This window comes from Streptomyces sp. NPDC047982 (genome assembly GCF_043204165.1).
Lineage (GTDB): Bacteria > Actinomycetota > Actinomycetes > Streptomycetales > Streptomycetaceae > Streptomyces.
Map to the genome: position 1 here is coordinate 1 of NZ_JBIDBS010000016.1, position 54,037 is coordinate 54,037.

General features: G+C 70.2%; 64 protein-coding genes and 1 pseudogene (1 of these 65 cut by a window edge). 3 read left to right on the plus strand and 62 right to left on the minus strand.

The genetic code is table 11. The features are described 5' to 3' along the window. Window positions 1-208 precede the first annotated feature (208 nt). From ACGF2V_RS20150 to ACGF2V_RS20430, 57 genes and pseudogenes are all read right to left on the minus strand, one after another. Complete coding sequence (locus ACGF2V_RS20150; protein WP_362711158.1) at window positions 209-664, minus strand: hypothetical protein; 456 nt, start codon at window positions 662-664, stop codon at window positions 209-211. A 179-nt stretch (window positions 665-843) separates the two neighbouring features. Beyond that, window positions 844-1,146, minus strand: a complete 303-nt coding sequence (locus ACGF2V_RS20155; protein WP_362711160.1) for a hypothetical protein — start codon at window positions 1,144-1,146, stop codon at window positions 844-846. Between the two features lie 360 nt (window positions 1,147-1,506). Next, window positions 1,507-2,265, minus strand: a complete 759-nt coding sequence (locus ACGF2V_RS20160; RefSeq protein ID WP_255387334.1) for a mucin-2 — start codon at window positions 2,263-2,265, stop codon at window positions 1,507-1,509. Between the two features lie 256 nt (window positions 2,266-2,521). After that, window positions 2,522-3,562, minus strand: a complete 1,041-nt coding sequence (locus ACGF2V_RS20165; protein ID WP_362711162.1) for a DUF4192 domain-containing protein — start codon at window positions 3,560-3,562, stop codon at window positions 2,522-2,524. 213 nt (window positions 3,563-3,775) lie between these two features. Continuing rightward, on the minus strand, window positions 3,776-3,955 hold the full coding sequence (locus ACGF2V_RS20170) for a hypothetical protein (protein WP_362711164.1): 180 nt from the start codon (window positions 3,953-3,955) through the stop codon (window positions 3,776-3,778). Window positions 3,956-4,213: 258 nt separating this feature from the next. Further along, complete coding sequence (locus ACGF2V_RS20175; protein WP_362711166.1) at window positions 4,214-5,116, minus strand: hypothetical protein; 903 nt, start codon at window positions 5,114-5,116, stop codon at window positions 4,214-4,216. Between the two features lie 236 nt (window positions 5,117-5,352). Continuing rightward, a complete protein-coding gene (locus ACGF2V_RS20180; protein ID WP_362711168.1) occupies window positions 5,353-5,676 on the minus strand; it encodes a hypothetical protein in 324 nt (107 codons plus the stop codon). 288 nt (window positions 5,677-5,964) lie between these two features. Further along, a complete protein-coding gene (locus ACGF2V_RS20185; protein WP_255385524.1) occupies window positions 5,965-6,141 on the minus strand; it encodes a hypothetical protein in 177 nt (58 codons plus the stop codon). Window positions 6,142-6,374: 233 nt separating this feature from the next. After that, window positions 6,375-6,818 carry a DUF3846 domain-containing protein gene (locus ACGF2V_RS20190; RefSeq protein WP_362711177.1) on the minus strand — a complete coding sequence of 148 codons (444 nt, stop codon included), beginning with the start codon at window positions 6,816-6,818 and terminating at the stop codon, window positions 6,375-6,377. Between the two features lie 400 nt (window positions 6,819-7,218). Then, complete coding sequence (locus ACGF2V_RS20195; RefSeq protein ID WP_362711171.1) at window positions 7,219-7,587, minus strand: hypothetical protein; 369 nt, start codon at window positions 7,585-7,587, stop codon at window positions 7,219-7,221. Between the two features lie 155 nt (window positions 7,588-7,742). Beyond that, entirely contained in the window at window positions 7,743-8,180 is a 438-nt protein-coding gene (locus ACGF2V_RS20200; protein ID WP_362711173.1) for a hypothetical protein, read from the minus strand. A 251-nt stretch (window positions 8,181-8,431) separates the two neighbouring features. Next, on the minus strand, window positions 8,432-8,815 hold the full coding sequence (locus ACGF2V_RS20205; protein ID WP_362711175.1) for a hypothetical protein: 384 nt from the start codon (window positions 8,813-8,815) through the stop codon (window positions 8,432-8,434). 368 nt (window positions 8,816-9,183) lie between these two features. Further along, a complete protein-coding gene (locus ACGF2V_RS20210) occupies window positions 9,184-10,326 on the minus strand; it encodes an IS30 family transposase (RefSeq protein WP_362711223.1) in 1,143 nt (380 codons plus the stop codon). A 116-nt stretch (window positions 10,327-10,442) separates the two neighbouring features. Further along, window positions 10,443-10,991, minus strand: coding sequence for a hypothetical protein (locus ACGF2V_RS20215; RefSeq protein ID WP_362708007.1), 549 nt, complete (start codon window positions 10,989-10,991; stop codon window positions 10,443-10,445). A gap of 292 nt (window positions 10,992-11,283) precedes the next feature. Continuing rightward, entirely contained in the window at window positions 11,284-11,982 is a 699-nt protein-coding gene (locus ACGF2V_RS20220; protein WP_362708010.1) for a hypothetical protein, read from the minus strand. 532 nt (window positions 11,983-12,514) lie between these two features. Then, window positions 12,515-12,790, minus strand: coding sequence for a DUF3263 domain-containing protein (locus ACGF2V_RS20225; protein ID WP_362708012.1), 276 nt, complete (start codon window positions 12,788-12,790; stop codon window positions 12,515-12,517). Between the two features lie 274 nt (window positions 12,791-13,064). Next, window positions 13,065-13,385: a hypothetical protein gene (locus ACGF2V_RS20230; RefSeq protein ID WP_362708016.1), complete on the minus strand. Its 321-nt coding sequence runs from the start codon at window positions 13,383-13,385 to the stop codon at window positions 13,065-13,067. 238 nt (window positions 13,386-13,623) lie between these two features. Then, complete coding sequence (locus ACGF2V_RS20235; protein WP_362708018.1) at window positions 13,624-14,181, minus strand: hypothetical protein; 558 nt, start codon at window positions 14,179-14,181, stop codon at window positions 13,624-13,626. 272 nt (window positions 14,182-14,453) lie between these two features. Then, window positions 14,454-14,870 (minus strand): hypothetical protein, encoded by a 417-nt coding sequence (locus ACGF2V_RS20240; RefSeq protein ID WP_362708020.1) that lies wholly within the window; start codon window positions 14,868-14,870, stop codon window positions 14,454-14,456. 188 nt (window positions 14,871-15,058) lie between these two features. Next, entirely contained in the window at window positions 15,059-15,319 is a 261-nt protein-coding gene (locus ACGF2V_RS20245; protein WP_362708022.1) for a hypothetical protein, read from the minus strand. Window positions 15,320-15,385: 66 nt separating this feature from the next. Then, a complete protein-coding gene (locus ACGF2V_RS20250; protein ID WP_362708025.1) occupies window positions 15,386-16,120 on the minus strand; it encodes a hypothetical protein in 735 nt (244 codons plus the stop codon). Window positions 16,121-16,540: 420 nt separating this feature from the next. Then, window positions 16,541-17,617, minus strand: a complete 1,077-nt coding sequence (locus ACGF2V_RS20255; RefSeq protein WP_362708027.1) for a DNA cytosine methyltransferase — start codon at window positions 17,615-17,617, stop codon at window positions 16,541-16,543. A 209-nt stretch (window positions 17,618-17,826) separates the two neighbouring features. Beyond that, the gene (locus ACGF2V_RS20260) at window positions 17,827-18,264 is read right to left on the minus strand and encodes a hypothetical protein (RefSeq protein ID WP_392912805.1); all 438 of its coding nucleotides are present in this window, start codon (window positions 18,262-18,264) and stop codon (window positions 17,827-17,829) included. A gap of 334 nt (window positions 18,265-18,598) precedes the next feature. Beyond that, entirely contained in the window at window positions 18,599-18,961 is a 363-nt protein-coding gene (locus ACGF2V_RS20265) for a DUF6354 family protein (RefSeq protein ID WP_362708033.1), read from the minus strand. A 184-nt stretch (window positions 18,962-19,145) separates the two neighbouring features. Beyond that, window positions 19,146-19,544 carry a hypothetical protein gene (locus ACGF2V_RS20270; RefSeq protein WP_362708035.1) on the minus strand — a complete coding sequence of 133 codons (399 nt, stop codon included), beginning with the start codon at window positions 19,542-19,544 and terminating at the stop codon, window positions 19,146-19,148. Window positions 19,545-19,727: 183 nt separating this feature from the next. Continuing rightward, entirely contained in the window at window positions 19,728-19,949 is a 222-nt protein-coding gene (locus ACGF2V_RS20275) for a hypothetical protein (protein WP_362708037.1), read from the minus strand. A 260-nt stretch (window positions 19,950-20,209) separates the two neighbouring features. Then, a complete protein-coding gene (locus ACGF2V_RS20280) occupies window positions 20,210-20,635 on the minus strand; it encodes a hypothetical protein (RefSeq protein WP_362708040.1) in 426 nt (141 codons plus the stop codon). Next, a complete protein-coding gene (locus ACGF2V_RS20285; RefSeq protein WP_255385542.1) occupies window positions 20,593-20,856 on the minus strand; it encodes a hypothetical protein in 264 nt (87 codons plus the stop codon). Before ACGF2V_RS20285 ends, ACGF2V_RS20280 begins: the two co-directional genes overlap by 43 nt. A 268-nt stretch (window positions 20,857-21,124) precedes the next feature. Then, window positions 21,125-22,042, minus strand: a complete 918-nt coding sequence (locus tag ACGF2V_RS20290; protein WP_362708044.1) for a hypothetical protein — start codon at window positions 22,040-22,042, stop codon at window positions 21,125-21,127. A gap of 70 nt (window positions 22,043-22,112) precedes the next feature. Further along, a complete protein-coding gene (locus ACGF2V_RS20295; protein WP_362708046.1) occupies window positions 22,113-22,295 on the minus strand; it encodes a hypothetical protein in 183 nt (60 codons plus the stop codon). 407 nt (window positions 22,296-22,702) lie between these two features. Beyond that, a complete protein-coding gene (locus ACGF2V_RS20300; RefSeq protein ID WP_362708048.1) occupies window positions 22,703-23,959 on the minus strand; it encodes a DNA cytosine methyltransferase in 1,257 nt (418 codons plus the stop codon). 260 nt (window positions 23,960-24,219) lie between these two features. Next, window positions 24,220-24,921, minus strand: coding sequence for a hypothetical protein (locus tag ACGF2V_RS20305; RefSeq protein ID WP_362708050.1), 702 nt, complete (start codon window positions 24,919-24,921; stop codon window positions 24,220-24,222). Between the two features lie 294 nt (window positions 24,922-25,215). Continuing rightward, complete coding sequence (locus ACGF2V_RS20310; protein WP_362708052.1) at window positions 25,216-26,079, minus strand: hypothetical protein; 864 nt, start codon at window positions 26,077-26,079, stop codon at window positions 25,216-25,218. Window positions 26,080-26,402: 323 nt separating this feature from the next. Further along, window positions 26,403-26,783 carry a hypothetical protein gene (locus ACGF2V_RS20315; protein ID WP_362708054.1) on the minus strand — a complete coding sequence of 127 codons (381 nt, stop codon included), beginning with the start codon at window positions 26,781-26,783 and terminating at the stop codon, window positions 26,403-26,405. Between the two features lie 334 nt (window positions 26,784-27,117). Next, window positions 27,118-27,621: a hypothetical protein gene (locus ACGF2V_RS20320; RefSeq protein ID WP_362708056.1), complete on the minus strand. Its 504-nt coding sequence runs from the start codon at window positions 27,619-27,621 to the stop codon at window positions 27,118-27,120. A 274-nt stretch (window positions 27,622-27,895) separates the two neighbouring features. After that, window positions 27,896-28,795 (minus strand): DUF4097 family beta strand repeat-containing protein, encoded by a 900-nt coding sequence (locus ACGF2V_RS20325; RefSeq protein ID WP_362708059.1) that lies wholly within the window; start codon window positions 28,793-28,795, stop codon window positions 27,896-27,898. A 451-nt stretch (window positions 28,796-29,246) separates the two neighbouring features. Continuing rightward, the gene (locus ACGF2V_RS20330; RefSeq protein ID WP_362708062.1) at window positions 29,247-29,783 is read right to left on the minus strand and encodes a hypothetical protein; all 537 of its coding nucleotides are present in this window, start codon (window positions 29,781-29,783) and stop codon (window positions 29,247-29,249) included. A gap of 180 nt (window positions 29,784-29,963) precedes the next feature. Beyond that, window positions 29,964-30,287, minus strand: coding sequence for a hypothetical protein (locus tag ACGF2V_RS20335; RefSeq protein ID WP_362708064.1), 324 nt, complete (start codon window positions 30,285-30,287; stop codon window positions 29,964-29,966). Between the two features lie 264 nt (window positions 30,288-30,551). Further along, window positions 30,552-31,289, minus strand: coding sequence for a hypothetical protein (locus ACGF2V_RS20340; RefSeq protein ID WP_362708067.1), 738 nt, complete (start codon window positions 31,287-31,289; stop codon window positions 30,552-30,554). A gap of 442 nt (window positions 31,290-31,731) precedes the next feature. After that, complete coding sequence (locus tag ACGF2V_RS20345; RefSeq protein ID WP_362708070.1) at window positions 31,732-32,175, minus strand: hypothetical protein; 444 nt, start codon at window positions 32,173-32,175, stop codon at window positions 31,732-31,734. Window positions 32,176-32,345: 170 nt separating this feature from the next. Further along, the gene (locus tag ACGF2V_RS20350; protein WP_362708072.1) at window positions 32,346-33,131 is read right to left on the minus strand and encodes a hypothetical protein; all 786 of its coding nucleotides are present in this window, start codon (window positions 33,129-33,131) and stop codon (window positions 32,346-32,348) included. Window positions 33,132-33,857: 726 nt separating this feature from the next. After that, window positions 33,858-34,187 (minus strand): annotated as a pseudogene (locus tag ACGF2V_RS20355) (HU family DNA-binding protein); the annotation flags it as partial. A gap of 198 nt (window positions 34,188-34,385) precedes the next feature. After that, a complete protein-coding gene (locus tag ACGF2V_RS20360; protein ID WP_362708075.1) occupies window positions 34,386-35,045 on the minus strand; it encodes a hypothetical protein in 660 nt (219 codons plus the stop codon). A gap of 94 nt (window positions 35,046-35,139) precedes the next feature. Continuing rightward, entirely contained in the window at window positions 35,140-35,745 is a 606-nt protein-coding gene (locus ACGF2V_RS20365; RefSeq protein ID WP_362708077.1) for a hypothetical protein, read from the minus strand. A 99-nt stretch (window positions 35,746-35,844) separates the two neighbouring features. Continuing rightward, a complete protein-coding gene (locus ACGF2V_RS20370) occupies window positions 35,845-37,020 on the minus strand; it encodes a DUF6884 domain-containing protein (protein ID WP_362708079.1) in 1,176 nt (391 codons plus the stop codon). A 207-nt stretch (window positions 37,021-37,227) separates the two neighbouring features. Next, window positions 37,228-37,566, minus strand: coding sequence for a hypothetical protein (locus ACGF2V_RS20375; RefSeq protein WP_362708081.1), 339 nt, complete (start codon window positions 37,564-37,566; stop codon window positions 37,228-37,230). A gap of 81 nt (window positions 37,567-37,647) precedes the next feature. Beyond that, window positions 37,648-38,196 carry a hypothetical protein gene (locus ACGF2V_RS20380; protein ID WP_362708083.1) on the minus strand — a complete coding sequence of 183 codons (549 nt, stop codon included), beginning with the start codon at window positions 38,194-38,196 and terminating at the stop codon, window positions 37,648-37,650. A gap of 131 nt (window positions 38,197-38,327) precedes the next feature. Next, window positions 38,328-39,098, minus strand: coding sequence for an SAM-dependent methyltransferase (locus tag ACGF2V_RS20385; RefSeq protein ID WP_362708086.1), 771 nt, complete (start codon window positions 39,096-39,098; stop codon window positions 38,328-38,330). Window positions 39,099-39,303: 205 nt separating this feature from the next. Further along, a complete protein-coding gene (locus ACGF2V_RS20390; protein ID WP_255385565.1) occupies window positions 39,304-39,594 on the minus strand; it encodes a hypothetical protein in 291 nt (96 codons plus the stop codon). A 2-nt stretch (window positions 39,595-39,596) separates the two neighbouring features. Then, a complete protein-coding gene (locus ACGF2V_RS20395; RefSeq protein ID WP_362708088.1) occupies window positions 39,597-40,313 on the minus strand; it encodes a hypothetical protein in 717 nt (238 codons plus the stop codon). Window positions 40,314-40,569: 256 nt separating this feature from the next. Beyond that, window positions 40,570-40,953, minus strand: coding sequence for a hypothetical protein (locus ACGF2V_RS20400; RefSeq protein WP_362708091.1), 384 nt, complete (start codon window positions 40,951-40,953; stop codon window positions 40,570-40,572). A 540-nt stretch (window positions 40,954-41,493) separates the two neighbouring features. Beyond that, window positions 41,494-42,078, minus strand: coding sequence for a TerD family protein (locus ACGF2V_RS20405; protein ID WP_362708320.1), 585 nt, complete (start codon window positions 42,076-42,078; stop codon window positions 41,494-41,496). An 818-nt stretch (window positions 42,079-42,896) separates the two neighbouring features. Then, window positions 42,897-43,229, minus strand: coding sequence for a hypothetical protein (locus ACGF2V_RS20410; protein ID WP_362708093.1), 333 nt, complete (start codon window positions 43,227-43,229; stop codon window positions 42,897-42,899). A 562-nt stretch (window positions 43,230-43,791) separates the two neighbouring features. Continuing rightward, window positions 43,792-44,007, minus strand: coding sequence for a hypothetical protein (locus ACGF2V_RS20415; protein WP_362708096.1), 216 nt, complete (start codon window positions 44,005-44,007; stop codon window positions 43,792-43,794). Between the two features lie 61 nt (window positions 44,008-44,068). Then, entirely contained in the window at window positions 44,069-45,004 is a 936-nt protein-coding gene (locus tag ACGF2V_RS20420; RefSeq protein WP_362708322.1) for a phosphoadenosine phosphosulfate reductase family protein, read from the minus strand. 211 nt (window positions 45,005-45,215) lie between these two features. Next, window positions 45,216-46,001, minus strand: coding sequence for a class I SAM-dependent methyltransferase (locus ACGF2V_RS20425; RefSeq protein WP_362708098.1), 786 nt, complete (start codon window positions 45,999-46,001; stop codon window positions 45,216-45,218). 337 nt (window positions 46,002-46,338) lie between these two features. Next, entirely contained in the window at window positions 46,339-46,689 is a 351-nt protein-coding gene (locus ACGF2V_RS20430) for a hypothetical protein (RefSeq protein ID WP_362708100.1), read from the minus strand. Between the two features lie 60 nt (window positions 46,690-46,749). Here ACGF2V_RS20430 and ACGF2V_RS20435 point away from each other — a divergent pair, with 60 nt between their 5' ends. Beyond that, window positions 46,750-47,583 (plus strand): hypothetical protein, encoded by an 834-nt coding sequence (locus ACGF2V_RS20435; RefSeq protein WP_362708102.1) that lies wholly within the window; start codon window positions 46,750-46,752, stop codon window positions 47,581-47,583. Between the two features lie 248 nt (window positions 47,584-47,831). On the opposite strand, the gene ACGF2V_RS20440 is transcribed toward ACGF2V_RS20435, so the two are convergent. From ACGF2V_RS20440 to trpA, 3 genes are all read right to left on the minus strand, one after another. Beyond that, entirely contained in the window at window positions 47,832-48,146 is a 315-nt protein-coding gene (locus tag ACGF2V_RS20440; protein WP_362708106.1) for a hypothetical protein, read from the minus strand. Between the two features lie 427 nt (window positions 48,147-48,573). Then, the gene (locus tag ACGF2V_RS20445; RefSeq protein WP_362708108.1) at window positions 48,574-49,338 is read right to left on the minus strand and encodes a hypothetical protein; all 765 of its coding nucleotides are present in this window, start codon (window positions 49,336-49,338) and stop codon (window positions 48,574-48,576) included. A 58-nt stretch (window positions 49,339-49,396) separates the two neighbouring features. After that, entirely contained in the window at window positions 49,397-50,194 is a 798-nt protein-coding gene (gene trpA / locus ACGF2V_RS20450) for a tryptophan synthase subunit alpha (RefSeq protein ID WP_362708110.1), read from the minus strand. 1,031 nt (window positions 50,195-51,225) lie between these two features. Here trpA and ACGF2V_RS20455 point away from each other — a divergent pair. Then, window positions 51,226-52,422: an aminotransferase class I/II-fold pyridoxal phosphate-dependent enzyme gene (locus ACGF2V_RS20455; RefSeq protein ID WP_362708113.1), complete on the plus strand. Its 1,197-nt coding sequence runs from the start codon at window positions 51,226-51,228 to the stop codon at window positions 52,420-52,422. 317 nt (window positions 52,423-52,739) lie between these two features. After that, complete coding sequence (gene mihF / locus ACGF2V_RS20460; protein WP_255385577.1) at window positions 52,740-53,054, plus strand: integration host factor, actinobacterial type; 315 nt, start codon at window positions 52,740-52,742, stop codon at window positions 53,052-53,054. 37 nt (window positions 53,055-53,091) lie between these two features. Here mihF and ACGF2V_RS20465 read toward each other — a convergent pair whose 3' ends face one another. Together ACGF2V_RS20465 and ACGF2V_RS20470 are read right to left on the minus strand one after the other, a co-directional pair. After that, window positions 53,092-53,769 carry a hypothetical protein gene (locus ACGF2V_RS20465; protein ID WP_362708116.1) on the minus strand — a complete coding sequence of 226 codons (678 nt, stop codon included), beginning with the start codon at window positions 53,767-53,769 and terminating at the stop codon, window positions 53,092-53,094. A gap of 42 nt (window positions 53,770-53,811) precedes the next feature. Further along, on the minus strand, window positions 53,812-54,037 hold the 3' end of the coding sequence (locus tag ACGF2V_RS20470; RefSeq protein WP_362708119.1) for an alpha/beta fold hydrolase. The gene runs 791 nt beyond the window's last position; the window shows 226 of its 1,017 coding nt (coding positions 792-1,017); the start codon falls outside the window, past its right edge — the gene reads right to left on this strand; it ends in the stop codon at window positions 53,812-53,814.

Below are 54,037 nucleotides of genomic sequence, written 5' to 3' on the forward strand. Positions count from 1 at the left end.
CGACGGTCACGGTCGCAGGGGTCGACATGGGCGGTTCGCCTTCCGGTTGGAGGACCGCAGCCCCCAGGGGCGGGGGCGCGGCTGGTGGCGTGACCGTGCGGGGGCGGGGGGGGTTAGCCGGGCAAGTCGCGGTGGGGGCGGATGCGGAGCGGCCCCCGGGCCGGGACGAGGTGTCCCGGCGCGGGGGCCGTGGGGGGTGTTGTCGTGTTCAGCAGTGGCGGGCGGGGCGGGTTCCGGCGAGGGCGGTCAGGTGGGTGGGCTCGGGGACGGGCGTGAAGCCGACGGGGTCGACGCGGAGGTGGATGATCCAGTGGCCGGGTCCGGTGATCTTGATGACGTCGCCGACGGAGACGGAGCGGAGGGCCTCGCCGGGCCAGGTCTGGCCGTGGTCGTCGGCGCGCTGGTGGTTGCCGACGTCGAAGGTGGCTGAGGCAGCGCGCTGGTGGTCGTGGATGCGGTCGCTGGCGTGGAAGACCAGGCGCAGGGGGCTGCCGTCGGGGTGGGTCGCGGCGGCGAGCGGGTGGTGGGGCTGGTAGCCGTCGAAGTTGTCGTCATGGGTGTTCATGTAGACGGTGACGGTGTAGGTGTCCGGGGCGGTGGGGGCGCTGTCGGTGGTGGTGATGCGGGCGGTGACGGTGAGGGGGCGGGTCACGGCGGTCGTCACGGCGGGTACTCCCATCGGGGCGTGCTGCTGGTTGATGGGATGGACGGTGGGGGGCCGGGCGGTTATCGGGGCAACGCCCTCGGATGGGCAGGGGCTCGCGGGGGGTGGCAACGCGGGACGGCCCGCCCTCGGGGTGTGGCCGGGGGCAGGCCGTCGGTATGCGGTCTGGTCCAGGTGGGTCAGCAGGGGTCGGCTTCGGCGGCGGACATCGCCTCGATGTCCTGCCACGACAGGGGGTGCTTGTACGCCCTGTGCGGTTCACCGGCCAGGACGTGTGCGGCGTTGCGGCGGGTGGTTTCGTAAGCACGCTTGATGCGTTCGGCGGTCTGTTCGGGTGTGGCGTTGCGGGATGCCGTTTCTCGGGCGAAGTCGGCGGCTTCGTCGGCGACTTCGTCCAGGGTGGCGTCGTACATCACGAGGTCGTCGACGACGGTGGAGTAGACGGCGAGTTTGCCGTCGGGCTGGAGCACGATCTGTCGCATGGGTGGCCGGTTTCCCTTTCGAGGTGGGGTGGGGGCGGTTCTGGCCGGTGGGCGGCACGGTGCGGCCGGCGGGGCTGGTGGCCGGGCGGCCACGATCGGGGCCGGGGGCCGGGCGGGGCGCCGGGCCGCCCCGGGGGGGGGGGGGGCGGCCCGGCGGCCGGGGGCTCGACCGCACCCGGGTGAGGGGGTGGTGCGGGAGCGCCTTCCGGCACTCCGACACTCGCCCAGCCGGAGGCAAGCCCCGCAAGCGGTGCGGTGGCGGGACGGCGCGGGCATGGGCGTGCGGTGACCCCGAACCTGGGGGCGGGATTGCCGGAGGTTCGGGGCCGGGGCATTCGGGGTGGTGTGGTCGGTGGGGCGTCAGGGGGTCAGGTCGGCCAGGAGGGCGGTCGCGTTGTCGGCGTAGACCTGGTTCGGGTCGAGGGCGCGGCTGGTCTTGACGGCGGTGTCGACGGCCAGGTTCACCAGGTCCCGGACGGTGGGAAGCAGGTCGTCGCCGTCGCACTCGGCGTACAGGTCGTGCCGGGCGTCCTCGTGGGGCTCGTACGCGCCGTCCGAGGCGAGCAGCAGACGGCAGGGACCGGTGATCTTCCGGGTGACGGTCTCGATTGCGGGGTGGCCGTACAGGCGGCGTACGTCCTCGTCGGCGCGGTCCGAGCCGAGGCACGAGGTGATGTGGTTGCGGTTGCCGCCGTAGGGAGAGGTGGCGGTGGGGGGGTAGACGCGGCGCTTGTTGTGGTCTTCGGTGAGGCGCACCGCGATCCCGCGTTCCATCAGGTACGCGCGGGAGTCGCCGCACCAGGCGACCGTCAACGGCTTGCCGGGGGCCTTGACGGCGACCACGGCCGCCGCCTTGTCGCTGGGTCCGTAGTGGATGGCGTCGTCCCGGCACAGGTTGTACACGTGCCGCAGTCCGGCCTCCGCGTCGCCCCGGTGGGCGGCGGTGCGGGCGATCTGCCGGGCGGCGCCGAGGGCCCACCGGTGGGTTGTCTCGCGTCGGCCGATGCCGTCCAGGAGAACGTACGCGCGGGTGCCGTTGACGGTGCGGACGGCGGTGGCGTCGCACTGGCCGGGGTCGGTTCCGGTGTGCTGGGCGATGGCGTAGGTGCGGGTGGGCATGAGTAGGGGTTCCCTTCAGCGGGCCGATGGTGGGTGCCGGACCGCCCCCGGGGGGTGGGGGGCGGTCCGGCGGCCGGGGGCTCGACCGCACCCGGGTGAGGGGGTGGTGCGGGAGCGCCTTCCGGCATTCCGACACTCGCCCAGCCGGAGGCAAGCCCCGCAAGAGCGGGCGGCTGGCTGGGTGTGCGGCGGCCCCGAGCCCGGAGCGGATGCCGCAGGTTCGGGGCCGGTGGCCGGTGGCCGGTAGGCGGCAGGGTCAGTCGGTAGGGCGTCCGGCTCGGGCGAGTTCCTTGAGCTGCTGCACGGAGATGGGCAGGTTGAAGGCTTCCCGGAGCAGGGCGGGCAGGCGGGCAGCGGAATCGAGGCGGCATGCCCGGCGCAGAGCGAGGCGGGCGAGGGCCTGGTCGTCGTCGTACCAGGCGCTGACGGCCAGGAGCGTCAACGGCGCGCAGGCAAGGGCCTCGTGAGGGTCGACGGCGGCGGTGGCGAGGTAGGTGAACAGGCGGCGGGCGGCGGCGTTGGTGTGGGTGTCGGGCAGGCTCATGGCCCAGTCGCGGATCAGGCGGTCGTTCAGGGCGTGGAGGAGGGTGACGGTGTCGGCCGGGGGCAGTGCGGTGGTGGCCGGGTCGGCGAAGGTGGTGGCTGCTTGTTCCAGAAGCGTGTGGGCGGTGGCGGGCCGGACAGCAGCGCGGCGGTGGGCTGAGGTGGCGGTGTCCAGCGCGGTGCGCAGGGTGTCGGCGGCGCGGCCGGTCAGCGGGGCGAAGGTGGTGGTGAGGGTGTCCTCGCTGGGGGCGGGGAGCTTTCCGGCGACGGTGAACGCGACGGTTGCGGGTCCGGGGGTGGTGTCCGGCATGGCGGTTCCAGGGCCCGGCGTGATGTCGTGCGTCATGTCCCACCATTGGTTGGCGCTGAGGCACAGGGTCAGCGGGACGGTGATGCGGTGGTGGGTGAAGGCGGCGCGCAGGAGCCCGGCCAGGGGCGCGAGGCGGACGGCGACCGTTCGGCCGGACTGGCCGGGTGCGGGTTCGTCGAGGAGGTAGAGCACAACGGAGTCGGGCGTGGGCGCGTTCTGGCCGTCGAACTGGTCGGTGACAGCTCGGGCCGTCTCGGCGGCGAAGTCGAACCATGCCGATTCGGCCGGCGGGAGGTCCAGGCGGGCGGCGCAGGTGAAGCGGCCGTCGTGGAAGATGGCGGCGACCAGGGAGGTGCGGGGCTCGTAGCCGAGCAGGTAAGGCAATGCCTCGGCGAGGTCGGCGGGGGTGTGCAGGCGGACCGTGGCGGACTCGGGACGGGACATGCGGGGCTCCGTTTCAGTACCGGGCTGTTGTGGGCTCACCGTGCGGAGGCGGGGAGTTAGCGCAGCAACAGACCGGCGTAGAGGCCGGAGGGCGCGGCATTACGGGCCGGTGCCGGAGCTGGGGGGACGCGAGGCGGCCCCGGGCCGGGACTGGTGTCCGGGCACGGGGCCGGTCGGCGCGACGGCAGGCGGAGGCGGGGGCCGTGGCGTGGGTTACAGGGTCTTGGGCTTCGGCTTGCAGCCGTGGCTGATGACGGTGTCGAGGATCTTGGTGACGCGGTCGGGGTGGTCGGTGATCTTGACGTGGAGGCCGCACCGGCCGCAGGAGTACGTCGCGGTCTGCAGCGGGGGGAACAGCCGGGCGCGGGCGGCGCGGAACAGGTGGGTGAGCATCGCGATCGGAATCCTTGCCTGGGAGGGGCGAGAAGGGCGGCCCGGGGGCGGGTTGGTGGTCACCGCTCCCCCGGCCGCTGCGCACCCTGACCGGGTGGGCGGCAACGGCCGCAACCGCCGGACCGGGCGGAGGTGACCGGCGCGCGGCAGCGGGACTACGGCGGCGGTGGGGGGCGGGAACGCGGGGCGGCCCCGGGCCGGGACGGGTGTCCGGGCACGGGGCCGGTCGGCGCGACGGCGGGCGGGGCCGGGGGTGGGCTATGGGGTGGTCGTGACGTGGATGGTGTAGCCGGTGTTGTTGAAGGGGCGGACGGTCTCGGCGGTGAACTGTGCTTCCTGCGGGGTCGTGCAGGTCACCGTCCGGCGGCCGGACCCGGAGCCGTTGTAGAGGGTGACGCTGTAGCGGGCGTGGGCGGGGACGGCCTTCAGGGTGGGGGCGAACCCGCGTGCGGCGCGTTCGGCGTTGGCGGCGGGGATGCAGCCGGGGCACAGGAAGGGCCCCTGGCCGGTGCCGTCGTGGGTCCATACGGCGCCGTAGGCCAGGCAGGTGGTGCGGGTGCAGCGGATGCCTGCGGCGCAGCGGGCCCGTATCTCGGCACGGTGGGCGGCTTCCTGGGCGATGTGCGCGGGGACGGGGGGCTGGTCGCCGTCGGCCGGCTGGGCGTCGGGGGAAAGGCCCCACCGTGCGGCAAGGTCCAGGACGGCCTTGCTGGTCGCGTGTTCGTGGCGGGTCCATCCGGTGCGGGCGGCGTCGACGAGATAACGGCATCGGTCCTCGATGTCGCTGAACAGGACGTACCGCAGGTCGTCGTTGTTCGCCGCGGCGGCGGTAGCCGCTGCTCGGGCCGTGTTGGCGGTCTTGAGGAGCTGGGTGCTGGGGGCGGTCAGAGCGCGTTCGGCGGTGGTGAGGAAGCTGAGTGCGTAGGGGGTTTCCAGGTGGTCGGCAACGCCCGGGAGGGTGAGGAGCCGGGCGGCGGCCGCGGACGCGCGGGGGATGCGGGTGGTGGCGTAGGCGACACGGTCGGCGGTCGCGTTGGGGTTGGTCAGGATGCGGCCGATGGGCGCTATTCGGTAGGCCAGGTGGTACAGGCGGCGGACCTGTCGGTCGGTCTCCTGGGCGGCGCGGGCGTGGGCCCGCCACTGGTCGGGGGTCGTGGTCACGTACGGCTCCTGAAGAGAGGCACGCCTCCCCCCGGCGATCGCCTGGGGCGATCGCCGGGGGCGGGCGGAGGGGGTGGTGGCGGGCCGGGAGAGCGGGAGGCTGGTCACCGCTCCCCCGGCCCGGTGAGCGCACTGTGCCGGGGTGAGCAGCAAGGGGCGCAACACGCTGACCCGGTTGACGCGTTGAGCAGACCCAGAGTGCGCGGCGGGGTGCCGGGCGGTGTCCCGGGGGAAGGTCAGCGGCGCTTACGCCTGGTGCTGGCGGTGTGCTCGCCGCTGAGGGTCCGCTCACGGCTGGACACGGTGAACTGCCGGGTGGACAGGTCGAAGACCACCCAGGGGGCGTGAGCGTGGGCGGCGGTGCTGGCGTAGGGCTGGTGCTGCCAGTCGTTGCGCGTGCCGTAGAGGTCGTGGAAGTGGGGGAACCGTCCGGCGGCGATGAGGGCGTTCAGGGCGTCGGCGAGGTTCTGCCACAGCGGATCAGTCCCGGAGCCCGTGGTGTCCGTGTCCGTGCCGGTGCCGGTGCCCGTGGTGCCCGTGGTGCCTGTGGTGGTGGCCATGATGATGCTCCGCTTCTCGAAAAAGGAGGTGGCGGCCCGGTGGGTGCGGGGTGGTGGTCACCGCCTGGGCCGGGCCGGTGCGCTGACCGTGGCCGGGCGGGGGCCAACGACCGCAACCACCCCCGGCCGGCCCGGGGCGGCGGCCGGCCGAGGGCGGGCGCCGGGGCGGCGGGGCCGGGCGGGCACGGGGCGGCGGCGCGGGCGCCGAACGCGAAAGGCCCACCCCAGGGGACGGGGGTGGGCCAGGCAGCCCTTTGGGGGTCTGCTGGTGGGAGTAGGGAGCGCTGATCAGGGTTGGCAGGCGGGGCAGTGCTCATGGCTGTCGTGGTCGTGCTCGCCCTGATCGTGATCGTCGGCGAGGTCCACACAGGCGAGGCAGTAGGTATCAGGGGTGTCGTCAGGGCGTGGCACGAGCCGATCACCGCAGTGCCGGTTGCGGCACTGGGAGGTGAGGGGGAGGGGCATGGTGTTGCTCCGATCGGTCGTAACCGGGCCGGTTGCCCGGTGGGAGGACCGTGCGGAGCGGAACAGTTAGCTCCGCCACCTCGGGTGATCGCCCCACGTGTCATACGTGGCGAGGCACGAGAAGCCGACGCGACATGTCGTGCGGATCGTCTTGCGGGAGGTGCTGGAACGCCGCATGGCCCCCAGCACCGCAGAGCGAGTGCCGGGGGCCGGGCATGGGCGATTCCGGTGCCCTAGAACTGGGCGTGAGGCCGTGAGCGAGGTGGAGTCGCTGGGGTCAAAGAGCGAGGCGAGTGGCGTTGATGGCGGGGGCGAAGGCGGGGCTGTCCAGGCTGAACGGCCAGTGGGGCAGGTAGAGGTGATTCTCGTGCCACCACTCGGTGGCCGCCTCGATGGCCTTGTGAGTCCGGGTGGCGAGGGGGGGCGGGCAAGGGGGTGAGGTTGCCGTCGTGGTCCTCGGTGCCGGTGATCACCGCGGGGCCGGCCAGGAGGTAGGGGAGCTGGGCGCCGCGCCATGCGGACGCGAGGGTCCAGGTAACGGGGTTGAGCGGCAGGTGTTCGGCGAGGCCGTTGCCGTGGACGTGGAGCACAGCGTCCGGGTGGTAGTAGCTGGCCTCGGGCAGGCCACCGACCTGTTCTTGGAGCCAGGCAGACTGGCCGTGAGCGGGCAGGATCAGAGCGCCGCCGGGTGGTGAGGTGCCCCTGGGGGTCCAGGGGCGGGATGGTCAGAGCGGTCAAAGTAGTGGTCACAGGAAGGCTCCTTCATACGGTGGGGTGTAGGCCGGGCCCGGCGGGCGGGGCGTAGTGGTCACCGCAGCCGGGGGCGGGTGATCCGCACTGTGGAGCGGCGGTCGGCAAGGCGGGCAAGGCACAGGCACGGGCCATCTGCAGGCCCGGCGGCGAGGACTCGACTGAACGCGGGGGTGCGGGCGCGTCCCCTTCCGCAGCACCGACACTCCCCCGGGTATGGACCAGCCCCGCGCCCTTGAGCCGACCGCCAGCGCCGGGGAGGGGTGAACGCGAAGAGGCCCACCCCGGGCGGGGTGGGCCTCGAGCCATCGGCACGGATCGGCAGGGTTACGGCGTGCTGCGGCTGGCCATGAACTCAGCGATGGACTCTGCGGCGAGCGTGCTGTCGGCGTCGACGTCCGTGCTGGTGCTGCGGTAAACCTCGGCGTGCTCGATGTCGTCTTCGGCATGTGCGTAGTGCAGGGCCACCCATCCGCGATGTTCGTTGGACGGGTATGCGGTGACGCCCTCGTCGTCGGTGATCCTGACCTCGGTGCCGTCGGGTGCCGGGATGATGAAGACGTTCCCCGGTTCGTCGGTGACGATGATGTTCGCGAGCGCGCCGGGCCAGGGGTCGATGCGGTAGGTGAGTCCCGCCCGGTCGAGTGCGGCGCGCAGGTGGTGTCCGGCAGTGCCGGTGGTGTCGGGCGTGGTCATAGTGGTGGATCTCCTTGGTCTATGAATCGGTGGGCGTCGGCGCTCAAGTAGGGCGGCCGTGTCCGGGACTTTGGGCTCTCCAGGGGCAAGCCCCGCAAGAGGCCCCGCTTGCGGCGGACGCGCAAGCGAAGATGGCTCTGATGGGTTCAGGAGCGTCAACGGGGCACGGGCGCGTTCGCGGCGGCCATCTGCTCGGCCAGCGTGAGCAGCTCGACAAGCTGACCGGGAGTGAGGTGGTACCTGCTGGTGTCCCTGCTGGACACTCGGCCGATAGCGTCCGCCGAGGTGATGCTCACGGATTTGAGGCCCGCGAGACGCTCGCGCTCGGCGGCCCTGGCCTTGTCCTGCTCCATCACGTCCCACAGGAACTCGGCGACCTCGGCGGTCTTGGCGACCTTCCAGCCGTCGGCACGGCGGACCTCATGGCCGTCCGGGTCGGTGATGACGATGGCGCCGATGTCATCACCCCACATGCCGGTGAAGAGGACGGTGTAGCCGTTCTTCGTGGTGGCCTGGGCCCGGATGGCGCCCTTGTACTTCCTGGCAAGGCTGGCGATCTCGGCGGCGAACGCGCTGCGCTGGTCAGTAGCCATGTGGCTTCTCCTTGTGTCGGTGCTCGCTGATCTGCCCGGCGGCCGCCGGGCGCTGGATGCGGGTGGGGCGGTCCGGAGGCTTGACCGCTCGTGGAGGGGGCGGTGCGGGAGCCTTCTGGCAGGCCGACACTGCCTCGGGCGATGGCAAGCCCCGCCACCCCCGGTGGGCCGACGGTCGACCGGGGTGTACGGCGGCCCCGAACCCCGGGGAGATGCCGGGGTTCGGGGCCGGGAGCGGGTAGGCGGGAGGGTCAGCCGATCGTGAGGAGGACGCGAAGCCGGTCCAGGCCCTGGGCGCTGCGCAGCTGTCGGGCGCGCAGAGCGCGTTGAGCCGCTTCTCGGCGGTGGCTGGTGTAGGGGCGGGCGAAGTCGCGGATCACTGTTGTGGTGCTGGCGGCTTCGCGCTGGGCGCGGTCGGCTCGGTCGTATGCCTCGGTGACTTCGTCGAAGATCATCCGGGCCATGCGCTGCCCGCAGCCGTCCAACAGGGGGGTGGCGTCCGGTCCTTCCTGTTCGAACGCGGTGATCGCGGTTTCGACGAACCGGCGGTGGGCGGGGGTGCGGCTGGCCTCCTCGCGGAGGCTGTCGAGTATGTCGGGGCGGGTGCGGACGTAGCCGCTGGGGGTGATGTGCATGGGGCCTCCCTTGTCTCGGGCGCCGGGCGGTGACCGGTGCTGGATCGAGCGTGGCCCGCCAGCGGGTTACCCCCGCAACGGTGTGGCTTGGCCGCGGCGGGTCCGGGTGCGGTAGCAAGCGCGCAGGGATGCCGCAGTCGCAACAGCGGGACGGTCGGCGTCGACGGGGTCGCTGCGCCCCGCTGCCGGACACAGGTGGCAGCGGGGCGACTTGGGGGCGTTGTCAGGCGCAGAGGGCAGGGGTGTCGGCTGGGGTTGTGGGGTGGAAGAACACGTCACCGGCCGGGGAGTGGAGGGTGACTGTTTAGGACGGCCTCTTTTGGCCCCGGGGTACCGGGGCGGATTCCAGCAACCGTCGCAACACCTGGTCACTCGACTGTTGCGATGAGCCTACTGAAGTGGTGAGCCGGAGTCTGCCAGCCAAGGGTCTTCCGGGGACGGTCGTTGAGTTCTGCGGCGACGGCGGCCAGGTCGGTGGCGCTGTGAAGCGAGAGGTCGGTGCCTTTCGGGAAGTACTGCCGCAGCAGCCCGTTCGTGTTCTCGTTCGTGGGCCGTTGCCACGGACTTCCTGGTTCGCAGAAGAAGACCGGGATGTTCGTGGCGAGGGTGAACTCGTCGTGGCGGCCCATCTCACTGCCCTGGTCCCATGTGAGCGAGCGGGCGAGAGCTGGGGGAAGGTCGGTGAAGGTCCGAACGAGGGCGTCTCGGACGTGTTCGGCGCCGCGGCCCTCGGGGAGGTGGACGAGCTTGACGTAGCGGGTGGTGCGGTCAACCAGAGTGCCGATGGCGGACCGGTTGTCCTTCCCGACGATGAGATCGCCCTCCCAGTGGCCGGGGACCAGGCGGCCGGCGGCTTCGGGCGGGCGCTGGCTGATGGTGAGGCCGGTGGCCCGGAATCTGGTGACGCGCTGGTCGGGACGGCGACGCTTGTGCCGATGCCGACGACGGGTCCGCAGTTCACCAATGGGCCGATCGAGGCCGCCGCGGTGGGGCAGGTAGACCGCCTGGTAGATGGTCTCTGTGGACAAGTGGCGCTCTGGCTGGTCTGGAAAGGCGGTGGGCAGCAGGCGGCTGATCTGCTCGGGGCTCCAGCGCCTGCTCAGGTGCAGCTGGACGAACTCCTTCAGCTCCGGGTCCCGCCCAAGCTTGCCTTCCTTGGAGCGTGCCCGCCGCGCGATGGCGCGACGTTGGGCGTGGAAGGGCGTGTAAGCCCCTGTCGCAGCGTTCCGGTTCCGGTTCAGTTCACGGCTGATCGTGGACGGGCTCCGGCCGAGTTGGCGGGCTATCGACCGCAGGGAGTGCCCCGCGCAGAGAAGGTCGGCTATCTGTATGCGTTCGTCCTGCGACAGGAAGCGATCTGACACCTCGCCCGGCTTCCTGCCGATGGGCGCGTAGACGTAGTCCTGGCCGTTCCTGTTCTTCACCGTCCGTCCGTAGGTCCAGCGGGTACCCGTCTTGCGGTTGATACCGACCTCTCGACACGCGGCCGAGTTGCTCATCCCTTGCGCCATGAGACGAAGGTAACGATCACGCTTGTCGGCCTGCGGCAGGCTTCCAGGCCGCCCTCTAACTCCTCGACGCTTCCTCGCCATTGCAACACCTTCGGGGTCTTGCGTTGCGACGAGATCTAGAACTCACCCCGTTCCAGTGGGGCCAAAACACACCGTCGAAAACAGGTGACGATGCCGGTGGGCAGTTCCAGGTGGACGCTCACGGTGCGGGTGCGGGTGATCTGCCGGGCCAGCTGGCGCAGCCACGGGCCGGATACCGGCTCGGTGTACGTGAACGCGCCGTCACGCAGGCTCAGGAGGCGACTGCGGCTGATGTAGCGGTCGCCGGTGATCCGGTCCGTCTCGTCGGCGTTGAGGCGGTGGACCAGGGCGAACTTGCTGGCGGGCCTGTGCCGGGTGTGCCACCAGCTGGTGACCGTCCGGTCGTCCAGGGTCAGGCCGCCCGGCCGGCCGGGGACGATCCACCGGCCGTCGTAGCGCATCCACTCGGTCCCCTGGGGGCAGCTGACGCTGTCGCCTTCGCGGAAGGGCGGCAGCGTGGTCTGCGCCCGGCCGGTGCGGGCCAGGGTGAAGAAGTCGGCGGCCGCGATGCGGGGGCCGTCGTAGGAGACCGGATGGGCGGGCACTGCCGGGGCGGCAGCCGTCGGGTGGGCAAGCGCGAGCATGGCAACTCCTGTGCAGCGGGGCGGGAAGAGTGCGAGAGCGCATCCGGCCGGGTTGTCGCCGGTGGGGCTCGACCGCCCCTGGCCGGGGCCAGGAGTGGGAGCCGCGTTCTCGATGCCCGCACACTGACCTGGAGGCAACCAAGCCGGGCAACCTCCGGCGTGGGGAGCAGCGACGCCGCAGGTGTGACGTGGACAGCCCGCCTCCCGGGTGTGCCGGAGGGCGGGCTGTCAGGGGGGCCGCAGCGCCGATCAGTTGCAGGACGCGTGAGGGCCGGGGGCAGAAGCGGCTGGATCAGGGGCGCTCGCGCCAGTCGACTTCGACCTGGCCGGAGTAGTTGACGTGGTAGTAGTCGACCATCGAGTCCGAGCCGTCGAAGTTGTAGGCGCGGTGAATCTCCTTCAGGGCCGCCAGGATCGCGCTCAGCTCGGGGCCCGGTACCCAGCGCGGTTCCCCCCACATGTCCGTCTCCTGGACGTACCCCCAGCCCTTCTTCGGGAGGTTGTAGACCCTGACGTCGATGGAGCTGCCACCGGAGAAGTAGTCGGTGCGGACGGACACCCTGATCTGCTTGGGCATGGTGGCGAGCGCGGTGAGCGAGTCGGTCAGGGCAACCTCGGAGCCGGTCGCTTTGCCCAACTTCGCCTCGACCTTGCGTGCGAGCTTGATGTCCGCGCGGATGCGCTTGGCGATCTCAGTGGTGGACAGGTGCTTGACCTCTTCATACCGGGCGCCGTAGCGGATGTCCGGGAGGCGGTAGCCGTGCCAGGCACCATCGCCGCCGCTCTGCTTCGCGGTGAGCTGCCCCTTCTCCTGGGCGGCGGCGATGGCGCGGTCCAGCATGCGCTCGGCGGCCGCACGCTCCTGCTCGCCAGTGCGGGCGTGGAAGATCAGGTTCTCCAGCATCCAGATCTTCTTCATCGCCCGGTTGCCGGGCGCGTGCTTCTCATTGGTGATGCGGGTCCGCGGGGGCTGGGCCGTGGCGGTGGTCATCGTTCGTCCCTCCAACTCTGCTGCGGGGGCTGACCGCCCCTTGACGGAGCGGGACGTTGGCCGGAAGTCGGGTTAGCGCTGCAAGCAGCAGCAGCTCAGCCGGGCAGAGGAGGGGATGAACGGCCGTGCGGGCAGCGGTGTTGCATCGCGGGCATGGGACGGCCGGGGACTCCTGCCACGGTGGGGAACAGGAGACGGCGGGGACACAGACGCCTCGGACCGCCGGTTTGCGGCCCGGGGCGTAACACGACGTAGTCGGGCCCGGGAGCCGCCGGCGTAACGACAGGACGGTCCGTCCCTGGGCTGTACCGAGGGGCGGACCGTCGGGCGCGATGAGCGCGGTTCAGGACGCTAGGCGTTTATGCGCGGACTTGGCCCTGCGCAAGGTTCAGACCGCGTCGTCGGTGTCGCTCCGGACCGCGAGTCACGGTAGTTGACGATGCGGATCACGCTCGGGCGGAGTGGTGCCATGGCAGTGCGCCCGGCGGGGGAAGCTCTGGGCTCGGGATCGATAGGGCCGTCGGGCACGCATCTACCAGTACCGGGCTCGATTCCGTTGCCGTCGTGCAGCCAGGAGCCTCATGAGTGCTGGTTTCGCCTCCCAGGCTGCTGGTTTGTCGAGCAACGCGTTCAGAAGCTGGAAGTAGCGCGTGGGTGACATGTCCAGCCGCTCACGGATGTAGCGCTCCCGTGGTCCCGGACGCATGGGGGCTGTCAGCTGAGCGGCTTCAAGAACGTTTCGCTCCAGCTGGGTCAAGGTGCGTCCGAGCTCCGGCTTCTCGCTCGGCGGATCGGTGAGTTCAGCCATGTGCGCCACCCTCTGTGGTGGGGGTGGGGGTGCGCTCGGAGCGCCGGGGGGTGTCGGGGCCGGTCGCGACGAGGAGGATGAGTATCGGGGTGGGGCGGGTGAGTGACATGGGCTTTCCTTCGGTACAGGCCACAGCCGGTTGGCGGGCCGGTGTGCCCCCACCCTGGTGCGGGGTGGCTCAAGGGGCGCAAGGGCCCGGCCCGCCTCGCGGGTGCGAGACGGGCCGGGCCTGGTGGGGTCAGCGCTTTGGCCGCACCTCCTTGAGTGGACCCCCTCAGACGTTGGCGGGCTGCAGTGCGGGGGTGTTTGCGACTGGTTCGGCGGGGTCCGCCTGCCAGCCAGGCATGAGTATGCGGCCGCGTGTGATCACTTCGTGCGGGACGCGCGAGTACGGGCCGTCGTAGGACGGTTTGACCTCGGGCTTCCCGCACCCAGCACCGATGCAGGTCCGGCAGTGACCCGTGCGTACACGGGCCTTCACACGAACGAGCCAGCCATTCTCGTAGACGTTGACCGGGGCGTACGAGCGGTCGGGCCACAAGGTCGTCATGGTCTTGCCGCTGTGGGTGCTGACACACCATCGGGTCGCGGTCACTGGTGACCTCCTGCTCCTTGACGGGTCGGGCGGTGCACAAGACGTCGTGCACGCGCATGGTGGAGCCGCGGCCGGCAAGCCGCGCAAGCAGCGGATGGGCGGCGGCCGTGCGCCTGTTCCTCGCGCTGGGTCACCGGACGGCGGTCCGGGGTGCGCATGGGACGGCCCGGGGACCGCGGGCGCGGTCCCCGGGCTGGGAGGCGTGGGACCGGCCGGTCTGCTCCGGCCGGGCCAGTGATCAGCGGTAGGAGTGGGCGTGCGCGATGAGCGCGACGCGGGCGCCGTTCATCTGGCCGCGCGCGAGGTAGTCGCCGTATGCGGTGCGCTTGGCCTGCTCACGCTTCAGACCGATACGGCGCAGCCAGGTGTACAGGCCCGTGTCGTTCCTGCCGAGCCGGATGTGTACGTACAGCAGGGTGTCGGTGACCGGCTGGCAGATGAAGACTCGTGGGTCGTCGACGAGTTCGGCGTGTGCGCGCATGGCGGGCGTCGCCGGGTCGGGCAGGGTGAAGGGGCGGTCCAGTGCCCACTTGCTCCGTGCATTCCAGCCGGTCGCCCACTCGGTCTGTGTCTTCTCCCCGGGTATAGGGGGCTGGACGGCGATGTGATCCTCCTGCGGGTGGCCGAGGTCAAGCTGGCAGAGGCTCAGGTCCTTGTACTGGTCGCACCGGCCGGGGTCGGTGTTGTCGACCAGTGCCTGAATCGTGGGTGCCGGAACGCCGAGGTCGGCGAGGCGTTCAGTCAGGCGGCTGATCGCCTCCTGGGCCTGGTGCAGCGGGGTGGAGTCGGAATCCATGGGGTTGGTCCTCTCAAGACGTGGTTGCCCGGCCGATGGGCAGTGGGTCGGGGTGGCAGCACGTTGGCCTGCCGCGGGGCAAGCGGAGCAACCATCGGCACCGGGCCGCCCGGGCCCAGGTGGGGCGGCGGGCGGTGTGGTCCCTTCCCCGCGCGAGAAGGCCGTGCGGCAGTCCGAAACGCGCTCCGCCCCGGACCGCTGGTCGTGGTCCGGGGCGGAAGCCATCGTGAGATGGCCCGGGTTGCGCAGCGTCCGGGGTGCCGGGCGAGTGGTCAGAACGGCAGTTCGTCGCTGTAGCCGCCGGCCCAGCCGGGTCCGGTGCCTTCGTGGGGCGCGGGCGAAGGGTCGGAGGTACGGCGGCGCGCGCCGAACCAGTTGCGCAGCCAGTCGAAGGAGAGGAGTGGCAGGGGCAGGTGCTCGAACAGGGTGCGGTGGGTGGGGCAGGTCGGGCAGCGGATGGCCGGGGTGGTGGCGCCGTCGGGGGTGGTGCGCTCCCACCACGGGAGGTATCCACTGCCGTCGCAGCGGCGGCAGCAACGCTTCGAGTTGACGGAGTACTTGGGGCCCCGAGAAAGGGACAGGGTCTTGATGCCCGGGGTGTAGAGGAGCTCGAAGTACCCGTAGCGCCAGGCCCATTGGTCGGGCTGATCGGGATCGTCGTAGGGGTGGGCGGGTTCGGCGAACAGCACGAGTGCCTCCTGGGCTGAGGGGTGGGCGAGTCCCGGTGCCGGGCTCTCCGGCCCGGGGTGGCCCCGACCATGGGGTGCGGGAGGCCAAGCGGGGAAGGCGGGTGCGTACTGGCGCGCCGGAACAGCCCGCCCCCAGGTGCGGGGGCGGGCTGTCGGGACGGTGTGCCGTGTGCCGTCGGTGGCGGGTGTCAGGCGGGGGGCGTCGGTTCCTCCAGCCGCTTGATGGAGTCGACGCTTAGCCGGACGGTATCGCTGCCCGTCTCCTCACCGTCCATGAGGTAGCGCTCCGCCGCGTCCTGGGCGGAGTCGGCGCTCAGGGTGAAAGTGATCATCTCGGTGCGGAAAAAGGTGACCTCGTACGAGTCCATCGTGTCCCGGCCTGTGCCGTCGGCGGGGACGGTGCGGCCTTCATGGTCGGTGACGGCCGGATGGCCAGGGAAGGGGGACATGCTGGAGTCCTTTGCGGATGACGACGTTGTGGAGATCGCCTGTGTGAGGCGGGTGGCGCGGAGTGGTCAGCAGCCGGGTTGGCCGATCAGGACACGGCCGTTGCGGACGAGTTCGTGCGTGCACTGGCCCGTGTCGGCGGCGTGGGTGATCTGGGCCGTGTGCAGGCGGGAGAGGTCGGTCCAGAACCGGTACAGGTGCGGCTGGTCCGGGCGGGAGTACTGCGGCGGCCGGGCGACGTAGCCGGTGGGAGCGGCAGTGTAGGGGACCATCTCGGCCTCAAGCTCGACCCACGCCTGCTGGGTGTCGGGGTCGATGCCGAAGATCCGGTACACGGCGTGCACGCCCCAGTCGTCGGTGTGGTCACGGCCCGTGCCGATCTGACCGGCGCCGGTGTCGTAGCGGCCGTCGGGGTCGTACGGCCAGTTGGCGAACGTGCAGTGCAGGGTGCAGGCGGGGGTGGCGGGCTGGTCGCTGGTGGCGGGGCGGAGATCGGGGCCCTGGCGGCCACGGCGGCTGATCGGTGCCTTCGAGCACTTCAGGCGCTCGGTGGCGCCGGTGCCGTCACGGCCGGGGAGCTGGATGCGGTAGGCGAGCAGGCAGTTCCCGCAGTCCGCGCCAGGGGCATCGGCGAGGGGCTGTCCGCTGGCGGGGTGGATGCCCTGGCCGAGGAGCGCGCGGACATTGGCGTTGCCCGCGAGGGCGGGGATGTGAGGGTAGCGGGGCTCCCTGCGCGGCGCTTTGGCCGTGGCGGTCGCAGCTTGGCGGGTCGCAGTCAGCGTGGCGGGGGTGGATATGGACATGCGGGTTCTCCTTCGAGCGCGCGGTGCGCGCGGCTGGGTTGATCGGGTTGTCGGGGCCGGGGCGCGGGGCGGGGTGGTCACCGCCCCCTGGTGGCCGGCGGCCCGCACCGTGGCGGGGCGCGGGGCAAGCCCCGCAACACCGCCGGACCGCCGCGGGGTTTCTGGACGGTCGGCGGGACGGGGGGTGGAGCGGGCTGGGGAAGCGGGAGGGCGGTCACGGCTCCCTCGGCCGGTGACTGCACCCTGACCCGGCACACGCCAAGCCCTGCAACACAACGGCGTCGGTCGTGAGTTGGGTGTTGGCGCAGCGCGGTGTGGGCGATCCGGAGGGACGACGCGGGGGGACGGGCGCGGCGGCCCAGGCGTGGGGCGGCCCCCGGTCCGCGCGGGGCGCGGGCCGGGGGCCAGAGTGGGAGCGGGTCAGGCTGCCTGGGTGCCGGTGCGGGCGGCCAGCTCGGCGGCCATCGCCCGCCGGATGACGTCTTCGGCCAGGCGCGGCGGCATCGCGTTGCCGATCTGCTCGTACTGCTTGGTCCGGGAGCCCCGGAAGGGATGGGTGGGCGGGAACGTCTGGAGCGCGGCCGCGTCGGCGACGGACACTCGGATCATGTCCTTGCGGCCGCCGCGGTAGGCGGGCAGTTCGTCGGCGTCCATCAGCCGGGTGTTGGTGATCCAGCGGCCCGCGTCGCGTTCCCCGTACAGGGTGGCGCGGCTACCCGACCCGCCGACGCAGGAGGGGTCCGGGCCTCCGGCTGCCGTGCCGACCGCGACGGTGAGCGCGGGGCGGTGTGTCATCCCCCAGCCCAGCGCCTGGGCCATCGATACCCAGGGCAATAGGTCCTGGTTGCCGCCGTCCTGGTCGGTGGTGCGGGAGTAGCGTCGGTGGGTCGGCGTGGGCAGTGCCGCCTCGGCCGCGCCCAGGCGGCGGGCCACCAGCACGGCGCGGGCACGGGTCTGCGGGACGCCGTACTCCTCGGCATTCATGCGGCCCGTGACCACCGTGTAGCCCTCGTTGCGCAGGATGTCGGCCATCGCTTCCCACACGGGCAGCACGGTGGGCACCTGCTCCAGCATCACGGTGCGGTACGGACGGCCGCTGTCGAGGGCTTCAAGGACCCAGCGCAGGGGCTCCAGCACCAGGCCGGTGCGTTCGTCGTCCAGGGTGGCCAGACCCCGGCGGATGTCCTTGCGGGCGGCGAGGAGCGTGGCGAAGTGCAGCACCGTGTCCAGGGCCCGGCGCCCGGCGCCCTTGCCGCCGATGGAGTACGGCTGGCACGGCGGTGAGCCGATCAGGTCCGTGGCTGTGGGGAAGTCGTCGGGGTGGTAGGCACGTACGTCTCCCTCGACGGTGTCGAGACCGGCAGCACGGCGGGTCTCGCAAGCAGAATGGTCTAGTTCGATTCCTGTCACAGGGAGTCCGAGTTGCTGTGCGGCTACATCCCAGCCTCCCGGGCCTCCGAAGAGGTCGATTATGTCGACCGTGGACGGATGAGTCATGGCCGGTTCCTCGATTCCTGGCTCTCGTCACCAGGAAGCGGAAGGCCCCGGTGAAGTGGCGGAGCCAGAAAGCCATGAAAGGGAACAAGCCTCGCAAATCACCGGCCCGGTATCAGGCGGAAGCGGAAGGCGCGGGGCAGACCAGGGGCACGGGAGCCCCTGGCTGCATTGCCGAGCGGGGCGCCCTCGTCGGCTGTTGCAGGACTCAATCAGCCACGGACGATGCGGGTCTTCAGGCCGTAGCCGGACTCGTGGTGGCATTCGCGGTTGCGGGCCGCTTCGAGGAGGACGGCTTCGATCTGGAAGCTCTGCCAGGCGCAGATCTCGGCGAGGTAGCGGTCGAGTTCACGGGCGGTGAAGGTGCGGGGCCACCCGAACTCGCCCTGGTGGCTGTGGGTGAACGTCGCGGCCGAATCGATGCCGTACTTCAGGATGCCGTCGTGGATGGTCACCTCGTCGCCGTGGGCGGCCTCGGGGAACTCGGAGGGCTGGATCACGCGGCCACATCCTTCATAGCCACCGGATCGGGTGCACACCAGAGCGGTGCTGCCGGGAATGGGCCGGTAGTGGGTGAACAGTCCGCAGCAGCGGAAGAGAACCCAGCGACGGTCAGCGATACTGGTGCTGCTGGTCGTGGTGTGGGGCATGGACGTTCCTGCTGTATAAGGCCGGAAGGCGAGGTGGGGAGGATAGCCAAGGTGCGTGACCGCACCCTTGGCCTGGACTGCAGGGTGAATGCGCGCTGGGCAACCCCCGCAACTCAGCCGTACCAGGCCGGTGGGCCGGCAAGCCGGGTGCTGCGAGGGTGCGAGGGGTAGCCGCTGAAGGTGCCCGCTCTTCCCGCTCCAGAGTCCGCGCAGCGGCTTCGTGGGCACAGGGCGGCCCCGGCACCGCGAGCGCGGAACCGGGGCCGGGTTGCTGAGGGAGACGGGCCAAGAACCCTTGGCGAGGTTGAAGGACTGTGGGACTCCTGGGAGAACGTCAGGGTGTCGCGCGGTCCGCAGTGTCCTCAAGGTCCAGGGCGTCCCAGGCAGCACGGGCGTAGTCCAGTGGCTTGGCCTCCGGACCGTGGACTGCAGTGATCGCTGTCATGAGCGTGGTGAAGCGCGGATCTGTGGGGATGCTACTGACGTCCTCCAACAGCTCGAACTTTCCGGCGCTGGCGAGGGCACGCACCTGGATACGCGGGTTCTTCTTCCCGGTGGACCCGGCCAGATCGTGCTCGACGAAGCAGTCAGCTCGGTCGTCTTCACCGATGCTGATGACGCGCAGTCGTCGGTCTCGCTCGCGCATGTCGGGCGCGAGATCGCGGTAGAGCTGCCCGACTCTGACGGTTCTGTTCATCCGTAGCCTCTCCTGGCTTTGGTGGTAGCCACGCATTCTCCGTGGTGGCACGTGGTGGCGGGGTCGGGTGGGTGGGGGCTTCTCGGCCTTGGCGTGCCGCCTCGGGGGGCCAGAGCCCTTGCCGACGCAGTGCCACGCGGTTCGTCTGCACGCGGCCTTGATCGTAGCTCTTGATCTGCTGCGGTTAGATATCGATCTCTCGACGCTCACGCATGACGTCGAAGAGTGCGTGCATGCGCAGTTCGTCGTCCTCGCTGTGGAAGGCGTGCAGGCTCTCATCCTTGCGCTGGTCAGGGGTCAGGGTTTCGGCGCGGGTGCGGGCTTCGGCGTACACGATGTCGGCGGCCGTGCGGTCGACGGTGCCGGGGTTGGCGTAGGCGAGTCGCGCGTGGAGGTGGGTGAGGTGGCGCTGGGCGATCCGCAGCGCGGCGATGTCACCGGTGGCGGTGTAGACGATGACGCGGGTGGGGTTCTGCGCATCGTCGACGGTCACTTCTTGGGGGTCGTTGGGGGAAGCGGCTTCGCTGGTGAGGTGGGCGGCCCGGGCGGTGAACTTGTGGACGCGCACGGTGTACTTGAGCATGGACCGACGGGCCCTTCTGGGACTTGGGGGTGTGGAAGGCGGCGACTCGCCGCGGTGTGGGCACCGTCGTGGTGTGTCGGGTTAGCCGGGCAACTGCATTGAGGTGTGCTCTGCGCCGGGCCTGTGGGAGACGGCATCCGCCCCGGCCGTCCACGTGGAAGACAGCCGGGGCGGGTGTCGGCGTTAGACCGGGTCCGCGATCGGTTCGGGATGAGGCCAGTGGGGCATGTCGCGGGCGCCCTCACAGGTCAGGAGGTCGATGCTCTCGCCGTCCTCCAGGCGTCCGCCGCTGAATCCGGTGCGGCTTGGGGCCCCCTGCCACCAGGAGCGGGCCAGTGCGTACGCCTCCTCCTGGGATGGTGCGCGGACAAGGAATCGGAAGGTCCGCTCGTGACTGGTCTGCATCCACAACCGGTACACACGGCGGTGGTTGGGGACGCCCCGGTCGCCGGCGGAGGGGTCAACACGTGGTGGGTGTCCTTCCGTGGGGTGCGTAGCCCGGCGTAGGTGCCGGACGCGGGGACACGATGGGCGCGCGGTCAGCAAGCCGGGCAACATCAGGAAGGGCTGGAAGCACCGGTCAAGGCCCACCCGGTAGGGGCCGGGCATGGGTCTGCCCCGGCACTGCGCAGGGGTGGCTCAGTGCCGGGGCAGAGATCTTGCGGTCAGTTGCTGATCTTGATGACCTCGCTGGCGTTCGTGCGATCGTCGATCACGGCGCGCCACTCGTCTCCCAGGTCCAGGGAGCTGTTGAGGTCACTGCTGCACTGGCGGCACAGACCGGCCGCCTCGGCCTCGGCCTTCTCAATGGCCAGTGCGGCGATCTTGTCCGGATCTGCTTCGTCAGTGGTGACCGTGACGGTGATGTTCGCGATGCCGGTGAGCGGCACGTTGTACGTCGCCATGAACTTCTCCTTGGGCTTCGGACGCCATTCCAGCGCCTGTACGGGGCGTGAACTTGGGCAGGCGGTGTTGTCGGTGAGGAAGGTGGAGGCGGAGGCGGCGCTGGCCGCCGAAGCATCGGGCTCGACCTCGCGGCCGCCGGGAACTAGTGGGCGGGCCAGAGACAGAGTGCTGGCACGGCGTGGCACGGGGCCTTGGTGTAGGCGTTGGGATCGGCCTGTGCCTGGCGCGTGGCCTCGCTCATGTAGCGCTCGCCGCTCCACTCGGTCTCGGCGTGGTACATCGAAGGGTCAACTTCGAACAGGGGCGAGAAGCCGTTGCCTCCAGCATCCTTGGAAAGGATCACGATCGTGTCGCCGGGCAGGTGGTCGAGCTCGGCGAGTTTTCTGCGGAGTTCGGCAAGCGTCATCAAGGTCTCCCGTGGGGGGTATAGCTGATGGCCGGGCCACGCGGGCGGGGGCCATACGACGCAGCCCGGCAAGGCCGGTCGTCGTCGGTCACAGCAGGGTTCGTGCGGCGACATCCGGTGGGATCTCACTCTTGAGGACGTCGCCCTTAGACCCGCAACCAGTGGGGTGACTGGCCGGCGGGCACTGCCCGGGTGATACACGGATGCTGTCAGCGCGTCACACGCGAAGGGCCCGCTCGTCCAGATGGACGGAGCGAGCCCCAGCGGGTCAGTGGTTGGTCGTGGTCGGGAAGGTGATCCGGTACAGCGCGGTGGACTTCTCGTCCGGGACGTGCTCCCAGCCGGACGCGTTGATGTCCTGGGGGACATCGGCTTCGTCCATGGCGAGGCGGAGCACTTCGTCGGCGCAGCCGAGTGTTTCGGTGTCGAAGGGGCCGGTGTCGTCAGCCGTGTCGATCTCACTGTCCCCGGCGAACACCGCACACACGCGGGCGAGGCCGGTCAAGTCGATGAGCGCCGACGTCGCCTCGGGGGCCAGGGCGCGAAGAATCTGGCTGACCCGGACGCCCGCGGTGCCCAGCGGCGCCTTCGGCTGGCCGTCGCGGCTGAGGCCGCAGAGGCATTCGGTGTCCGTCCAGTCCTGGGTGTAGCCACATGCGCACTCCCAGGTGACGACGCACCAAGGCCACTCCCGGCCACCGATGGGGTAGTAGCCGTCGTCGAGCGGTTTGATGACGTCCACTGCGCCGGAGCCCTCGTCATCGACCCACTGCCACTGGACGCAGATGACGGCCGCGCGGGCAGTGCCTGCTCCCCGCCCGGGCTTCCTGTTCTTCGCCTTTCGGGCGGCCCTACGGACCTGCGGGGTGACGGCGATCGGTGTGACGGTCGGGGACTTGCCACGCCAGCGGACGCGCACGGCGACGGCGCGTGCGGCGCGGTCGCCGTCCTCGTTGACCACGTAGGTCTCGCCGCTGTCGATGACGTGGACCGTGTCCGGGCCGCCCTCGCGGCCGTCGATGACGTGGATGGTCTCCACACAGCTGAAGCCGTAGCTGTTGGCCATTTCCAGCGTCCCGGCCGATACCTGCCGACTGGTGTCGAGGCTGAAGAGGTAGGACCAGCCGGTCCACTTGCTGTCGTATGGGCCGACGATGCTGTCCAGAGTGACGCGCGTGTCGATCATGGCGTTTCCTTTCGGATGTGGGTCCGGCTGGAACCTCGTGGGTTCCGGCCGGCTGGTCGTGCTGGGCAGGTCAGCCGCTGTTCTGCGCCGGGTTGATAGCCGTCGTGTGGTCGTGTCCGGTCTCCTTGCGGTCGTGCTCCATGCCCGGGGCGCAGGTGGCGAGGTGCCCGGCCCAGTCCTTGTGGGGGCCGTCGGGGATGATGCGGAACACGAAGCAGCGTTGATCGCAGTACTTGCAGTAGGCGCCAGCCATGGCGTCCTCCTCGTCTCAGTGGGTCGCGCGTTCAGAAGAGCGACGGCGGCGCCGTCGCTGCGAGGGCGGAGGTGAGTGGCGGGGCCCGCAATGGGGGCCGAGCGCCGGTAGGGGGAGCCGGGCCGCGCAACGCGCGGCATGGAGTGCTTGCGCGAGGGGTGTGCGGCCCGGCGGGTGCCTTACCGCCGTGCAGGAAGGGACCTTCGTGCAGCGGCGTTCCGGAGTGACCTCACAGTGCGGTCCTGCGCGGTTAGACCCACAACCTCCAGGGCCCGGCCCCCGAGCGTGGTGCTCCGGCCGGGAGTAGCGATCGGTCCGCTGAGGAACAGCTGGCGTGATGACGCAGCCCCCGGGCGCCGGTGGGCGCGGGGGGCTGCGGTAAGGGGGTGACCTGCCGGGGAGGCAAGTCAGTGAGGCAGTACGGCCTTGACGCGCCGGGCGAGCCAGGCTGCGACGTTGACGGGGACGGCGTTGCCGACCTGGAGGCGCTGGTCTTCCTCGTCTCCGGCGAAGATGTGGTCGTCGGGGAATCCCTGTGCTCGGGCCTTCTCGCGGATGGTCAGCGGCCGGTACTCGCACTCATCGATGCTCAAGTCCGAGGTCGGGCGCACGAGGTAGTGGTGGCCGCCGCCCTTTGCCGTGAGTGTGCCGATCGGCTCGTCCAGCGAGCTGGCCGAGCAGTTGTTGCGCAGGGTCACGATGAACGGCTTGCCGCGGTAACGCTCCAGTCCGATGGCGACCCGGTCACGGGTCGCCTGCACATAGGGCACGTAGGCGCGTTTGAAGTGGTCGAACCAACCGTCGCCGAACCTGTCCCCGCGCACGCTCGGGTCGATGACGTCTCCGATACCTCGGGTGACCGGCTCGACGTAGGCTCCGCAGCGAGGGCTGGGGCATACGTAGTAGTACTGACGGCTCTTGCGGCCGTACTCGCCGACGGGGAAGTCGGGGTTCTTCTTCCAACGCTGGACGCCTTCGACGGGCCCGCAGGTGGGGCACATCGCATCGCATGTCGGCCGCAGATCGGGCAGGCCATGAGCCTCTGCGATGTCGTTGCGCAGGAAGCACCAGACGACCCTGTCCCGGCTCTGAGGCAGTGGGGGAATCCCGTCTACCTTCAGGTGGGCGGCGTTTACCGAGGCGATGACCGGGGTGTAGCCGAGGGCTTCCCAGACGAGCAGCCATGTCTTGAACAGGGGGGAGGTGCCGAATTGCGCGACGTTCTCTCCGACGTAGGCGAGCGGTCGGTGGACCTCGGCGTAGCGGACGGGTTCCCACATGGTGATGCGGGTCTGCGGCCAGTCCGGGCCCGGCTTCGGGCGGCCGTTCTCATCGAGCTCCACCGCCTTGCGGGGGGCGGCCTTGCCGCCAGCCGGGGATGCCTCGGTGCAGATCGGCGACGCGACCAGCACCTGAGCAGAGGGCACGCAGCGCATGTCGATGGTCTGCACGTCGGCAGAGTTAACGAACAGGCCGGGGAAGTTGAGGCGCGCGGTCTCCACTGAAGCCGGGTGGTGGTTCGCTGCGTACAGGGACAGGAACCCGGCTTGAGTGAAGGCGACCATGTCCCCGTTGCCGCCAGTGAAGAAGTGGACCGAGGTGTGTGTGAATTTCGTCAGGGGGGCCTCTATGGGCGCCGCCTGCGCCGTTGTAGCTGCCGTCACGGAAAGTCCTCTCCAGAGCCGGTTGGTGAGAGCCCGGAGCCAAGGGAGGAGGGGGGTCCGGGCGGTGACGGCACCTTGAGGAGCAGCAGGGTTAGCTCCACAACAACCGCCTGCACGAGCCGCGCCCGTCGCCAGATGTGGTCGGGCATCGACGGTGCAACGAAGGGGAGACGGAGCCGGCCGGGGGTGAATATGAGGCGGCCCCGCCACGTGGCAGGGGTGCGCACGGAGCGGGGTCGCGTTGGCAGCGGAAGGATGTGTCAGGCCAGGTCGTTCACCTGGGCGAGGGCGATGGTTTCGCGGTGACCGTCCGGGTGCTGGAACTCCACCACTGCAGCGCCCTCGGCATTGCGGAAGCTGGCGGTGAGGGGTCCGCTTCCGCTGGGGGCGGTAACGCGGGTCGGGGTGGTGGGGCAGAACTCCCAGGGCGTGGTGGGGGCCTCGTCGAGCCAGTCGGCAGCCGCCAGGGAGACGTGCTCGAAGTGTCCGGCGCGCCCCTCGACCTGCGGGCAGGAGCAGCGGACGTGGACCACGCATGTGCCCGTTTCGGTGTGGCCGATGCGAACGGGCGGGACGGGCGCCAGACCGAGGGTGTGGACTCGGTTGTGCTCGACCCGCTGTGCGTGGGCGCGGCGGTCATCGGCCAGGGCGGCCAGGGCACTGCGGATGGCGGTGTCCCGATCGGGGGTGGGGGTTCCGAGGGTGCGACGGTGGCCGTCGACGTCGCGGACGGTGTACTCGTCTTCGCCGGTCACAGGGTTGGGGACATGGAGCACGGCGTAGGCGGCGGGGGTGAATCCGATGTGGTCGGGCAGGCCGCCGGGGAATGTACCGGGCACGGTGAAGAACTGTCCGTCGTGGCCGAACAACTCGCGGGTGGTGCGGTGAGTGGCCGAGCGGTGGTGGGGGCGGTCCTTGGTCAGGTGCGGGAGGTCTCCGGCATTGAGGTCGGATGTGGTCATGGTCGGGTGTCCCTTCTCGTGCTGCCCCGCGTCTGTGCGGGGCGAGGGGGACGGTGGCCTGGCGGCCGGCTAGCTCGGCAAGGGCACCACGGGTAGGCCATGGGCGCTGGGCAGGATCTGTGGTCACAGCTCCATGCGGGGCGGGGAAGGCGCCGGGGGGGGGTGGGGGGGGGGGGGTGGGGGGGGGGGGGGTGGGGGGGGGGGGGCGGCCGGGGGGGGGGGGGGGGGGGGGGCGGGGGGCCCCCGCCCGGGGGGGCCCCCCCCCCCCCCGCTGCTCCTGCTGCTCGGTCGATCTCAGACCTGGTAGAGACCCCAGTGCCTGGCGATCCGGTTCAGGTCGTTGGCGATGTGGTGCTCCCGGCCCTCGGGGTCCTGCTCGTCGTAGTCGCGCTGCTCCTGGTTCCAGTTGTAGGCGAGGATGTTGTGGACGCTGGCAATGACATCGGCCGGAACCAGTTCCGGCTCCCCGACCGGTTCCGGCATCGGGGCGGGCGCGGCTGGCGGCGGGGTGGTGTGGAGCGTCTCGGTGCCGCGTACATCGACGGCCCAGCCGGCGTCGGTCAGGGTGGCTGCGATGCCTCGGGCGACCTCTTCACGGGCGTCGCGGCCCGCAGTCCGGGGAGCGGTTACGTCGATCTGGACCCAGTCGGGGCGCCAGATCACGGGCGTGGGGGTGCTGTAGCTGACGACTGGGGCCCTGTCGCTGGTATCGGTGTGCTGCGTGAATCCGGCATCTTGCAGCAGGCGGGCGGCGCGTTCGGTGGTCGGGGCGTCATCCGGGAGGGCGCGCAGCACACCGGCGTCGACGCGGACGGTGCGGCGCGCTGCTTCGGGGGTGGTGGGGGCCTGTTCGACGGCGGTGTATCCGGCGGCGCGGAGCACGCTCATCGCGGTGCGGACGCGGGATGCCGGGGCGGTGGGGAAGGTCAGGAGCGTGTAGTCGGCGAAAGGGTCATCGTCGGCCTCGGCGTAGAAGAAGCCCTCGTTCCCCGTGGGGTAGCCGTCGGTGGTGAACTCCTGGTGGGCAGAGAGGAGCTCGGCGATGGTGTCGGGCTCGGCGTCGGGTGAGACCGCCTGGGGCGGGACGGCGTCGACCTGGTAGGTGCCGCGGTTGATGTCGATGCCCAGGCCGAGGAAGAAGTCGCAGACCAGGTCCACGGTGTCGCCGCCGTTCCAGCCGCCGTCGCTGTCCTCGATGCTCTTGCATGCGCGGAAGAGACGACTGATGGCCTGGCCTTCGGCGTCTTCGGGTCGTAGTTGAGGGTGCTGTTGGGCACGGTCGTGTCCTCACGTGATCGAGGGATGTTGGCATCGGCGTGCAGCGCTTGGGCGGCTGCGGGCCGGTGGACGGACCGTGGCTGGCGGTGGGGCAAGCCCCGCAACAGGCACCGCGTAGAGGCGGACGCCGGTAGGCAGAGGCGGGGAAGACAGTGCCGCCCCGTCCCGGGGTTCGGGGCGGGGCGGCGGGCGCGGTGGTCGGGTCAGATGGCGGTCAGGTCGGCTTCCCGGGCGTGGATGGTGGCGGCTTCGATGTAGGCGCTGGCCATGTCAGCGGTGGCGGCACGTTCCTCGTCGGTGGTGTCCTCGGTGCGATCGAGGGTGTCGGCGGCCTGACGAAGGTGATGGGCGCAGTGCCGGTACTGGGATGCAGCGGACTTGCCTCCCTTGTCGTCCTGCCAGGTGGCGCGGGCGTCGGCGATGATGGCGAGGACGTGCAGAGGAAGGGTGAGGCCCTCGCCAACCAGGAGGTCGGCGATCTCCCATACCTGGGAGCTGGTCGGGAGTCCCGCGCGCTCCGAGCCTTCCTGTACCTGGTCTGTGCTCCGGGACGTGGAGTGACGGTTGCTCTTGGTGTCGGTCACGGTCAGGGTCTCCAGTGGTGGGGAGTACGTGGGTTGCGTCGAACCAGGACTGGCTGGCCGCGGTCCGGCGCTGTTCGGACCGTGCGGTCGATCAGGGCTAGGCGTGCAACGCCAAGGCAACGCCTCAACCCGGGCGGCTGAGCCAACCCAACCCGAGCCATTCCTTCCGTACCCGTCCCGCCCGGTCACGGAGGGGGCACCTGGTGGGGCGGGCTGGCAGGACGACGGTGAACCGGTGGTAGCCGGTCAAGGCCCGGCGGGTGGGCCGCATGTGCCGGGCCCGTTCCTGGCTGGTTGCGGCAGGGATCGGGCCCGGAAGCGGTGGAATGGCCGGTCAGAGCGACGGCTCACCGTTGGGGTAGAAGAGCGGCTCGCTGCTTCGGGCCTGCACTTGGTGGCTGGTGAAGGTGTCGCTGTCATCGGCGGGCCACACGGGGATGATCGATCGGACCGCACACAGGCCGTCAAGGTCGCTGTCCGGCGCGGCGGGAAGTACCAGGAAGTTCCGCGTGGGCGAGGGGAGGACGCGTGCCAGGTCGGCCAGGGTGCCGATCGCGTACCAAACGCCCGCTCCCCCGTTGTCGCGCTGCAACGTGGCGCAGGTGACAACGAGTTGGGCGTTGGTGGCGTCGAACAGTTCGACCACCAGCTGGTCTGTCGCGCCTGCGGGCCGGATGAGGTAGCTCTCGATCACGCGTCCGCGCTCCTGCGCGAAGCGTCCGTAGCGAGTGAGCAGGTTACGCCGCTCTCGCTCATAGGGGGTCAGTGTCTGGTCGGCGGGATAGTCGAAGTGCTCTCCGAATGGAACCTGCTCGATCACGGGCTTTTGCTGGTTCATGGGCGATCGTCTTTCAGGGGATAGACGGGCCCGTTGACGTGTGGTGCGGTCTGGTAGGGCCCGTGACGAGGGCCGCCCGGGATGGGCAATGCGCCTCTCCCGGGCGGGGCACCCGGTGGTGCTGGGGCCGACCATGTGGGGCGCGGGGGTTAACCGGGCAAGGCGATCGTTCGCGCCTGGCCGGGATGGCAAACGGGCCGAGCCCACCCCGGCCGGCGATCGGCTGGGGCGGGCTCGGTGAAGGGACTGCGGCTCTGCTGGGGCGCGGGATCGGTCAGCGGCGGCGGACGGTTCCAGAGGACGCTGTGGCAGTGATGGTCATGTCGGGCCGGTGCGAGCCGTGCAGGGTGACCGATCCGGAGGCTGAGTGGACGTCGACGGCGCCGGTTGCCTCGGCAGCGATCGTGAAGGTGACGGACCCGGAAGCGGCGCGTACACGCGCCTGCTGACCGGCGTGTCGGGTGACCTGGACCGACCCGGACGCGGCGTCGATGTCGGTCCACTCGGTGACCGTGCCGATCCGTACCGATCCGGAAGCCGCCTTGATCTGCGCACGGCGCACGCTCTCCAGGTGCACTGATCCAGACGAGGCGTCGATCTGCGCGGCTTCCAGGTGGCCGAGGGTGTAGAGGCTGCCGGAGCTGGTGGTGCTGCGCAGTCCGGACTCGGACGGCAGCAGCAGCTCGATCTCGATGCCCTGGTGGCCGTTGATGATGGTGCCTCCGCTGGACGACGTGATGGTTACGCTGGAGGAGTTGATGTGCATGTCGCCGCTGGAGGCGAAGAAGTACGAGCTGCCCGACCCGGAGATGTAGGTGCTGCCGCGGTGGACGGTCCGCGACGGCGTTGCGACGCGGGGCACGACGACGGTCAGCTGGTCGCCGTTGTGCTGGATGCGGGCATCGCGGGCGGCCTGGGCGTAAGGGCTGTTCGGGTCGGCGCAGTACACGCGCACCGTCGGCACCGACAAGGAGTCGTCGACGGCGACCCACAGAGTGGCGTCCTGCGCGGTGACGGTGGCCAGGACCGGTCCGGGCTGGCGAGCGTCACCGGTGAAGGTGCTCAGTGCCTCGGTGCCGGACTTGGCTGCGTCTGCGAGCAGGATGCGGTCCGCGGGCTGGGACTGGGCCGGGAGCTGGGGGGCGTTGCGCTTGACGATCTCGAAGTTGGTCATCTCGGGGTCTCCCTGGCAGGTAGGCGCGCCGGGGCCGTGGTCGGCTCGCGCGCGGCGCCCGGCCCATGGCGGGGCGGGCGGTAGCGGTGGTCCCTGTTCAGCGGGGCCGGGAGGACCGTGACGGGATGGAGGGTTAGCGCCGCAACCACGGCTGTGGCGCTCTGCTTGATGACCGCGCCGCCCGTGTCCATTGCAGTCTGCGCAGGTCAGCGCGTGGTTGGACGACGAGGTGTGGGAGGTCCCGTGATGCGGAAGCGATGCCTCGGAGCGTTGTCTGGCGGCTCCGCCCTGCGGGACCGGGGACCGGATCGACGGCTCCGGCCGACGTGCTCCGAGTGCCGGACGATGGCGTCCGATGGTGAGCGGAGATGCTGCCCCGGATGGCCGGGAACGCCAAGGGCCGTCCTCGGCCGGTTGGCGGAGGACGGCCCTTGGTGTGGGACGCGGGGGGTTACGCGGTGGTGTCCGCGTGGTTGGCGTGGTCGTGGGCGGGGGTGTGGAACTCGACGCGTCCGGCGTGATCGGGCTCAGGCTCGGACACGTTCTCGGGGTTGTCGTCGGTGATGATCAGGTGGCAGCGGCCGGTGGCGTCGGTGATGGTCCACACGGCTTCTGTGAGGTCGCCCTCGTGCTGCAGGTGGCGGGCTTCGTATGCGGCGTCCACGGGGTCGGGGACGTCGTCGATCGTGGCTGACCAGGTAGCGATGTGGGTGTCTGGTGCGGTGTCGGCCGGGGGGATGTTCGGGATCAGGACCAGTGGCCCCAGGCTGAGCGCCTGCTCCCAGCCGGCTTCCTGGAGGGTCGCGGCGTAGGCCGAGTGCTGGTTCAGCTGGTCGTGCTGTGCGGCTGGGCTGGGGTGGTGCATGACCGTGATGTAGCTGTCCGGGACGGTGGTGCGGCGGACGTGCACCAGTGAGAGGTCGTGCACAGCGGCCAGTGCCTCGCGGATGGCCGTGAGCGCGTGGTCGAGAGGAAGGGCGTTGCCCATGGTTCTCCGTAGGGTCGGGGATCAGCATCCGGGAGCGCCCGGCGGCGGTGGAGGGTCGCTGAAGCGGCAGTAAGCCCCGCAACACCGGGTCGCGGTGGGTCGCCGCCCCGGAAGAGCGACCCAAGGACCCGCCCGGCCGGGATCGGCTGGGCGGGTCCAGGAGGCACCGAATCGGGTAGGTCAGCGGATGGCCTTCGGCGCGGGGGCCTTGGGCGCGGGGGCCTTCGGCGCGGCCGGGCGGCCTGCGGGCTGACGCGCGCCCGGCGTGACTCGACGGCTGGGGGAACCCGGCGCGGTGTGCGCGGTGCACGGCCGGGTGCTCGCTGTCTCCTTCGCGAAGGAGCCTCGCATGGGCGCCGTGGGGCAGTGATCCGGAGTGGAGCGTCCGGTGCCACGGCCCGCCTCGGGGAGCACCGCGAGGAGCAGCAGCAGGAGCGCGAGGAACAGCACGACGACGACAAGGGCGAGAACAGTCAGGGACGGGGCAGGGCGTGTACGGGACATGGATGCAACATTCCTTTTGCAGAGGACGATCGGTGGAGGGCCTGGTCGCGCAGCAGGAAGTGAGCCCGCCCGGTGGCGCCCGGCGGTAAGGACAATCGCGCGGAGCGGAGTTAGCGATGCAAATGCCGGGGACTCCACACCGCTCCCTTGGGGCAGTGCCGTCTCCTCGTTTCTGGCCTGAGCAATCGAGAGGCCCGCCCCCAGACCGGTTACGGCGGCGGGGGGCGGGCCCAGGTCGAAAGAGCGGACGGGTGAGGCTGCGGGTCAGACGCGGATCACCGAGTGGCGGCGGACGCGTACCGAGTTGTTGACTGCGGTCTGACGGGCGTGTCCGGTCTGCCCTGGCACTGCGGGCGCGGTGCCGAGGCCGAACACGTCCGCGAGCGCGGCCATCAGGTTCCCGGCGAACTTCTTGGTGCGGTCCATGCCGTTCGCGTCGAACATCCGGAACCCGTCGCGTTCGGCCAGGGCCCAGACTCCAGCAAAGCGCTGGCTGGGCCTGTAGTGCAGGTGCAGCGTGCCTTTGGGGCCAGCAACCTCGATGGCGTATCCGGTGCCGGTCGCTGCGGCGATCGCTCGGACGCTTCCGTCGCTGGCCTTGCGCTCGGCGTTCTTCCGCATCCTGTCGAGTGTCTGTCGCACGATGCTGGGGAGCTGGGTCTCGTCGTCGACGGGTGTCAGGGCGGGGATCTCGGAGCGTCCGCCGGGTCGGGAGAGTACGTCCGGGTCCTTCCAGATGTGCACGAAGTCGTCCACGTCGCGGGCGAGTTCGCGGGGCATGCCGTCGACGGTGAGGGTCGAGTTGTTCCACTTCCAGTCACCGCGGTAGTTGCGGCGCCAGGTGATGGTGAGTTCGACTCGCTCGCTGGTCAGGATCAGCAGATAGTGCAGCGGGGAGGTGCGCTCGACGTAGGCGTCCTGGCCAGTGGCTTCCCACAGGTCATGGCGCACCGTGGTGACCTGCGTGGGAAAGACAGCGGCCCCGGTCAGATGCTCAGGCATGTGTGCTCCAGCGCAACGGTGTTCAGGTCGGTGTGTGGCGGCGGCTCCGGCTCGGATCAGGAGTCCGCAGCGGGTGCAGCGCAGGGTGTCGATGGGGTCCCAGTCGTCGCCGTGGTCGCCGGGCAAGGTGAGTACGGCCTGGAAGGCGGCAAGGGCATCAGTGGACGTGAGAGCGGGGGCAGGTGGATCGGACATGAATGTCTCCGGAGAGGTGGTGCGGTGCGCGATAGGGCGCTCGACGCTCGAGAGGCGGCCCGCTGCGGCCGGCGCGCGGTGCGTGCGGGGGCGGCGGATGGGCCAGGCCCCGCGGTGGTGAGAAGGGCTTCTCCTGCGGCCGCCTGGGCAAGAGTGACGGCGTCGTGGCCGAGGGTCAGGTCCGCAACCTGCCCGTATGGCACAGGATGCTGCTTCGTCCCCGGGCTTCAGGAGGCTCCAGGGCCCGCTACAGCGCCAGCCGCGACGCGTGGCGGGCCCTTCGGTGGTTGCGGCTCGGTTTACCGACCTGCGGGGGGATGGAGTCGAGGACGGCCTGGATGAGTGCATCGAGAACGGCAGGGTCACCGGTGGGCGCCAGGCGGGTGCGGGCGCTGGTGAGCGCCTCGGTGATCTGGGCTCGGGTGTAGGTCGGCTCTGCTGGGCGGGCCGGGGCGGAGTGGCCGCACGCATCCGGCACGCCGGCGGTGCTGACCACGCGGTCCCAGTCTTCACCGTCGGGCCAGTGCCCGACGACGGCCGTTCCGTCGTTGTGCAGGTCTACGCCGACGTACAGCAGCTCGGGCCGGTCTGCGCGTTCGATGCAGATGGTGGTGCTCTCCCCGTCGGGGTTGTCCGGGACGTCGATGGCAGTCAGGATTCGCCGGTGGTCGTCAGTGATCAGGTACTGCATTCCGTTCTCCAGGTGGTCGGGGCGCGGCTCCGGGCCGCGTCGATGTGGCCGACGCTGGCCGCGGGGAGGGCTAGCCCGGCAACCTGCTGGGCAACGCTCGATGGGGAATGCAGTGAGCCCGCCCCGGCCGTGGTGACGGGGCGGGGCGGGCTCGGGGTGGTGCGGCTCGCTCAGCGGGAGGCGCGGGCCTTGGCCTGCTGGCGCTCGCGTCGGGCGGTGGCTTCGGCGTCGTGTTGCCGCTGGAGATCCCCGAACGAGGCGGTCATCCCCTTGCGGTGGCGGTTGACGGTCATGCCGACGCGGGGCGGTCCGTGTACGGCCAGGAGGTCGGAGGCGGCCTGGGAGGAGTACCCGGCGGCTTCCAGGTCCTCGAGGGTGAGGAACACGTCCGCGTCGCGGTCGCGGGTGGGGTCGATGAGTGCGTCTTCCTTGCCGCCGCGGGAGAAGACGTACTTGAAGTTGGCGGGTGGGTTCGGTTCGACGAGGCGCCGGAACCGGCTGACTTCCTTGGTGTACGCGTAGAAGGTCAGGCCCTCAGGTGCGCCTCTCATGATCTCGAGCCACATGAGGGTGTAGGCGTCGTCGAAGAAGTCTCCGGCGTCATGAATCCTAATATGGCCCAGTTTGCCCTTTTCGAGGTCGGGCTGGTAGCGGGGGTGGCGCAGCTCGGTGGCCATGCGCTCCTGCCACAGGAGAGGGGTGTCCAGCACCATGCGGAGGTTGCGCAGGTGGCGGGCGCGGGCGGCCGGGAAGCGGATGTATCCGGAGTCTGAGCCGAGCGCGTAGCAGTGCTTGGCGCAGACCCCCGCCGAAGGACAGACGTTGACCCTGCGCACGGTGGTGGTGCCGTCCGGGGCTGTATCTGTGAGCTGGACGACCCAGGCTGGCAGGGTCCAGTTGAAGATGCCCTGCTTCTTCATTCGTTCGTTCTGCGAGAGCAGCCAGTCGGTGGCCATGATGAGGCACTCCACGAGTCCATGGGTTTCGGATGGGTGGTGTGCGGTGTAGGAGGCAGTCGGGGAGACAGGCCGGCCGCGGGCTACGGTGCTGTCTCGGTGCCTTGTCAGCGCCCGAACCCTGCGCGGACGCCGGACTGCGGGATCAAGGGCCCGGTGTCGGCGGTGAAAGGCGGTGGGGTGGGCTGCGCAACGAGCCGGGCCGGTCCCCGCTGAAAGGGGAGGGACGGGCCACGCGGCGCGGTGGACCGGTCCAGCGCGGTCATACTCGCGCTCCTGGCGGCAAGTCCCGCAACCCTCGCCAAGGCGGCCTGGGCCGGTTGCTGCCTGCTGCTCGGTGAATAGGGGCAGGGCCCGCCCCGAACCGGTCAATGGCTCGGGGCGGGCCCTGGCGCGGGGTCCGAGGCGGCCGCGCCGCGCGGTCCACCTCCGCCCCTTCCCGCTCCTCGGGTGCCGTTCTGGTGCGGGCGAAGCGGTAGCGGTCGAGTGGCCAGATTGCGGACACGCCCGCATGGTGCACCAGTCCGGCCAGGTCCCCGTCGGGCTCGCTGGGCGGGAGCAGGGCGGGCGCGGGCTGCGGGTCCATGAACCGTGCGAGGTCCTGGAGTTCACCCAAGGCGGCCCACACAGCGGTGCGTGCGAGGGTGGGGCGACGGCAGCAAAAGCCCCGGCGCCCTGGTCACAAGACCGGGGCGCCGGGGCCGGGGTGGTGCTCTAGGCGGCGCGGGACAGGCTGCCCTTGGGCGCCTTCTTCACCGCGGGGGTGTTCTTCTTGAGCTTCCTCGATCCGGAGACGAGGTCCTTGAAGCCCTGGCCCGCGCGGAAGCGGGGCACCGAGGTCTTCTTGACGCGCACGCGCTCACCCGTCTGGGGGTTGCGGGCGTATCGGGCGGGGCGGTCGACCTTCTCGAAGGAGCCGAAGCCGGTGACCGAGACGCGGTCCCCCGCGACGACCGCGCGGACGATCGCGTCGAGTACCGCGTCGACAGCGTCTGCGGCCTGCTGGCGGCCGCCGACCTTGTCAGCGATGGCCTCGATCAACTGGGCCTTGTTCACTACGTGTTCTCCTCGCATGCGTAACAACGTGCTGTTTGTGATCGGGTGTTGGGCCCGTCTGGCTTTATGGACTGTGCGGAACCTGCGGGTTAGGCCCGCAATCGTCTGGCCGGTGGGTTGGTGAATGTCCGTGGCCCGTCCGGCGGTTCGCGCGAACGGGCCACGGTGGGTGGTTGCTGGATCTGCCGGAACTACGCGCTACGGCGTAGGACGGCGTGCACCTCGGCGAAGGAGAGGGGGGATTTCGCTGCTGCGAAGGCGACGGTAGAGGAATTCGCCGATGCGCAGGGCCCGGGCCTTGACTTCCGGCGCCTGGGCGGCGGCGGCGCTGAAGGTGTCGCCCTCGACGATGAGCAGCCAGTTCCCGTGCTGGTTCATGACCGCCCAGGTGTTGGTGGGGTCCCCCGGGGCCACGGCCGCCGGGGGCGTGGGCTGGAGGTCGGTGAGTGCGACCGTGATCAGCTGGCGGTGCTGGCCGCTGAAGGCCTTCACGTTGCCGGCAGGATCGGGTCGGCTCTGGATGGTCACGATGTCCTGGTAGCGCTTGGTGCGCTCGGGGCGATAGGCGGCGACCGTGCCGATCGTGTGGGTCCTGGTGAGCTGGGTCCTCTGGTACTTCTTCGCCGTTCGTACTCCCAGGGGCGAGAGGCGAAAGTGCGTGGGACCGGTGCAGCTGGTGCCTGTGCTCAGGAGACGACCGTCGGCTCGGTGCTCGCGGATCCACTGCCGGCGGCGCATGAGGTCGAGTGTCGTGCTCTTGGCGTCGGTGGGCAGTCGGTGGGCGGAGTCCTCCAGCGCGGTGATCAGAAGCTCTCGCTGGTAGGACGAGCGGGTGGCGTTGGCCGAGATGTCGGTCATCGGGTTGTGGTCCTCGTGGTGTAGGGGCACGACGGCGGCCCGTGCGGTGGGACGCGGGCCGCCTGTGCAGTCGGGGTGGCGGGGAGGCGTCGGCTCAGGTGGCGGGGCCGAAGCGTTCGGGGTGCAGGAGCCGGATGGCGGTGATCAGGGCCTGGTTCGCGTGCGGGCGCAGCGGCCCGTGAGCGAGGAGGTGGTCCAGGGCTTCCGGTTCCGGTCGGGCGTGCACCTGGTGGGCGGTGCCGGACCGCCATTGGTCGGATTCGTTGACGAGGTAGTTGAAGAGGGTGTCGGCTGTCTCATCTTCGAGCAGGGGGGCGTCCGGCTCGTCGTAGTCGGCGTTCTCGGCGGCGACTTCGTCGGGGTCCGACGGTTCGGTCAGGAGCAGGCCGAGCGCCTCGCGCAGGTCGTCGTCCAGGCGGAGCGCGTAGGTGCGCTCGGTGGAGTCGGTGAGGTGGACGACCGTCGGGCCGGGGGGCGTGCCGGGCTGGGTGACCAGTCCTGTCCAGGACAGGGGCAGAGGTTCGGGCGCCTCCTGGGCGGTCAGGGTGGCCTCCATCTGGTTGCGCAAGATGCTGAGGACGGCGTCGTCCTCGTCGCGCCGGTCGGCCAGAGCGTTGGTGCAGCGGTTGAGGAAGTCGGTGAGGAGTGCTCGGGCGTGGGCGGCCGGCTCTGTGCTGGCCTGGGGAGCGTTCGATGCCATGGCTGTCCCTTCGAGGGGTTCGTGGTGCAGTGACCCGGGACGAGGTGGTGGCCCGGTGTGCGGACCGTGCCGTGGCAGTCGGTTAAGCGGGCAACACCCTTATGCCTTCGGTGAAGATCGTTGTTCCGGGATGGCCGCTGCGGTGATGTGACGGCGGTCGGCGGCCGCGAGGATGCGTGCGGTCTCGTCGGGGTCGGCGTGGTCAGCGGGATCGAACCAGTAGTAGTGGGCGATACCTGCGGCCAGCGGGTAGACCTGGTCCCAGGGAGGGATGCCGCCCTGGGCCGCGGGAACGGTGTCCGGGAGGTCAAGGAGGATGTCGACCACCACCTGGAACGCTGCGGCGCGGAAGTCCCGGGCGAGCATGCGGCGCCGGCTCGGCGCCATGCCGGCCAGGTGCGGCCGGGCGGTGGAGTGGCGCTCCCAGCGTCCGTAGAGGCGAGCGGCTTCGGAGGCCCGGATCTCGGTCCCTTCCAGTACCCGTGGGAGTGCGGACATGAAGCGTGCGACGTCCCGGGGTGTGCCGTGTACGTCCAGGGTGCGGACGTCGTCGGGTCGGATGTGGACCTGGACGCGGTAGAGGCCGGCGAAGCGGAGGGTGGCCTGGACGCGCGCGGTGCTCTTGGCGGTGTCGCCGGGGAAGGTGACGCTCCCGTGAGCCCGGCCGGGGTGCTGGATGACGAGCTGAGAGTGAGTGGCGTAGCGCGCACGCTTGCGGGCGGCTCGTTGCTCTTCTGCTTCCCTACGCGCGTCTGCCCGGCGCTCGATCTCCTCGATAATGCTTCCGGGGCTTGTGCGCTCGGTCGGGCGGGCGGATGGCTGCGGTGGTTGGGCACGGTTGGGGTCGTAGATGTCGGCGAGCTTGGCGAGCTGCTCGCCGATGCCGCGTGCACCCGCAAGCGGGTCGGTCAGCTCCGGCCACACGGCGCGGCTGGCTTCGACGTATGCGCGGGGGCCGAGAACGGTGACGTCGGCGTCGAGGATGCCCAGGTCGGTGGCCTGCTGGCGGAGCCGCTCACCCGTCACCGAGCCCTCGTCGCCCATGCGCAGGTCGTAGGGGGCGATGAGATCGTGCAGAGTGAGCAGCCCGTGAAGGGCGGACAAAATGAGTACGCGGCCGGTGCGGCCGCGTGTGAGTGCGTCGGCCGCGCGGCGCAGCGCCAGGTGGTAGCTCCCGGTGTACATCTCGCCTGCCGGAACAGGCTGTGTGGTGTCGATCTTGGCGCCTCCGCACGACACGATGATCACGCGCGGGCAGACCGTGGGCGCGGCCATGACGGTTCAGCTCCAGGGGGTCGATGCTCGGTGTGGGGTCGGTGGTCCCGACTCCGTGCTGAGCACCGTGGAACTGCTCGGTGCTACCTGCGCAACTGTCCGGCTTCCCATGCCTTCGGTGATGTCCGACGCGGATGCCGAAAAGCCCGCCCCTCGTGAAATGAGGGGCGGGCCAGCCGGCGGTGGCGGTGACGTGCGTCGTCGCCTTCAGCCGAGCGAGGGCCGTGCGGTGACGCGCAGGGTGTTGTAGCTCGCCGGGTGGGGGGCCGTCGGGTAGCCAAGGCGTTGCAGCGTCTGGCGCGTTCGGTGGTAGATGGCCTCCTCTTCCGCTGTGCCGGGCACTGCGCGGTAGCCGTCGTGGGCGAGGGCTGTGACGATGACTGCTCCTTCGGCGTCGGTGAGGAGCGTGACGCCGTTTGTGAGGACGATCGTTCCGTTCTCGTCGGGGTCCTCCAGGACGTGAGCGAGCGGAATCCCTTCGGTTTCGAGGACGCTGGTGAGTTCGTTCTCGAGTCCCGGCGCTGCCTTGTGACTGTGATCGTGCATGGACACTTGTCTCCTCGCGCGCATGTAGTGGTGCGCCCTGACTTCGGTCGGGCAACCTTAGCCAGGGTGGGCGTCCCCGGCTCAGCGGTTCACCGGGGTGCGGACGAGACGGAGCGGCATTCCTCGCTGCCTGATGGCGGCTGCGGTGATGGCGGCGATCGCCAGGGCCGCCGTGACGCCGAGTGTTGCGGCACAGCGGCGGGTGGGACTGGCCGGGCGGGCGGGCACCCGGGCGGTGTCCGTCCCGTTGATAGGGGCGGCCGGTGCGATGGCAGCGAGGCCGGGGCGGATCATGCGGTGCGGGTCGTAAGCGCCGGGGCCGTCGTAGAAGGCGACGGCTTCGAAGGCGGTGCCCGCAACCACTGCGGTGCGGCACTCGGTGTAGTGGAGGTGAGAGCCGTACGAACTGGGGAAGCTGTCGCTGCTGTGGGCGCAGTCGCCCAGGGCCTCCTCCCAGTGTGCGAGGTGTACGAGGGCGTGCGGGCCGTGCAGGTGGACGGTCACCATTCCAGCGCGCATGTGAACCGTATCGAGGTGCAGCTGGGGGTGCTCGGCCGTGAACGCGGCGAAAGCGACGGCGGTGGGCTGCACAGTCTGGGTGGTGCGAGTGGGCCTTGTGTGGAAGAGCATGTCCGCTCCTGCGAAGACGGTTGCGTGCCTCGGACTCGGGTGAGTCCGGCAGGGGCCACCGTGCGGAGCGGGTGGGCAAGCGGCGCAACCGTCCGTGCCCGGGGCCTTGGCCCCGGGCACGGACAGAGGACTCAGTGCTGCGAGCCGTAGATGATCCACAACTCCGTGTTCAAGGGGCGTCCGGAGGGGGACGTGACCTCGCCCTCCAGGGCGTACCTTCTGCTGCCGTTCCGCTGCAGGAGTTCACGCAGGGCGACGGATGCCTTGCGGACTGCGTTCTCCAGGCCGAGGGAGACCAACGCGCCGAGCTGGCCGCCTGGACGCAGGAAGCCGTGGGCATGCACGAGGTGCGCGGCGGCGAGATCGCGCCGGAACGGCGGGTACATGATCACCGCGTCGTACCGGGGCTGCTGGGGCAGGGTCAGGAAGTCGGCAGTGATGACATGTCGAGCGAGACCGGCTTCCTTGATGTCCCGGGCGCGGTGATGCTCCAGTTCGATGCAGTCCACGGCGCAACCGCGGTCGGCGGCTTCGGCGGCAAGGTTGCCGTGTCCGGCTGAAGGCTCAAGGACCGTCCAGCCGGGGCGCAGGGCCAGCTCGTCGCACATCTGCTCCGCGACGGCCGGCGGGCAGGGCGCCTCACCGCGGTAGGGCCGAGGCGCCGTCTTCCTGTTGACGATCACGTAGTCGATCAGCGGCTGGGCCTGCCCGAAGGGGAACAGGTCAGCGAACACAAAGGCCCCCCGCCGGTGGCTGAAGAGTGCGCCAGCGGCGGTGAGGACCCGGGCGGTTCGCTCTCCCAGCCCGGGCCGGGCTGGATCCCCGTCCAGGGGCAGGCGCACGGTGACTCCCTCACAGGTGGCGCGGGCGAGGACTTCACGTACGTCGTGGGCTACTTGCATGCTGCTTCTCCTCGGGCCGGTGGGCACCCCGGGCGGTGCGCCTCGGGGTGGCGTGTGGTCGTCCGGACCGTGCGGAGGGCGGAGTCAAGCGGCGCAAGTGCCATGGGCGCGCCGGGCGCTGGCGAGAGGCACGCGGGCCCCGGTCTGCCATGGGGAGAGGCAGGCCGGGGCTGGTGTGGGAGGCGGGCGCCGGGGGTGCGCCGGATCAGCCGATGAGGGCCGGTGGTCCGTCGGCGAACATCGCCCGGTACTCCTGGCGCACCTGGTGCTCCTCGGTGATGGCGGCGTCGCTGGGCTCGACGCCGACCGCTGCCGCGGCCTCGCGGGCCACGGCGAACCGGCCTTGCAGGGCGGCCAACGGGGTGTGAGGCGGCCACGTGGCCGAGGGCCAGGCGTGCGCCCAGTCCTCGCCGTGCTCGTCCAGAGCTGCGGCGTAGGCGCCGAACTCTCGGAACAGCAGCTCGCCCAGGGTGTCGCGCTCGGTCTTGTTGGACATGGTCACTCCCCCGCGCCGTGGGCCGGGGTGGCCTGCGTGGGCGCCTCGATGCTGGGGGCGGCCAGGGTGCGGGGCAGGGAAAGGGGCCGCCGCGCCATGCGGGCGTCGCCGCGCAGTGGCCCGGCCGCCTGACGGCACGCCCCATGCAGATACGCCGCGATCAGATAGGCGGTCAGGCGCTCGGTGCGATCCGGGTTCGGGACGTGCGGCAGGTACAGGACGTTCGCCGGGGGCACCAGGCCGAGCCGGACGTACGCCTCGATGAGGTCCCAGCCATCCGTGCCGCCCACGTGCTGTGCCTTGGTCCGGGCGAGCCCATCTTCCATGCCGTCGTACAGGCCGCTGAGCAGCACGACCGGCAGGTGGGCGATGGCGTCCACCGCGCGGTCCAGCGCGCCGTCATCGTCGGGGTCGTAGAAGTCCTCGGGGAGCCCGAAGTACTCGTTCGCGACCGGGTCCTTGCCTCCGTGGGCGGTGTTGGCGGTACGCCAGTCTGTGACCGTCTCGGTTCCGGCCTGTACCTCGCAGGGGTCCGTGTGCTCGCCCGAGATGCGCACCAGGCCCAGCCAGCCCGGCCGCCGCAGCTTCCGTACGGGCGGGAGTCCTTCCTCGGGGCAGCCCTGCCAGGCTGCGCGGGCAACGGCACCCGTGTTGCGCATCAGGCGGCCGACGCGGGCCGACGTGCCGGTGGAGGGGCGGCCGGTTGGGGTCTTCGACATGAGTTCTCAGCTCCTCAAGGGGCGATCCCCGGGCGCGGGTGGCGAACCTCTGGGCTCAGCTCGGACGGCTGTCCGTACGGTGGGTGAGCCCGAGCCAAGGCACGCAACTGCTCGTCTCACGGCGGCCGGGAACGGCTGCGGCCCGCTTGCCGCCGAGCTGGTGGCAAGCGGGCCGAGCGAACCATCGCCGCGTCCGCGTTCGCAGGGCCGTGTGTCGGGGCGGCGCTGGGAGTGCGGATGGCCAGGCGTTGGGTGATCAGCGAGTGACGGCGCGGAACGAGGTGCACTCGCCCGAGGGAGCGTGAGCGGTGTGGTGCTGGCCGCAGCGGCACTGGGCGATCGGCTGCTCACCCATGGTGTCGCACGCGGTCAGCTGGCACACCGGACACCGGCCGGCGGACAGGTGCGCGAGGGCGCGCAGGGCGGACATAGCGTCCTTCTCGTACGGGCGAATGGCGTCGTCGAGCGATGAAGCGTCCCCCGGCTGCTCGTCCGCCTCCATGCCATCGTCAGCGAGGAGGCGTGCTCGCTCGCTCTCCCAGGAGGTGATGGTTGCCTCCGCCTCGGCCGCCAGGCGCTGGAGAGCCACGTCAGTGCGGACCAGTCGTTCACCGGCCTCGCGGATGTCGTCAGGCTCCACACGATCACGTCGCCCCAGGTGGGGTGCTCCTTAGGCGGCAGGAAGAATTCGACGTCTTCGGACAATGAGGCGCGGCGTGATCCGTCGGGAAGGTCGTACGTGATCAGTGCGTACCGGGCATCGGCTGCGTCGGGCCAGACCAGAAGGGGTGCGGCCCATGTGACCTGCGCGCTCTGTGCAGCCGTCAGAAGCTTCTCCAGATCGTCCCAGGGCAGTGGAGGCGCGCTGTCGAAGAGCTCGTCCCACTGTTCGGGCGACGGGTCAGGGTGCATGAGGGGCGAGTTGTAGGCGGCGAGGGTGTCCAGCACCCAGGGTGCGTACGGCATAGCGGTCGGTCTCCGCTCGGCATCGGTCCGCGCTTCGTGCGCGGCAGGTGCGTGGGAGCGTGCGGAGGTCGGCAGCTAGCCCGGCAATCCCTTCGAGGCACGAGGGGCAGTCGGCCTGGGCAGGAGCCTCATCGGCCTCGGTGGTTGTAGTGGCATGAGGAAGTCCCGCGCCCTCGGTGTGAGGACGCGGGACTCCGGGTGGAACGGAAGAGCGTTACTTGTTGACCGCGAAGCGCAGCAGGCTGTCCTGCTCGCCCTGCTTGATCGTGCCGCGCTCGTTGATGACCTCCAGCTTCCACGAGGCCCCGACGCGGTATGCCTTCGCGACCGCGACCGCGTTCCCGTTGCCGAGCAGCGAGGGCCAGATGTCGGCGACCTGCTGAGCGGCGCCGCCGGTGCTGTCGTAGACCTTGAAGGACACGTTCGCGGCCTTCTTGAAGTCGCTGCCCTTCTTGTAGGCGGCGCAGACGAACACGATGCTGGTGACGTGCGACGGGATCTTCTCGAAGGTGACTTCGATCAGTTCGTCGTCACCGTCTCCGCGTCCCGTCTGGTTGTCTCCGGTGGAGGTGACGGCCCCGTTCTGAAGCGGGTCGGTCACGTCCAGACCGGCGAAGCGGACCGGCTCGTCGCCGCTCATGAGGATGGCGAACGCGTCCAGGTCGGTGCCGCGGGCCTTGCGCAGCGCGCCCAGGAGAGCGCCGCTGCCGCCGGTGGTGGTGTCCCAGGAGGCGCCGATGCCCATCTTCGTCACGCCGTCGAGGTCGGCGGCGCCGTGCTCCTTGGTCAGGGTGACGATGCCGGGCGTGGCGGGAGTGGTCATGGGTGTGAACCTTTCCGGTATAAGGGAGTGTGTCGAGTTACAGGGCCGATGTGGCCTTGCTCAATCACCATGGCTGGCAGGACAGTTAGCGGTGCAACCCCAGTCGAGACACCATCAGCGCTTCGGCGGATGGCCATGACGACCGTATGGACAGGGTCTGGCTCTGGAGCCGTGCTGCTGCGCTCTTCCCACCCTCTGGCACGGAGATCAGATTTGGTGTCCCGCCGGGCGGGATCGGTTCCTTCTGTGCCGATGCATCGGGCGCTCGCCGCTTTCGAGCAGGACTCCAATGAGTGGTATCCGCCCGAGCGACGTTGGCGGCGCTGAGCCTGTGCCAACCTGGCGTCAGCCACTCTGATACAGGCGGGGCCTAGCGCGGCAACCCCTCCGTGGAGGGCCCAGTGGCCGCACCTGGTATCGGAAGGCAGCCGATGGCCCGCCTGCAGGTGCAGGCGGGCCATCGAGGTTTTCCACCTACGTGCCGACAGACCCGGTGGCTCAAGCCGGGTCCGGAGCTCGCTGCTGGCGGCAATCGGCCCTCTCGTCCGACCAGGGCCAGCTCCCTCTGGTGAAAGGAAGTCAGGGTCGGAGGGCGCTGCGTGGAGTACGCGGCTGATGGGCGTCGGGCCCGGAAGTCGGCATGGCAGCGCCCCGGTCGCCAGAAGGCGCTGGCGACCGGGGCGCTGATGGGGGGTGTCAGCTCCTCCAGATGCTGACGATGGCATCGACCATGTTGCCGATGAGTTCGCCGATCCAGGAGCGGTCGCGGCTGCGGCGTTTGCGGGAGCGGCGGGTCACTTGGCGCACCTCGGGTCGTCCTTGACGACGGACAGCGAGCCGTAGGCGTTGTCGCCGTGGTAGAGGACGTAGACCATGTTCGGCCCGTCGCACTTGTTGCCCACGTTGCTGAAGCCGTCGGCCATCCTGATGAGGTCCATCGGCGCGCCGTTCTCCTTGCCGGAGCGCGGTGCGTCCTTGAAGGGTTCCGAGAACTTGTCGCCGCACGCGGTCAGGGTGAGGGCGAGGACCGCGGCGATGGCGCCGCCGATGGCGATACGGCGGGTCCGTCGTGAGCGGGGGGCGGGGGCGGGCTTGTGCTCGGTGGTGGTCGTGCGGGCAGCGGGCATCTCTGTGCTCCTCTGTCGATGAATTGGTGAGTGCTTCCTTCCGGCCGCCTACGGCGCCCCGTGTTGGGCGAGTGGGCTGACTGTCACGGGGCGAGGGGTTAGCGCCGCAACCCGCACTGACCTGGCTATTGGTGGGGTGACGTACGTCGGGCGCGTGGGGATGCCCGGTTGGTGTCGTGGCGGGTGGAGCGGGGCCGGTGGTACGTCATCTGGCCGTGTGTCCCTGCGGTACTCGGTCGTCGGCGTGTGGGTAGGGCAGAGCGAGCTTGCTTCGTTGCCGGGCTGGTTGCGGCCGGGGGCAGCACTCTGTTCCGCACGGTGGATTTGTGATCGGGGCAGGTGTTCCGCCCCTCGGGATTCGTTGCCGGGCGCGCCGCGCGGCAGGCGGCGGCCGCGGCCAGAGTGCTGGGCAGAGCGACTGAAGCGACTGATGTTCGGGGGTTGTCTGGGGTACAGCGGCCCGTGATCTGCACCCACACGCAGGCGCCCCCTGGTGGTGCACCCGTGTCGGATGCACCACCAGGGGGCGCGGGGGGCTGGCGAGGCCGGCTGGCTTCTGCTGCTAGTTCAGGGTGGCCTCGCGTCGGGCTTCCGCCAGGTGGAAGCGGTAGCGGGCCATTTTGGCGGGCTTGGGGCCCGGCGTGAGGTCGAGAAGCCCGCCGCAGATGCAGGCGAGGGCGCTGTCCGGCCCCTCGGGCGGTTCGAGGATAGGAGTGTGGCCGGGGTGGAAGTCGGTCTCCTGCGGGTCGGTCGGCGTTGCGGTCAGGGGGCTGGTCATGAGAGGGCTCGTTTCGTGAGTAGGCGGTGAGTGCCGGGGGGTTGGGGTCGGTGGAAGGGGTCTAGGGGGTGAAGGTTGCGAGGTACTGGTCGGCGGCGGCCGGCCCGAGGTGCTGTCGCAGGGCGTCGCCGCGGCGCCAGGTGACGGGCCCGTCGAGTGCGTCAAGCATGCGGGCTGCGGCGATGATGGCGTTCAGGGTGAAGTTCTGGTTGAAGCTGTGGCCGATTCGTCGTTCCAGGGCGGCGTAGGTCTCCGGGAGCGGCAGCTCGAGTGCGAAGCAGACCCGGGTGGCGAGGATCAGCCAGTCTGGTCCGGCGAGGACGCAGTAGACGCAGGAGAGTCGGGGCAGGCCGGTGTCGTAGATGGGGTGGTATTCCAGCCCATTGCTGGCGATCTCCTGCCAAACCTCCTGCTCGGACAGTCCGTGGATGATGTTCCAGGTCAGTACGAGCCGGTTGGCACTGGTCGTGCGGGAGTCGAGGGCCAGGCGTGCCTTCAGGGCGCGCGAGGCGGACTCGGCGCCGCGGACGCCCATGACGTTGAGCACGATGGCCTGGCGGTCGAGGCCGAGCTCCCCCACCCAGGTGGTGATGACGGGACCGGTCGGGTCTCGCTTCAGCGTGGAGGTGCAGAGCCGGCGCTTGGCGTCAGGCCACTGCTGGCGGTTCTCGACCATGCCCAGAAAGCCGCCATCGGGGGTCACGACGAGAAACGGGATCCCGTAGCGTTCGGCTTGTCGGCGGGCCAGTTCGCGAACTCCTGGCCATTCTGCCGAGCCGAGATCGCAATGCATGGCTCGCACCTTGTGCAGGCAGCCTGCGGCCTTGGCCGCGGCCACGGTGCGGTGCATGGCCACGATCGAGTCTTTGCCTGCCGTTCTTCCGCTAGTGTCGCGCGCGATCAATGAGTTGGATCGAGTGGATGGTTGCAGGTCACGGAGCAACAGAGGCAAGAGGACGTGCAACAGGCATGTTGCAGCCAGCGGAGTGCTCACCACACCAGGATCCTGAACACCCTGGCGCCGGAGCGCGGTGATCAGCGTGAGACGTGTGGTGTCGTCGAGCAGGTCATGGCAACCCTCAAGACCTGTCGGCTCCTGCGCAAGCTGCGATACCCGCAGCAACCGCTGAACACTTCGCGACGAACCCGCTGCAGGCGGTCGCGAGCTGGCCAGTCGACAACGACGAAAGGCGGATCAGCGCGCCGGCTCAGACGTGCGCCTGGTCGCGGCTGGCGACCACCAGGTATCCATCGCTCTCGGGGTCGAAGGTGGTGGACTGCACCGTGAGCCCGACGCTCCGCAACTGCGCCACGAGGTCCTCGTACCGGTAGGGCCAGATGGACAACCGCTCCGAGCAGGCTCGCACTGCCCCATCCGGCTCGATCTGGGCGACCACGATCTCGAGGAAGTGTTCCTGCTCCCAGCGCTGCTCGATCTGCCAGTAGTAGCTGACGACCGCATCGCGGTCGTTGCGGCGGATGAGTCGATCGCGGACGTCTACCCGTGAGCCGGCGGAGCGCACGAGCTCCCAGTTGCGTGAGTGGAGCACAAGGCGTCCGCCCGGTTTCAGCAGCCGCGACATCGCTTCCAGCGCGGTCAGGCGCCCGGCTGCGCCCTCAGCGTGCCCAAGCGAGTTGCCGACGCAGAACACCAGATCGAACGTGGAGTCCTCCAGGTGCTCGGACAGCTCGTCCCAGCTCGCGCGGAGGGCTCGAAGCGAGACACCCTGCTCGTCGGCGGCCTTCTCGGTCCGGCGAACCATCCCACCGCTGGCGTCTGCGGCGACCACGTCAAGGCCAAGTCTCGCGAGACCGACGGCGAGCTGGCCAGTTCCGCACGCGCAGTCGAGGACGCGCGCATTGGGCGGCAGAGAGCCCACGACATCGCTGCAGTAAACCGCGGCTGCCTTGGCGGGGGTCAACCTGTCGTCCCCGATCAGCCACTCGTATACATCGGAAAGCGCCCCATAACCAGCCACCGCGATAACCTCCATCGCTCGACGACACGCGAGCTAGACCGCGCCTGCGATTCGGACCTTGCGCCTCGCACTGTGCCGGACCGTGTCAGCGAAGCGTTGAGCAGGACCCAACCACTTCTGGCCGCTGAGACTCCACCGGATTTCGTGGGAAACCGCGACACGCCGCACCGACGCAGGTCCCCACTCCACCGGCGCCCCATCGGCCACGATGGGGACCGCGGCCGGCAAGCGCGCGCTCACCGCGAAGCGCCGTAGGCACAGCCATCCAAACTGATTGGCACCTCTCTGGCCGCCGCGCCGCTCACTCCCGCTGTCACTTGAAAGCGGCTCCCGCAGTCACGCGCACTGTCTCCTACGGCATGACGAACGTGGCACTGTACTTCGCCCGCGTCACCGCGACGTAAAGCTTCGCTCTGTCTCCGGCCTGGGTGCAGTCTCGGGTCTGGTAGTAACTGATCATCGGCTTCGTCGGGAAGATGAGCACGCGGTCGAACGTGCTGCCCTTCGAGGTACCCATGTTCATTGCGTCGAGACCGCATGTATCGGCTCGCTTGTCCCAGCGCAGCACCATCGGTGCGTACTTCTCTGCGTACTCCAGCACGGCCGATTTCCTGATCGCGAAGATGCCATCGTGGCCAGTAATTTCGGCGGCTCCGCCCAGGGTTTGGGTTTGTCCGACCTTGCCCGCGGGGCCCTCGGGCAAGGTCGGGAGACCTCGAAGAGGGGCTCCGGGCTCTCCCCTGCCCAGGTGTTGTGGGACGACGTGACGTCGACCCTCACGCTGTGGGAGATGGCCGTGCGGCTCCGAGCCGTGCCGGTGTCCGGGCGGCCGGTCACCATCGACGATGCCGCTTTTGACGAACTTACGGGCCGCAAGCCCCGGTTCGCGGGACGAGCCGGCTGGGCAGAGCAGGCAGCGGACCTGGTCCTGCCGTATCCGGCGGAATGTGACAGCCAGTTCCGAGAAGGGAGCCCGTTCGCACGCGACGCGCTCCTCTCGCGCGCCGAATACCCGATTCCAGGCCGGGAGGTCATGAGCACTTCGGAGCACGGCCCGGCCATGGCATGGCTGCTGGCCGCGGAGGACTTCGCTTCTGCAGCCCAGGTGCTGGGCCCCGTGCCCGATGCGCTCAACGCCACCGCCTCGTGGAAGGCCCACCGCCTTCTGTGGGCGAACTACGGACAGAGCAGGATGCCCGGGCTGGCCGAGCTCTCCATCGCCAACGATCTGGGGTCCGTCCGGTTCCTTGTGCCGCACGGACAGCGGTCCATCGCGGCTCTCACGCTGGCGAGTATCAGCGACGGCGATCTGGTGCTGCTGCCGGACTCACGGGCGCTACGACGTGCCTTGAAGAGCGGCGCCGACCCGGAGCAGACCTCCCAGGTTCTCGCGGAGGCCGGCGGGCTGCCCGTCCCCATACGGGCCGCGTCAGCGCTCACTGCACGTGACGCGATCGTCCGGTGGGACGCGGAGCAGGCCCTGACGCTCGAGGAGTGGCTCGCCGCCCAGGGCACCGCGCCGCGTGACGGGTCCTTCAAGTCCCTGCCCGGCTGGCCTTGGCCGTTGATCTCGGCCGGTTCGCGTCCACGCGGGTAAGCAGCAGTTGATCATCGGGCAAGGTGATGGTTGTCCAGACCTCCTCGCCTCCCAGGCTGCGCCCGATGAGGAGCGAGGTGGGCCCGTAGAGGCTAGGGCGGCTGGTGTCGTCGGCCGCATCGGAGCCCTTGTCGTCCGACCTCGTTCGGTTCATACGCTCTCCTGCCGTGGCGTGCACTGATTGTGGTCCGTTCTGGGGCCTGGGTCCGCGGGGAATCGCTGCTGAATGCCCGCTGATCGTTGTCGTGTCAGTGTCCCGGCGGTGGTGTGCATGGGCTCGTACAGGCCTCGGGGAGCCAGGCCGTAGCGCCTTCCGGCAGGCCGGACGCGGAGCGGTAGCGCAGCCTCAGCTGGACCCAGCCGTCAGCTTCGCGCAGTTTGATCCCCCGGTCGAGGTAGAAGAGTTGGCCGATCGGTGCGAAGCCGGTGCCAGGGCCTGAGCGTGCGCGGACCGCGTCGCGGTTCACGTACCGTGCGAGGTAGCTGACAGCGGCTTCCGGGGCCGTGGGCGTCTCAGCGGCCGCGAGGTTGGCAGTGCGATGGCCGAGGACGAATAGCTTCACGACGGACCTTCCCTGGGGGACGGGACGGCTCTGCCGCCGACCGGGATCGTGTGCAGATCAGGGTTGCGGCTGCGCGGTGATCAGACAACCGCTTGGCCTCGCACGGAGGGAGGCGTATACCCGCGATCCCGGCGTGTGGTCCCGCTGCCGCGGGAGCGGTCCCGCCCCGAGGGAGGCCACGGAGTTCACGTCTTGCGGTGACGGGGTGCTCACGCTGAGCGCCTCGCCCTCGGAGCTGACCAGCGAGCTTTCGCCCTTCGTTAGTATGCCCGGACCGGCCTGGTGCAGCGTTCCCAGGGCTGCTGCGGAACGACACCGAGCCAGGCCACGCCGGGGCAGGGGCTCCGGGAGGCCCTGGAAGCAGCCGGCCAGCGGCTGGCCAACGTCGGCAGGGTCACCTCGCGGATCGTGACGCCGCCGCTGGCGCTTATGCGACGGCGTCAGGGTCCGGGTCCATGTCGTCATACGGGTCATCGGCTTCCGGGCTGCACAGGCAGACCGGGCCGTTGAGGTATGCCAGCAGCTCGGCGGGGGTGGCGACCTCTGTGCGCGTGCCGTTGTCGTCCAGGACGAATGTCGCTCGGCGCCAGTCACCAGGATAGGTAGCGGCGGGGCTGCGGGGCTCGTAGTACAGCGTGCAGCCGTCGATCAGGCGCAGACTGGCGGTGCCGTCCGGGTGGCCCTGCCAGCGGTCCCTGGCGGTCAGGAAGTTGTCGTGCGGGAGGGCGTGGCACCATCCGTCGGTCGCGGCCCGGTGGGCTGCGTCCGAGGCCACGATGTGCTTGAGGTGCTCGATGACCTCTGCGTCGGAGAGCTCCCGTGGCGCGTCCGCGGCGGCGTCATTCTGGGCGGGGCTGGAAGCTTCCTCCTGGGCAACGATACGGGTGCTCGCCTCTGCCGATGGCTCGACGGGGGTGGAGTCCGTGTGGCTGGTGCCGTTCAGCCGTCGCCGGGCCCGGGTAGTGGCGCTGTCGAGAAGGCTGTCGATGAGCGTCCCGCTGGCGAAGGCGGCAACCATGCCGGTGGCGAGGCGGATGTGGTGGCCGTAGCGTGCCGGCACACGTCGGTAGGCGACAGTGCCGCTCGTGCTCGCCGCGGCGAGCGCGGAGGCGAGGACTGCGGATTCCATGAGGGTCAGGGCGATCTCACGGGCCAGGCGCTGGGCGGGTGTACCTCGGTCGTCGTAGAGCATGGACAGGTTCTCCTCCTAAGGTTCTGCGTCCGGGGCCGGGGCCGGGGCCGGGGACAGGTCAGGCAGCGGCGTGCGGGACGTCTGGGCGATGGAGTCCGGTGGTGAGGGTGCGTGCGAAGGTGAATGCGGCCTCGGCTTGTTGCCATGGTTCCTGTGCCGCGTCGATGCTGCGGATGAGCGCGGATCCCACGATGGTGACGTCGGCAATGCGGCTGACCTCCCTGGCCTGCGCGGGGGTGGAGATGCCGATGCCGACTCCGATTGGCAAGTCGGTGGTGGCTCTCAGACGCTGCACGAAGGCGGGCAGTGCGTCGTGGAGGGGGCCTGTTGAGCCGGTGACTCCGGCGACGGCGGGGGCGTAGAGCATGCCGCCGGCGGTGGCGCAGATGCGCGCGAGACGGGCGTCGGTTGTTGAAGGTGCGACGACGAACACCGTGTGCAGGCCGACGTCTTGCGCAGCGGTAAGCCACGCGTCGGCCTCTTCAATCGGCAGGTCGGGCAGGATCACCCCGGCGGCTCCTGCTTGTGCCAAGTCATGCGCTGCCCGCTTGAGGCCGTACTTGAACAGCGGGGGAAAGTAGGCCATGACGAGCACGCTCGCCGGTGACGTGGCCAGGGACCGAATGCTCTCCAGGAGGTGCCGGACGCGGAATCCGGCGGCGAGCGACTGGGCGGCGGCCCGCTGGATCACCGGCCCGTCCATGGTGGGCTCGCTGTACGGCCACCCGAGCTCGATCACGTCGGTGACTTCTGCGAGGCGGTGCATGATCCGCAGGCTCTGGGCCTGGGTGGGGTAGCCCGCAGGCAGGTAGGTGGCCAGGGCCGCCCGGTTGTCGGCACGCGCGTGCGCGAGCACCTGGTCGAATCGGGCGGACGCATCGGACGCGGGCCCTGCCGGTGGACGGTTCGTGCCGCGCCATGTCGCGTTCGTGCGGTGAGGCAACCAGAGCGAGCGGCCTCGGGACGGGGCCCGGGGGTGCGCGTTTCAGCGTTCGGCTCCGGGTCCGGGGGTGCTGTTCCGCCGCGCGGAACAGCACCCCTAGTGGGGGCGGTCAGTCGGGCATGCAGGGCTGCAGGGCGTGGACGGCCCGGGTGATCAGTCCGAGTTCCTCGGGCAGCGGGGATCCCGATCCCCCAGTCTCCCAGGTCCGCGAGGGCCTCACCGATCAGAGGGATCAGAGAGGTGGTGCCCGCATCCGGTGGCGGCTGCTGGACGGCGCTGACGTGGAGCGCGAGGGTGAGTGGTCCTGCCAGCTCGTTGAGGTGGGAGCTGAGCATGCGCAGGCGCCTGATCTCCTGCTGCCGGTGAAGTCGGGTCTGGTCGGTCATCGGCTTGGCCAGTGGGCTGCCCACGGCGTGCAGGAGGAGTTGGCGGCCGGTGTTCCAGCCGTGGTGCACGGATCCGGGCTGTTGCAGGTCGGGGTGGCTGCTGGGCGGGAAGATCGTATGGGATGGGGGGATCTGGTCGATACGGGTGATGGCGGGCATACGTTCCTCGGTGTCGGTGCCGCCGGTCGTTCCGGCAGGGCGAGCGAGGGCACGGTAGGGAGCGCCTGCCTTAGCCGAGCAACGGTCACGCTCGGGCGGGCGCGAGGTCCAGGCCCGAGGGGCCGGGGTCCGTGGGGGTGTCGTCGATGTTCCGCTTGAGGGCGAGGAGTCCAACCGCGGCGAGCAGGCGTACGTGGCGCGGGGTCGGCTCGCGGCTGGGGCGCTCGGTGGTGCCGGGGGCGGATCCGCTGGTACCTGCTGCGTCCCGTGGGGCGGAACGCAGTGGCAGATCGCGGCGTCAGGGCGTGGGACGTTCTCGGCCGGTGCGCCCGTACTGCGTGTGGCGGGGCGAGGGTGGTGCCGCTAGTCGGCCCTGCGCGAGAGATCGGAACCCATCTGATGGACCTGCTGGAGAAGTGCCGCGCCTACACGCGGGCTGATGAGGCACGTGATGTTGGGCTCTACCCGTACTACCCGGTCTTTCAGGGCCCTGCCGAGGGCGGAAGGGCGGTGCTGGACGGTGCCGAGGTCTGCATGCTCGGCAGCAACGACTACCGCGCGCTCAGTGCGAATCGGCAGGTGATCGGAGCCGCGCAGGACGCGATCGCCCTGTACGGGACGTCCGCGGCCGGCTCCCGGCTGCTGAACGGGAACCTCGATCTGCACGAGGAGCTCGAAGCGGACCTCGCGGACTTCTTCGGCTACGAGGCGGCCCTGATCTTCAGCACGGGGTACATGACCAACCTCGGTGTCGTCTCCGCCCTCGCCGGACGCGGTGATCAAGTGCTCCTGGACGAGAAGGCGCACGCTTCCCTGGTCGACGGGGCGCAGCTGGCGCAGGCCTCCGGCGCGATGGTGCGCCGGTTCGGCCACAGAGACCCTCGTGATCTGGCCCGACAGTTGGCCGCCGCATCAACGGAGTCGACCCTGGTGGCCACCGACGGTGTGTTCTCCATGCAGGGCGATCTGGCGCCGGTGGCCGAACTGGTCGCGGTCTGTGAGGAGTACGGCGCCACCCTGCTGATCGACGACGCCCACGGGGTGGGGGTGCTCGGGCGCGGCCGCGGTGTGATCGAACAGGCCGGCATGCAGGGCCGGGTGCCGTTGATGACCCTGACGTTCAGCAAGTCGTTGGCTTCACAGGGCGGCGCGGTGCTGGCCGATGCAAAGACGATCGACTTTCTGCGGCACACCTCTCGGCCGCAGATCTTCTCGTCCGGGCTCAGTCCGGCCGACACCTCGGCCGCGCACGCGGCGCTGCGCGAGATCCGCCGGCGCGCGGAAGCAGAGCCCGATGCGCTGGCGGCGGCCGATTACCTGCGCCGGGCGCTGGACGCGCTGGGCTTCGATGTGGCGAGGAGCGTCGGCCCGGTCATCCTGGTGCGGTACCCCGACCAGACCTCGATACTGTCGGCGCAGCGGATCCTCATCGAGTACGGGGTGTACACCAACGCGATGCTCCCGCCCGCCTGCGAGGGCTACCAGTTGAGGATCGCGTGCACGGATGCGCATACTCCCGACGTGCTGGAGGCGGCGCTCGGTGTCTTCGCCTCGCTGCGCGAGGAGCTGCTTCCCCGCTACCGCGAGGCTGCGTGAATCGTCTCCGGCCGCTGTGGTTCACCGGAGCCATCCCGGGAACCGGGCAGCCCGTCGCCCGTGCCCCTGGCCGAGTGCGGATTCGACCTGGCTCTCGTCACGCGCGGCGGGTCAGGCCTTGAGAACGTCGCGCGTGACTGCGGGAGGAGTACTCGGTCGCGGTGGGGGTCTGCCAGGTCGATCCGTCGGCGCCGGAGGTCTGGGCCCGGCCAGCTCGGCAGCAACCACACCCGTCCGTCCGGGACCGCCCAGGCGACTTGCCCCAACCCACCGAGGTTTCCGCGAATGCGCGACCTCTCCACGAAAGACAGGCCAGAATGCCCCTTCCCAACCTGACCAACGACGACCGTGACGCGGCGCGTCAGAAGGCCATCCTCGCCCGGCAGGCCCGCAGTGCGGTGCGGGCGAGCCTCAAGGCCGGAACCCTGACGCTCGCCCAGGTACTGAACCGGTCCGACACCGTCGTGGGCCGCATGCCGGTACGACAACTGCTGACCGCCCTGCCCGGCATCGGCCAGGTACGCGCTACCCGTTCGATGAACGCGCTGGGCATCCCGGAAGGGCGTCGCGTCCAGGGTCTGGGGCCCGCTCAGCGCGCCAAGCTCCTGGAGGAGTTCCCGGACGCCGTGTAGGTCACCGGTCTGGTGGCCGCCGCGGCGCCGGGCGCGGTCAACTGCCTGCGGGGAGCTTGCCTACGGCGGTCTTCATGTGGCGGTCCACCAGGGCGGGTGCGCCCACCAGCATCACGGCCACATTGCCCTTGCGGACCGCCATCGTTTTGAGTACCTGCGCCCCCGAGGGCAGTTCCATCGTCGAGGTGTAGGCGAACTGTTCGTCTCCGAGCTCGGCGGCGGCGGACTTGACGACCTTGACCTCGATGGGATTGGTGCCCGCCGTCATCGTGTAGGTGGGGCACGACGTGTAGGCGCCGAACAGCTCGCGCAGCTTGTTGGAGAGCACTGAGGGGCGGTCACTGTGCAGTTCCTCGCCGAGCGTGGCGTCCGTGTCGTAGGTGAAGCTGGTCTCCGCTTTCGCGGCGAACATGTTCTCTTCGCCGTCCTGCCCCATCTTCTCCAGCGCGGGGCAGCCCTGGACCGAGATGTCGTCGAATTTCCCGCTGTCGGGCCCCTCCTGGGCCTGGACGTACCCCGCTCCGAGGTCTGCCTGAGACAGCAGCAGGGGACGCAGGGCGCCTTCCGCGAGAGGCTTGGGTTCCGCCGTCGGCTTGGCCCTAGGCTTCGCGTCGCCGTCGCCTCCCCCGCTGCCGCTGCTGCACCCTGTGATCAGTACGCCGCACAGAGCGCTGGCCAGGATCCAGCGTCGTGTCCCGGACGTTGAGATGCGCATGAGATGACTCACAACTCCCTCCCCGATTACCGGAACATGACACTACTGCCTCGTATCGATCAGTGCGTCCCACTCCACGCGTGTCGGTGAGTCGGCGCGGCGGGCGGGCCAGGTTTCGATCCGCGTGAGTCGTCCGCCGCGCCCGAGCGTCGGGCGCTTGGTGAAAAGCAGATGGACGGCGGCCCGCAAGATGCCGTCGGCGTCGCGGGACGGGGCGTGCTGCTGGGCGCGGATGCGCTCAACCAGGTCTCGCAGCAGTGAAGCCAGA

Coding starts and splice junctions, on each gene's coding strand:
- ACGF2V_RS20155 (WP_362711160.1), bottom strand. CDS start 1,146: ATGCGACAGATCGTGCTCCAGCCCGACGGCAAACTCGCCGTCTACTCC.
- ACGF2V_RS20160 (WP_255387334.1), bottom strand. CDS start 2,265: ATGCCCACCCGCACCTACGCCATCGCCCAGCACACCGGAACCGACCCC.
- ACGF2V_RS20165 (WP_362711162.1), bottom strand. CDS start 3,562: ATGTCCCGTCCCGAGTCCGCCACGGTCCGCCTGCACACCCCCGCCGAC.
- ACGF2V_RS20170 (WP_362711164.1), bottom strand. CDS start 3,955: ATGCTCACCCACCTGTTCCGCGCCGCCCGCGCCCGGCTGTTCCCCCCG.
- ACGF2V_RS20180 (WP_362711168.1), bottom strand. CDS start 5,676: ATGGCCACCACCACAGGCACCACGGGCACCACGGGCACCGGCACCGGC.
- ACGF2V_RS20185 (WP_255385524.1), bottom strand. CDS start 6,141: ATGCCCCTCCCCCTCACCTCCCAGTGCCGCAACCGGCACTGCGGTGAT.
- ACGF2V_RS20195 (WP_362711171.1), bottom strand. CDS start 7,587: ATGACCACGCCCGACACCACCGGCACTGCCGGACACCACCTGCGCGCC.
- ACGF2V_RS20200 (WP_362711173.1), bottom strand. CDS start 8,180: ATGGCTACTGACCAGCGCAGCGCGTTCGCCGCCGAGATCGCCAGCCTT.
- ACGF2V_RS20205 (WP_362711175.1), bottom strand. CDS start 8,815: ATGCACATCACCCCCAGCGGCTACGTCCGCACCCGCCCCGACATACTC.
- ACGF2V_RS20210 (WP_362711223.1), bottom strand. CDS start 10,326: ATGGCGCAAGGGATGAGCAACTCGGCCGCGTGTCGAGAGGTCGGTATC.
- ACGF2V_RS20215 (WP_362708007.1), bottom strand. CDS start 10,991: ATGCTCGCGCTTGCCCACCCGACGGCTGCCGCCCCGGCAGTGCCCGCC.
- ACGF2V_RS20220 (WP_362708010.1), bottom strand. CDS start 11,982: ATGACCACCGCCACGGCCCAGCCCCCGCGGACCCGCATCACCAATGAG.
- ACGF2V_RS20225 (WP_362708012.1), bottom strand. CDS start 12,790: ATGGCTGAACTCACCGATCCGCCGAGCGAGAAGCCGGAGCTCGGACGC.
- ACGF2V_RS20235 (WP_362708018.1), bottom strand. CDS start 14,181: ATGGATTCCGACTCCACCCCGCTGCACCAGGCCCAGGAGGCGATCAGC.
- ACGF2V_RS20245 (WP_362708022.1), bottom strand. CDS start 15,319: ATGTCCCCCTTCCCTGGCCATCCGGCCGTCACCGACCATGAAGGCCGC.
- ACGF2V_RS20250 (WP_362708025.1), bottom strand. CDS start 16,120: ATGTCCATATCCACCCCCGCCACGCTGACTGCGACCCGCCAAGCTGCG.
- ACGF2V_RS20255 (WP_362708027.1), bottom strand. CDS start 17,617: ATGACTCATCCGTCCACGGTCGACATAATCGACCTCTTCGGAGGCCCG.
- ACGF2V_RS20260 (WP_392912805.1), bottom strand. CDS start 18,264: ATGCCCCACACCACGACCAGCAGCACCAGTATCGCTGACCGTCGCTGG.
- ACGF2V_RS20265 (WP_362708033.1), bottom strand. CDS start 18,961: ATGAACAGAACCGTCAGAGTCGGGCAGCTCTACCGCGATCTCGCGCCC.
- ACGF2V_RS20270 (WP_362708035.1), bottom strand. CDS start 19,544: ATGCTCAAGTACACCGTGCGCGTCCACAAGTTCACCGCCCGGGCCGCC.
- ACGF2V_RS20275 (WP_362708037.1), bottom strand. CDS start 19,949: ATGCAGACCAGTCACGAGCGGACCTTCCGATTCCTTGTCCGCGCACCA.
- ACGF2V_RS20285 (WP_255385542.1), bottom strand. CDS start 20,856: ATGACGCTTGCCGAACTCCGCAGAAAACTCGCCGAGCTCGACCACCTG.
- ACGF2V_RS20290 (WP_362708044.1), bottom strand. CDS start 22,042: ATGATCGACACGCGCGTCACTCTGGACAGCATCGTCGGCCCATACGAC.
- ACGF2V_RS20295 (WP_362708046.1), bottom strand. CDS start 22,295: ATGGCTGGCGCCTACTGCAAGTACTGCGATCAACGCTGCTTCGTGTTC.
- ACGF2V_RS20305 (WP_362708050.1), bottom strand. CDS start 24,921: ATGACCACATCCGACCTCAATGCCGGAGACCTCCCGCACCTGACCAAG.
- ACGF2V_RS20320 (WP_362708056.1), bottom strand. CDS start 27,621: ATGAACCAGCAAAAGCCCGTGATCGAGCAGGTTCCATTCGGAGAGCAC.
- ACGF2V_RS20325 (WP_362708059.1), bottom strand. CDS start 28,795: ATGACCAACTTCGAGATCGTCAAGCGCAACGCCCCCCAGCTCCCGGCC.
- ACGF2V_RS20330 (WP_362708062.1), bottom strand. CDS start 29,783: ATGGGCAACGCCCTTCCTCTCGACCACGCGCTCACGGCCATCCGCGAG.
- ACGF2V_RS20335 (WP_362708064.1), bottom strand. CDS start 30,287: ATGTCCCGTACACGCCCTGCCCCGTCCCTGACTGTTCTCGCCCTTGTC.
- ACGF2V_RS20340 (WP_362708067.1), bottom strand. CDS start 31,289: ATGCCTGAGCATCTGACCGGGGCCGCTGTCTTTCCCACGCAGGTCACC.
- ACGF2V_RS20345 (WP_362708070.1), bottom strand. CDS start 32,175: ATGCAGTACCTGATCACTGACGACCACCGGCGAATCCTGACTGCCATC.
- ACGF2V_RS20350 (WP_362708072.1), bottom strand. CDS start 33,131: ATGGCCACCGACTGGCTGCTCTCGCAGAACGAACGAATGAAGAAGCAG.
- ACGF2V_RS20360 (WP_362708075.1), bottom strand. CDS start 35,045: ATGACCGACATCTCGGCCAACGCCACCCGCTCGTCCTACCAGCGAGAG.
- ACGF2V_RS20365 (WP_362708077.1), bottom strand. CDS start 35,745: ATGGCATCGAACGCTCCCCAGGCCAGCACAGAGCCGGCCGCCCACGCC.
- ACGF2V_RS20370 (WP_362708079.1), bottom strand. CDS start 37,020: ATGGCCGCGCCCACGGTCTGCCCGCGCGTGATCATCGTGTCGTGCGGA.
- ACGF2V_RS20375 (WP_362708081.1), bottom strand. CDS start 37,566: ATGCACGATCACAGTCACAAGGCAGCGCCGGGACTCGAGAACGAACTC.
- ACGF2V_RS20380 (WP_362708083.1), bottom strand. CDS start 38,196: ATGCTCTTCCACACAAGGCCCACTCGCACCACCCAGACTGTGCAGCCC.
- ACGF2V_RS20385 (WP_362708086.1), bottom strand. CDS start 39,098: ATGCAAGTAGCCCACGACGTACGTGAAGTCCTCGCCCGCGCCACCTGT.
- ACGF2V_RS20390 (WP_255385565.1), bottom strand. CDS start 39,594: ATGTCCAACAAGACCGAGCGCGACACCCTGGGCGAGCTGCTGTTCCGA.
- ACGF2V_RS20395 (WP_362708088.1), bottom strand. CDS start 40,313: ATGTCGAAGACCCCAACCGGCCGCCCCTCCACCGGCACGTCGGCCCGC.
- ACGF2V_RS20410 (WP_362708093.1), bottom strand. CDS start 43,229: ATGCCCGCTGCCCGCACGACCACCACCGAGCACAAGCCCGCCCCCGCC.
- ACGF2V_RS20415 (WP_362708096.1), bottom strand. CDS start 44,007: ATGACCAGCCCCCTGACCGCAACGCCGACCGACCCGCAGGAGACCGAC.
- ACGF2V_RS20425 (WP_362708098.1), bottom strand. CDS start 46,001: ATGGAGGTTATCGCGGTGGCTGGTTATGGGGCGCTTTCCGATGTATAC.
- ACGF2V_RS20445 (WP_362708108.1), bottom strand. CDS start 49,338: ATGCTCTACGACGACCGAGGTACACCCGCCCAGCGCCTGGCCCGTGAG.
- ACGF2V_RS20455 (WP_362708113.1), top strand. CDS start 51,226: ATGGACCTGCTGGAGAAGTGCCGCGCCTACACGCGGGCTGATGAGGCA.
- mihF (WP_255385577.1), top strand. CDS start 52,740: ATGCCCCTTCCCAACCTGACCAACGACGACCGTGACGCGGCGCGTCAG.
- ACGF2V_RS20465 (WP_362708116.1), bottom strand. CDS start 53,769: ATGCGCATCTCAACGTCCGGGACACGACGCTGGATCCTGGCCAGCGCT.